General features: G+C 37.5%; 43 protein-coding genes and 1 tRNA gene (2 of these 44 cut by a window edge). 20 read left to right on the top strand and 24 right to left on the bottom strand.

Annotated features, from left to right (window positions below; genetic code table 11):
- The 4 genes from coaBC to gyrB form a co-directional block, all read right to left on the bottom strand.
- On the bottom strand, positions 1-360 hold the start of the coding sequence (coaBC, locus tag ACFIJ8_RS02085) for a bifunctional phosphopantothenoylcysteine decarboxylase/phosphopantothenate--cysteine ligase CoaBC (protein ID WP_375628007.1). 1062 nt of this gene lie to the left of the window's left edge; the window shows 360 of its 1422 coding nt (coding positions 1-360); the start codon lies at positions 358-360; its stop codon lies beyond the left edge, outside the window.
- Between the two features lie 68 nt (positions 361-428).
- The gene (gene ubiB, locus ACFIJ8_RS02080; protein WP_375638871.1) at positions 429-2015 is read right to left on the bottom strand and encodes a 2-polyprenylphenol 6-hydroxylase; all 1587 of its coding nucleotides are present in this window, start codon (positions 2013-2015) and stop codon (positions 429-431) included.
- Between the two features lie 2 nt (positions 2016-2017).
- Positions 2018-2800 carry a bifunctional demethylmenaquinone methyltransferase/2-methoxy-6-polyprenyl-1,4-benzoquinol methylase UbiE gene (gene ubiE, locus ACFIJ8_RS02075; protein WP_012754468.1) on the bottom strand — a complete coding sequence of 261 codons (783 nt, stop codon included), beginning with the start codon at positions 2798-2800 and terminating at the stop codon, positions 2018-2020.
- Positions 2801-2918: 118 nt separating this feature from the next.
- Positions 2919-5351, bottom strand: a complete 2433-nt coding sequence (gyrB, locus tag ACFIJ8_RS02070; protein ID WP_375638869.1) for a DNA topoisomerase (ATP-hydrolyzing) subunit B — start codon at positions 5349-5351, stop codon at positions 2919-2921.
- 1534 nt (positions 5352-6885) lie between these two features.
- Here gyrB and ACFIJ8_RS02065 point away from each other — a divergent pair.
- Positions 6886-7791: a transporter substrate-binding domain-containing protein gene (locus ACFIJ8_RS02065; protein ID WP_375627999.1), complete on the top strand. Its 906-nt coding sequence runs from the start codon at positions 6886-6888 to the stop codon at positions 7789-7791.
- Between the two features lie 11 nt (positions 7792-7802).
- On the opposite strand, the gene ACFIJ8_RS02060 is transcribed toward ACFIJ8_RS02065, so the two are convergent.
- Positions 7803-9335 carry a YifB family Mg chelatase-like AAA ATPase gene (locus ACFIJ8_RS02060; protein ID WP_273787517.1) on the bottom strand — a complete coding sequence of 511 codons (1533 nt, stop codon included), beginning with the start codon at positions 9333-9335 and terminating at the stop codon, positions 7803-7805.
- A 408-nt stretch (positions 9336-9743) separates the two neighbouring features.
- Here ACFIJ8_RS02060 and ACFIJ8_RS02055 point away from each other — a divergent pair, with 408 nt between their 5' ends.
- Entirely contained in the window at positions 9744-11708 is a 1965-nt protein-coding gene (locus tag ACFIJ8_RS02055; RefSeq protein WP_375638867.1) for an autotransporter assembly complex family protein, read from the top strand.
- Positions 11708-16366 (top strand): translocation/assembly module TamB domain-containing protein, encoded by a 4659-nt coding sequence (locus tag ACFIJ8_RS02050; protein WP_375638865.1) that lies wholly within the window; start codon positions 11708-11710, stop codon positions 16364-16366. Before ACFIJ8_RS02055 ends, ACFIJ8_RS02050 begins: the two co-directional genes overlap by 1 nt.
- Before the next feature lie 1564 nt (positions 16367-17930).
- On the opposite strand, the gene ACFIJ8_RS02045 is transcribed toward ACFIJ8_RS02050, so the two are convergent.
- The 3 genes from ACFIJ8_RS02045 to infC form a co-directional block, all read right to left on the bottom strand.
- Positions 17931-19703, bottom strand: coding sequence for an ABC transporter ATP-binding protein (locus ACFIJ8_RS02045; protein WP_012754474.1), 1773 nt, complete (start codon positions 19701-19703; stop codon positions 17931-17933).
- 64 nt (positions 19704-19767) lie between these two features.
- Positions 19768-19953 carry a hypothetical protein gene (locus ACFIJ8_RS02040; protein WP_273787514.1) on the bottom strand — a complete coding sequence of 62 codons (186 nt, stop codon included), beginning with the start codon at positions 19951-19953 and terminating at the stop codon, positions 19768-19770.
- Between the two features lie 362 nt (positions 19954-20315).
- Positions 20316-20834 carry a translation initiation factor IF-3 gene (gene infC / locus ACFIJ8_RS02035; RefSeq protein ID WP_026500140.1) on the bottom strand — a complete coding sequence of 173 codons (519 nt, stop codon included), beginning with the start codon at positions 20832-20834 and terminating at the stop codon, positions 20316-20318.
- Between the two features lie 195 nt (positions 20835-21029).
- Between infC and ACFIJ8_RS02030 the strand changes: the two genes are divergently transcribed.
- The 3 genes from ACFIJ8_RS02030 to dapE all read left to right on the top strand — a co-directional run bounded on the left by ACFIJ8_RS02030 (position 21030) and on the right by dapE (position 23985).
- Positions 21030-21839 (top strand): carboxylesterase, encoded by an 810-nt coding sequence (locus ACFIJ8_RS02030; RefSeq protein WP_273787513.1) that lies wholly within the window; start codon positions 21030-21032, stop codon positions 21837-21839.
- Between the two features lie 3 nt (positions 21840-21842).
- Complete coding sequence (locus ACFIJ8_RS02025) at positions 21843-22589, top strand: M48 family metallopeptidase (RefSeq protein WP_273787512.1); 747 nt, start codon at positions 21843-21845, stop codon at positions 22587-22589.
- A gap of 223 nt (positions 22590-22812) precedes the next feature.
- Positions 22813-23985 carry a succinyl-diaminopimelate desuccinylase gene (gene dapE / locus ACFIJ8_RS02020; RefSeq protein WP_375627991.1) on the top strand — a complete coding sequence of 391 codons (1173 nt, stop codon included), beginning with the start codon at positions 22813-22815 and terminating at the stop codon, positions 23983-23985.
- Between the two features lie 1618 nt (positions 23986-25603).
- Here the strand turns inward: dapE and hemW are convergent.
- Together hemW and rdgB are read right to left on the bottom strand one after the other, a co-directional pair.
- Positions 25604-26803, bottom strand: a complete 1200-nt coding sequence (gene hemW, locus ACFIJ8_RS02015; RefSeq protein WP_375627989.1) for a radical SAM family heme chaperone HemW — start codon at positions 26801-26803, stop codon at positions 25604-25606.
- Entirely contained in the window at positions 26800-27447 is a 648-nt protein-coding gene (gene rdgB / locus ACFIJ8_RS02010; protein ID WP_375627987.1) for an RdgB/HAM1 family non-canonical purine NTP pyrophosphatase, read from the bottom strand. Before rdgB ends, hemW begins: the two co-directional genes overlap by 4 nt.
- A gap of 514 nt (positions 27448-27961) precedes the next feature.
- Between rdgB and hrcA the strand changes: the two genes are divergently transcribed.
- Together hrcA and grpE are read left to right on the top strand one after the other, a co-directional pair.
- Positions 27962-29032, top strand: coding sequence for a heat-inducible transcriptional repressor HrcA (gene hrcA, locus ACFIJ8_RS02005; protein WP_273787508.1), 1071 nt, complete (start codon positions 27962-27964; stop codon positions 29030-29032).
- 124 nt (positions 29033-29156) lie between these two features.
- Positions 29157-29819: a nucleotide exchange factor GrpE gene (gene grpE, locus ACFIJ8_RS02000; RefSeq protein ID WP_375627985.1), complete on the top strand. Its 663-nt coding sequence runs from the start codon at positions 29157-29159 to the stop codon at positions 29817-29819.
- A 106-nt stretch (positions 29820-29925) separates the two neighbouring features.
- Here the strand turns inward: grpE and thpR are convergent, their stop codons facing one another.
- The 6 genes from thpR to ACFIJ8_RS01970 form a co-directional block, all read right to left on the bottom strand.
- On the bottom strand, positions 29926-30465 hold the full coding sequence (gene thpR, locus ACFIJ8_RS01995; RefSeq protein WP_375626189.1) for an RNA 2',3'-cyclic phosphodiesterase: 540 nt from the start codon (positions 30463-30465) through the stop codon (positions 29926-29928).
- Between the two features lie 649 nt (positions 30466-31114).
- Positions 31115-31408: an HPr family phosphocarrier protein gene (locus ACFIJ8_RS01990; RefSeq protein ID WP_012754483.1), complete on the bottom strand. Its 294-nt coding sequence runs from the start codon at positions 31406-31408 to the stop codon at positions 31115-31117.
- 17 nt (positions 31409-31425) lie between these two features.
- Entirely contained in the window at positions 31426-31824 is a 399-nt protein-coding gene (locus ACFIJ8_RS01985; RefSeq protein WP_375626191.1) for a PTS sugar transporter subunit IIA, read from the bottom strand.
- Between the two features lie 135 nt (positions 31825-31959).
- Positions 31960-32424 (bottom strand): HPr kinase/phosphatase C-terminal domain-containing protein, encoded by a 465-nt coding sequence (locus ACFIJ8_RS01980; protein ID WP_273787504.1) that lies wholly within the window; start codon positions 32422-32424, stop codon positions 31960-31962.
- A 23-nt stretch (positions 32425-32447) separates the two neighbouring features.
- Positions 32448-34232 carry a stimulus-sensing domain-containing protein gene (locus ACFIJ8_RS01975; protein WP_375627983.1) on the bottom strand — a complete coding sequence of 595 codons (1785 nt, stop codon included), beginning with the start codon at positions 34230-34232 and terminating at the stop codon, positions 32448-32450.
- A gap of 39 nt (positions 34233-34271) precedes the next feature.
- Positions 34272-34994, bottom strand: coding sequence for a response regulator transcription factor (locus tag ACFIJ8_RS01970; RefSeq protein ID WP_005774392.1), 723 nt, complete (start codon positions 34992-34994; stop codon positions 34272-34274).
- A gap of 386 nt (positions 34995-35380) precedes the next feature.
- Between ACFIJ8_RS01970 and lysM the strand changes: the two genes are divergently transcribed.
- Positions 35381-35836 (top strand): peptidoglycan-binding protein LysM, encoded by a 456-nt coding sequence (gene lysM, locus ACFIJ8_RS01965; RefSeq protein ID WP_012754487.1) that lies wholly within the window; start codon positions 35381-35383, stop codon positions 35834-35836.
- A gap of 108 nt (positions 35837-35944) precedes the next feature.
- On the opposite strand, the gene ACFIJ8_RS01960 is transcribed toward lysM, so the two are convergent.
- A complete protein-coding gene (locus ACFIJ8_RS01960) occupies positions 35945-36499 on the bottom strand; it encodes a copper chaperone PCu(A)C (RefSeq protein WP_273787502.1) in 555 nt (184 codons plus the stop codon).
- Positions 36500-37466: 967 nt separating this feature from the next.
- Between ACFIJ8_RS01960 and dnaK the strand changes: the two genes are divergently transcribed.
- From dnaK to lepA, 5 genes are all read left to right on the top strand, one after another.
- Positions 37467-39359 carry a molecular chaperone DnaK gene (dnaK, locus tag ACFIJ8_RS01955; protein WP_273722421.1) on the top strand — a complete coding sequence of 631 codons (1893 nt, stop codon included), beginning with the start codon at positions 37467-37469 and terminating at the stop codon, positions 39357-39359.
- A 157-nt stretch (positions 39360-39516) separates the two neighbouring features.
- Positions 39517-40659, top strand: coding sequence for a molecular chaperone DnaJ (gene dnaJ, locus ACFIJ8_RS01950; protein WP_012754490.1), 1143 nt, complete (start codon positions 39517-39519; stop codon positions 40657-40659).
- Between the two features lie 842 nt (positions 40660-41501).
- Entirely contained in the window at positions 41502-42407 is a 906-nt protein-coding gene (argB, locus tag ACFIJ8_RS01945) for an acetylglutamate kinase (protein ID WP_012754491.1), read from the top strand.
- A 32-nt stretch (positions 42408-42439) separates the two neighbouring features.
- A complete protein-coding gene (locus ACFIJ8_RS01940) occupies positions 42440-43354 on the top strand; it encodes a DMT family transporter (RefSeq protein WP_273787500.1) in 915 nt (304 codons plus the stop codon).
- 1454 nt (positions 43355-44808) lie between these two features.
- The gene (gene lepA, locus ACFIJ8_RS01935) at positions 44809-46614 is read left to right on the top strand and encodes a translation elongation factor 4 (RefSeq protein WP_012754493.1); all 1806 of its coding nucleotides are present in this window, start codon (positions 44809-44811) and stop codon (positions 46612-46614) included.
- Positions 46615-46689: 75 nt separating this feature from the next.
- On the opposite strand, the gene ACFIJ8_RS01930 is transcribed toward lepA, so the two are convergent.
- A complete protein-coding gene (locus tag ACFIJ8_RS01930; RefSeq protein ID WP_375627978.1) occupies positions 46690-46836 on the bottom strand; it encodes a hypothetical protein in 147 nt (48 codons plus the stop codon).
- Positions 46837-47098: 262 nt separating this feature from the next.
- Positions 47099-47947 (bottom strand): 2,3,4,5-tetrahydropyridine-2,6-dicarboxylate N-succinyltransferase, encoded by an 849-nt coding sequence (gene dapD / locus ACFIJ8_RS01925; protein ID WP_375638858.1) that lies wholly within the window; start codon positions 47945-47947, stop codon positions 47099-47101.
- 106 nt (positions 47948-48053) lie between these two features.
- On the opposite strand from dapD, the gene ACFIJ8_RS01920 reads away from it, so the two are divergent.
- Positions 48054-48917, top strand: coding sequence for an LOG family protein (locus tag ACFIJ8_RS01920; protein ID WP_375638856.1), 864 nt, complete (start codon positions 48054-48056; stop codon positions 48915-48917).
- A gap of 32 nt (positions 48918-48949) precedes the next feature.
- On the opposite strand, the gene truA is transcribed toward ACFIJ8_RS01920, so the two are convergent.
- From truA to def, 3 genes are read right to left on the bottom strand one after another with little or no spacing between them, the layout of a single operon-like run.
- Positions 48950-49693 carry a tRNA pseudouridine(38-40) synthase TruA gene (truA, locus tag ACFIJ8_RS01915; RefSeq protein ID WP_273787496.1) on the bottom strand — a complete coding sequence of 248 codons (744 nt, stop codon included), beginning with the start codon at positions 49691-49693 and terminating at the stop codon, positions 48950-48952.
- Between the two features lies 1 nt (position 49694).
- Positions 49695-50624 carry a methionyl-tRNA formyltransferase gene (gene fmt, locus ACFIJ8_RS01910; protein WP_273787495.1) on the bottom strand — a complete coding sequence of 310 codons (930 nt, stop codon included), beginning with the start codon at positions 50622-50624 and terminating at the stop codon, positions 49695-49697.
- Positions 50624-51160 (bottom strand): peptide deformylase, encoded by a 537-nt coding sequence (gene def / locus ACFIJ8_RS01905; protein WP_273787494.1) that lies wholly within the window; start codon positions 51158-51160, stop codon positions 50624-50626. Before def ends, fmt begins: the two co-directional genes overlap by 1 nt.
- Positions 51161-51250: 90 nt before the next feature.
- On the opposite strand from def, the gene ACFIJ8_RS01900 reads away from it, so the two are divergent.
- Positions 51251-52432, top strand: a complete 1182-nt coding sequence (locus ACFIJ8_RS01900; protein WP_026500134.1) for a DNA recombination protein RmuC — start codon at positions 51251-51253, stop codon at positions 52430-52432.
- Positions 52433-52543: 111 nt separating this feature from the next.
- The gene (locus tag ACFIJ8_RS01895) at positions 52544-53128 is read left to right on the top strand and encodes a hypothetical protein (RefSeq protein ID WP_375638853.1); all 585 of its coding nucleotides are present in this window, start codon (positions 52544-52546) and stop codon (positions 53126-53128) included.
- 1199 nt (positions 53129-54327) lie between these two features.
- Here ACFIJ8_RS01895 and ACFIJ8_RS01890 read toward each other — a convergent pair.
- Positions 54328-54403: transfer RNA gene (locus tag ACFIJ8_RS01890), tRNA-Ala, on the bottom strand.
- A gap of 117 nt (positions 54404-54520) precedes the next feature.
- Positions 54521-54901 carry a TIGR02300 family protein gene (locus ACFIJ8_RS01885; RefSeq protein WP_012754501.1) on the bottom strand — a complete coding sequence of 127 codons (381 nt, stop codon included), beginning with the start codon at positions 54899-54901 and terminating at the stop codon, positions 54521-54523.
- A gap of 187 nt (positions 54902-55088) precedes the next feature.
- Here ACFIJ8_RS01885 and aroA point away from each other — a divergent pair, with 187 nt between their 5' ends.
- The 3 genes from aroA to rpsA all read left to right on the top strand — a co-directional run.
- On the top strand, positions 55089-56417 hold the full coding sequence (gene aroA / locus ACFIJ8_RS01880; protein WP_273787493.1) for a 3-phosphoshikimate 1-carboxyvinyltransferase: 1329 nt from the start codon (positions 55089-55091) through the stop codon (positions 56415-56417).
- Positions 56414-57061: a (d)CMP kinase gene (cmk, locus tag ACFIJ8_RS01875; RefSeq protein WP_273787492.1), complete on the top strand. Its 648-nt coding sequence runs from the start codon at positions 56414-56416 to the stop codon at positions 57059-57061. Before aroA ends, cmk begins: the two co-directional genes overlap by 4 nt.
- A gap of 132 nt (positions 57062-57193) precedes the next feature.
- On the top strand, positions 57194-57671 hold the 5' end (the start) of the coding sequence (gene rpsA / locus ACFIJ8_RS01870) for a 30S ribosomal protein S1 (protein ID WP_026500132.1). It continues 1223 nt past the right edge of the window; 478 of the gene's 1701 nt are visible here — the first part of the coding sequence; the start codon lies at positions 57194-57196; its stop codon lies off the right edge, out of view.

Genomic DNA, 57671 nt, shown 5'->3' with positions numbered 1-57671 from the left:
TGAAAATAAATCAGTATATACAGTACCACCGCTTAAAGCTTCAGCGGCTAAAGGCGTAATAAATTTTTGCGCTGCTTTTGTCATCACAACTTTTAAGTGTGCTCCACGTTCTTGTAAACGGCGAATCAAATCAAGTGCTTTATAGGATGCAATACTTCCCCCAATAATAAGAAGGAGAGATTTCGATTTCAATGATTGCACTTCAACAGCACTAGTATGAGAGAGTTGTGTGGTGAAAGGAGTGGGATTGCTTAAAAGGCGTCGGACTTCTTCTTCCATAGAAATACCATTTTGCGCGGCGCGTATGCGCAAAGCTTCTTTGGTTTCAGGAGACAGGTTACGAATAGTAATACTGGCCATAAAATACCTCCAAGAAATAAAATGATTGCAATGATTTCATTGTTGATATTTTTAGCATATTAAGGAAATTAGAAAAGATGAAAAAAGTAAAAAGTGAGACAAACGCAACAAAGCGCAATGATGAAAAGGCTATAACGACCATAACGGTTTCTACGACTTTGTTCGACAGCAAGTTGTTTGAGGGTGGCAGGAGAAAGATTAAAACCTGTTTTTCTCATTTGATCGAAATCTTCTTCTATCCGTTGGAAATTTTGAACCAATTGTGGTGTTTTGCGTGCCAGCGAAAGGAGAGCTTGCGCTCCTTCACTAAAGTCTTTTACAACGCCTACGGGCCCTAAATTTTTACTAATCCATTCTTTGACAACAGGTTCAGAAGCTTTCCACATATTAAAAGTGGGGTCTAATGTGCGGGCAACACCTTCCACGACAACCATCGTTTTTTGCAGCAATAAAAGTTCAGGTCGCGTTTGCATGTCAAATAATTCAGTGACTTCAAACAATAAAGTAAGCAATTTAGCCATGGAAATGCTTTGTGCTGATTGTCCGTGTATTGGTTCGCCAATAGCGCGGTTGGCTTGCGCAAAGCTTTCAATATTATGGTATGAAGGAACATAACCTGCTTCAAAATGGGCGCGTGCAACCCGATGGTAATCGCGGGTAATAAAGCCGTAAAGAATTTCAGCAAGGAAATGCTTTTCTTTTTTGCCAAGTCTTCCTGTAATGCCCAGATCAACAGCAACAATACATCCTTTTGCATCTACAAATAAATTACCAGGATGCATATCGGCGTGAAAAAAACCATCACGCAATGTATGACGAAGAAAAGATTGAATAAGCGTAATGGCAAGCGCCTGCAAATCAAATCCTGCTTCTTTGAGTTTGGAAATTTCGGATATTCTGATACCATCAATCCATTCCATTGTGAGAACATTACGTCCTGTCCGTTCCCAGTCAATACGCGGAACCCGAAAGCCTGTATCATGTTGAATATTTTCAGCCATTTCAGATATAGCTGCTGCTTCTAACCGTAAATCCATTTCAAGGCGTGTTGTTTGTGCTAAAGTATCCACCACACGAACAGGACGAAGCCTTCGAGAGGCAGGGATATAGCGCTCTTGTAAGTGAGCAATGAGATAGAATCCTCTAAGATCTTTAGAAAAACGTGCTCTGATATTAGGACGAATAACTTTTACAGCACATTTTTTCTTATGACCAGTTTCATCACTGTATTCAGCTGGGTGAACTTGAGCAATAGAAGCGGCAGCAATGGGGGGATAAAAATTTATGAATAAATCATCGATAGAGCGACCAAGAGAACTTTCAATTTGAGCAACAGCGGCAGTGCAAGAAAATGTTTGGACACGATCTTGTAGTTGTGACAAATCTTCCGCAATATCACGCCCAACAATATCAGGTCTTGTGGCAAGAAATTGACCAAGTTTTATGTAAGAGGGGCCAAGCTTATTAATGGCATACGAAATATTTTCAGATCGCTGTTTTTTTTTCGTTTTGCGTCGTGCTAATGCACTCGCTATACGATGACATAGCGCTGGAAATCCTTGAAGATCATCATGAGGAAGAGCACTAAAAACACCTTCACGTGTTAAAACCCATCCTGCACGCATCAATTGAAAGTAAGGAGAAATTTGCACCATTTTTAAATTTTCCAACCTGAATGCAGCGCTGCAATCGCACCGGTGAGATTGCGGTACGATACCCGCGAAAATCCTGCATGCTTGATCATATGGGCAAAATCATCTTGCTTAGGAAATTTGCGGATAGATTCAACCAAATAACGATAAGCATCACCATCATTTGCAATAAATTGACCAAGCTTAGGGATAGCATGGAAAGACCAAAGATCATAAATTTTATCGAGCCAAGGCATCTCGACATTTGAAAATTCTAAACATAAAAAACGTCCACCGGGCTTTAAAACACGAAAAGCTTCTCTAAGAGCTTGATCAATATGAGGAACATTGCGAATTCCAAAAGCAATAGTGTAAGCGTCAAAGCTTTGATCTTCAAAAGGTAGATTTTCTGCATTGGCTTCAACAAAATCAATCAGAGGAGCAAGACCATTTTTTTGTGCGCGTTTTTTGCCAACGCTGAGCATTGAGCCATTAATATCAAGCACTGTAGCATGGGCTTTTTGGCGTGAAGCATTAAGAATACGAAAAGCAATATCACCTGTACCACCAGCGACATCAAGAACTTTCCAATGAGAAAGTGCTGGTGGGGAAAGCCAAGCAATCATGGAATTTTTCCACACACGGTGTAGCCCTAAGGATAAGATATCATTCATCTTGTCATAATTTTCAGCAACAGAATGAAACACACCATCCACCATGGATTGTTTTTGTGTTTCATCTACTCTTGTAAAACCAAAAGAGTGCTCCATGCCACCCTTGGCTCCTACACGTTCTGTTTCAACTGCCATGTGTATGACCTTCCTTATTTTTCTTTTATCGTAAATGAAATAGAGAGAGAATGTTCAAATACGAAAAAACAACGTATAAAACTGCGACATTTACACAGCTAAAAACAGAAGAGTACCTTTAGATATCAAGATTGGCAACGCTTAAGGCATTGTCTTGAATAAAAATACGTCTAGGTTCAACTTCATCACCCATGAGACGAGAAAAGAGTGAATCTGCATCGGTTGCATCATTAATTTTTACTTGTAAAAGAGAACGTGCATTAGGATCAAGCGTTGTTTCCCAAAGCTGTTCAGCATTCATTTCCCCAAGACCTTTATAACGTTGAAGAGTAACACCTTTTTTACCATTTGTAAAAATGCTTTCTAAAAGGCTCATAGGACCAAAAATACGCTCTGTTTTATCTTTGCGACGTAAAAGAACAGGAGGATGATATATGTCGATAAAATTTTGGGAAATGCGATCAATTTGGCGTGCGTCAGTTGAATTTATAAGTCCCACATCAAGCGTAACAACATCTTTAACACCACGCAAAATACGCTTAAAACATAAGTTTCCATCTGCTGTATATTGTCCACTCCAACCTTGTTCCATATCATCAGCAATCAGATTAAGGCGGTGTGCTATAGTATCTGCTATTTTTTGCGCTTTTTCTTGTGTTGCAAAGACTTCAAGATTAAAAGCGCCAACAATTGCTGCTTGTTCAACGATATTACGATCATAACGGGTATGAAGACCATCTAAAAGTTGACGTAATATACGAGCATCTTTAGCGAGTTGATACAAATCAGCCCCTGCACGAACTTCTCCCGTTGAAAGCTCAAGCGTTGTTTCTTCTAATCCAGTATCGATCAAGAATTCTTCAAATGCTGCTTCATTTTTAATATATTGGGAAGATTTTCCACGCGATACTTTATAAAGAGGAGGCTGAGCAATATAAAGATGTCCACGTTCAATCAACTCGGGCATTTGTCTAAAAAAGAAAGTGAGCAGCAGAGTACGAATATGGGCTCCATCAACGTCCGCATCTGTCATGATAATAATCTTATGATAACGTAATTTATCCGGCGAAAATTCATCTTTACCGATAGACGTTCCAAGAGCTGTAATAAGTGTTCCAATCATATCAGATGAAAGCATGCGGTCGAAACGTGCTCGTTCAACATTGAGAATTTTACCACGAAGGGGTAAAATTGCTTGATTTTGACGTGAGCGCCCACTTTTTGCTGAACCGCCAGCCGAATCCCCCTCGACAATAAAGATTTCTGATTTTGCAGGATCACGTTCTTGGCAATCGGCAAGTTTTCCTGGCAAAGAAGTGATATCAAGCGCCCCTTTTCGTCTTGTGAGTTCACGTGCTTTGCGTGCCGCTTCACGTGCCGTTGCAGCTTCTACCACTTTACTAATGAGAAGTTTTGCTTCATGAGGATGTTCTTCTAGCCACACTGAAAGACCTTCATTGACCAAATTTTCAACAATAGGGCGCACTTCAGAAGAGACTAACTTATCTTTTGTTTGTGAAGAAAATTTTGGATCAGGAACTTTGACAGAAAGAATAGCTGTTAATCCTTCACGGCAGTCATCACCGGTTAAGTTTACTTTTTCTTTTTTAGCAATACCTGAAGATTCAGCATAGCCATTAATTTGACGCGTAAGGGCACTTCTAAAACCTATCAAATGAGTTCCACCGTCACGCTGAGGAATATTATTGGTAAAACACAAGACCTTCTCATGATAGGAATCATTCCACCATAGGGCAACATCAACGCTCATACCATCCTTTTCACTTGCAATGTAAATAGGATTATCAAGCAGAGCTTTTTTTGATTGGTCAATATATTTGACAAACTCCGTTAACCCACCTTCATAATGCAATTCAACTGATTTAGTATCAGCATGACGCTCGTCAACAAGGAGAATATAAACCCCAGAATTTAGAAAGGCTAATTCCCGTAAACGGCGCTCCAAAGTTTCAAAATCAAACTCAACCATAGTAAAAGTTTCAGAACTTGGTAAAAATCTGATTTCTGTTCCACTTTCTTTATCGCAATCGCCAATAACTTTTAATGGAGCATCAGCCACTCCATGGGTAAATGATATTTCATGAATTTTACCATTCCGTCTGATTTGCAATTTAAGCCAAACGGATAATGCATTCACAACAGAGACGCCAACACCGTGTAATCCACCTGAAACTTTATAAGAGTTTTGATCAAACTTTCCGCCGGCATGAAGCTGTGTCATAATAACTTCAGCTGCAGAAACACCTTCTGTTGGGTGGATATCTGTCGGAATTCCACGTCCATTATCACGAACAGAACAAGAACCATCAGCATGGAGTGTGACGTTTACAAGAGTAGCATGACCGGCTAAAGCTTCATCAATAGCATTGTCTACAACTTCATAGACCATATGGTGTAAACCCGATCCATCATCAGTATCACCAATATACATACCAGGACGTTTGCGTACAGCATCAAGACCTTTGAGGACTTTGATAGAAGAAGCGCCATAATCATCACTTTGTGCCGCTGAGGTTATTTCATCACTCATAAGTTAGTCCATTCCTGTGTTCAATTTACAATATTTCATCTGCTTTTTTAAGCTCAATGTTCTGATCAGTTATTTATGGAATAACCACATTAAACATTTACCGTATATCAGAACTAGATTCAATATCTGTCGATATATAATGAAGAGAATGATGAAATGAGATTGTACTGTTATATCGTAAAACTCCGTCATTTAGGGCGGTGATATAAGGAAAGTAAGCACTGCCTTGATACATTAAGTATTTTTAAAGTGCGTGGTGAATATTCGGAGCAGGGTTGATTTGTATAATCTTTAGTTAAATTTTGTATAATCTTTAGTTAAATGAAGCGCATGAGTGGATAGCCCCGAGGAATTAGTCGAGAGAAGCAGGATTGTCTAGACGTCAACGCTAATAGGAATCCTTTTCCTTTGAGGGTGGGGATAAGGTCAATTAAGCTTTTACAATAATGATGCTATTTATTTTGTTTATTTTTGCATATGCGTAATGTTCCAAAATTAGTTATGCATTTTTGTGTTAGACTAACAAAGGTTTTACTTATTTTATCCATAAATCAATTTTCAATTCTAATGCTGCCGTATATTTAAAACAAAGGTTACGAGCTCTCTAAGCAGCTCAAACTTTTGTATGTTAGATTGAGGAGAAAATACTGTGTATATTAGACTGTGTATATTAGTTTGTGTCATCTTTAAAATGTGGAAAATATAAAGGCGTAAATGTAAAAGCACGTTTCCACTATCGTTCTTTATATTCAGTTTTACAACTTTTAAAAACGTCTACGGCGATGTTTTTAAATAATGAGGGTGATGACGCATTGTCTTACGCTTTTGTTTTTCTCATTCCTATAATGGAGGTTACGTCCCTCATTTAAAACAAAACACCATTGCGCTGTTATTCACGCGCTTCTTTAAGAAAGATCTCTCAATGTTCCTAAACTCATTTTACAACGATGTTTGAATAGTATAACGCAAAACACCCTGTGAATACTACAAGATTCATGTCCCTCATTTTGCCCATATTGACAATAAGGCGCAAACCAGCATCATCATTTTATTTTCCGGTTCTTAAATGTTGATGCAACCTTAATGTTGAGAAAACCCTCGGCATTTGAAGGGTATTTTTACTCTTTTCTTTAATAGTATCTATATGCTCCCTCTGGTTGTGATACGCAAGAAAATGGTTTTGATGTTTTCAATATAAATAGATTTGAAATAACGTTTTTTATTCAACATATAAATTATCATTATAAATCAATATATTAATATTTTAAGATACGCGGGATATTTTGATAAAATAGAGTGTGCCACTAAAGTATGTACAGCTTATTTCTTATATTTAAAAAATCAAATCGCCTTTCTCTAAAATTACATTTTTATATATTCATTTTGGAAAATTAACACCAAAAGCTTAGGCATTTTCAATGGTTTTTAAAAATAGCAAGAATTTTATTTATTAAACGCCAGATATTTTGGTGAAGAGCATTAGATAATAATCGAGAAGAGTTGCATCTTAGTTTTGAAAAATGGGGGAGAGATTTTGAAAATAAAAAAATCTATATATGTAAAACATCTTCAATTGTGTTTACGGTACTTTTTATTCAATAATCCATACAATATTTTTATTCGTACTTTATTTGTAACAGGGGGAATTCTATTTTCCTCTTACGCGGGAGCTGAAAGGTTACCTTCTTTTTTTGATTCGCATGAACATTTGGTACAACCAGATACAACGGATATCCTTCGTTTGCGTTTTGTAACAACTTTTGATTTTCCTCCTTTTAATTTCCTTGATCAAACGGGACATCTTGCAGGTTATAATATCGATTTATTGCGCGCTATTTGCTCAAAATTAAAATTAGAAAAGCTTTGTGAAGTAGAAGTAATTCCTTGGAAAGAGCTTGTAGAACATGTTAAAAATGGTGGAGCAGAAGTCATTATTGCGGGTTTAAAAGAAACAAGTAAAACCCGGCAAGATCTTGTTTTTACAAAGTCATATTTGCGCTTTCCAGCGCGATTTGTTGCTTCTCGACTTTTAAATCTCGATGAGCCAATAAGCGATCAATTGGTACATTTAACCAGTGGTGTTTTGTCTAAAAGTATTCACGAAAAGCTCTTTCATCATTATTTTCCTAAAGCAAAATGGCAAGGATTTAAAAAGAGAGAAGAACTCTATAAAGCATTACAAGAGCGTAAAATTGACCTTATTTTTGATGATGGATTTTCTTTATCGTTATGGTTTAAAAAACAAAAATCTGTTGATTGCTGTCATTTTGTTGGGGGGGCATATATGGCGCCACAGTTATTGGGACAAGGAATGCAGCTTGCTGTTGCAAAAAAGAATGAAAAATTGGTTGATATACTCAATTATGCGCTGAAATCTCTAGAAGAGGATGGTAAACTTACAGAACTTTATTTGCGGTATTTTCCAATAAGTTTTTATTGATGTATAGTTTTTTAATTAAGAGCTGTTAGTCTTTCTGTGCCTAGTCGATAGGAAATAGCTTCTGCGAGATGATAGCGTGAAAGATTATCTGATTCGTCAAGATCAGCAATTGTGCGTGCAACTTTGAGAATGCGATGATAAGCGCGTGCAGAGAGGTGCATTTTTTCACTTACATCTCGTAAGAGTATGGTCGCACTTTTATCAGGAATGGCAATCTGTTCTATAATTTTGGCAGGGCAATCGCCATTGGTGCGAATATGATCAAACCCCATTGTTGCAAAACGTTTAGCTTGAATGGTACGGCATCGTGCGACGCGTTTGGCAACATCGCAGCTTTTTTCTGATTGTTCTGGTTGCATAAGGTCCATAGCTGTCAAAGCAGGGACATCGATCCGTAAATCAATTCGGTCAAGCAGAGGACCAGAAATGCGGGACTGATAATCGATTTGACAGCGTATTCCTTTAGCGCAAACATGGTCTTTTTCGCCTGCCATACCACAACGGCAAGGATTCATTGCGGCAATGAGTTGAAAGCGAGCAGGATAGCTAATATGGTGATTAGCGCGGGCAATAACCGATTCCCCACTTTCTAAGGGTTGACGAAGAGAATCAAGAACCTGCGGAGAAAATTCAGGCAATTCATCAAGGAATAACACACCATTATGGGCAAGGGAGACCTCTCCCGGTCGTCCTTTAAGTCCCCCACCAATCATTGCAGCCATGGAAGCAGAATGATGTGGGGAACGAAAGGGGCAATGAAGTGAAATGGTATTATGAACCGTTTCTCCTGTAATAGAAGCAATCAGAGAGACATCTAAAAGCTCACGGCTATCAAGAGGTGGCAAAATGGAAGGTAAGCGTTGCGCTAACATAGATTTCCCAGCACCAGGAGGTCCTACAAACAAAAGGTTATGGCGTCCAGCAGCACAAACTTCTAAGGCACGTTTGGCTGTTTTCTGTCCTTTGATTTCGCAAAGATCTGGAAGTTCAGTTTCGATAGTATATTGGCGCGGTTGTGGACGTTTTTGAATTTGGGTTCCTTTGAAATGGTTGACTATAGTGAGCAGAGTCTCTGGGGCAAGAATATTTATTTCTGCATTTGCCCAAGCAGCTTCAGGTCCACATTGGAAGGGACAAATCAGTCCTTTATCGAGTGATAAAGCTGTCATGGCAGCTGGTAAAACACCATTAACAGCGGTAAGTGAACCATCCAGTGATAATTCTCCCAAAATGATATAGTCTTGTGCTACTTCAGGAGGGAGGATTCCCATAGCAAGCATTAAGCCTACGGCGATTGGCAAATCATAATGCGAGCCCTCTTTAGGCAAATCAGCTGGTGCAAGATTAATCGTAATCCGTTTAGTAGGCATAGAAAGTCCACAAGCGTGAAGGGCTGCTTGCACACGTTCACGGCTTTCTGCAACTGCCTTATCAGCTAATCCAACAATAGCCATTCCTATTTTACCAGACGAAATCATAACCTGTACATCGACAGGGACTGCTTCTAGACCGCGAAAAGCAACAGTTGTAACACGTGCGATCATTTATTTATTTTCCCCCCTTCAGACTTTGTAGAGACAATCATATCTATGCATAAAAATCAAGAAGCATCTCTATGGTTTTTTTTATAGAGAGATCTACATACATAGGCAGTTTTTTAGCGTTCTCATGGAAAGTCATTTGTACAAATTTAACCATGATAGTATGGGACGCAATAAAACATTTATAATAAGCTAAATAAATATGTTAAGAAAAAAGAATGAGGCTGTTCGTGTTATACAACAGTGCAAAATTTTATGAAAATATAAGGGGAGGGTGACGTTATGTATCGCAGAGTGTTATTTGATGTGATAAAACGTGTAAAATGTGCAAAGTAATCACATTTACCTTTCTTATTTTTATATTATTTAAAGTATAGTAGATGCAAAGTGTATTATAAGGTATCTGATTTTATGGTATACCAGGCAAGAATTTTGTTAAAATCAGGGACTGTGCGCTGTGTATTTATAGGCTTGTGTTTCGCTTTTGCTTTTCCACAGCCACTTGCTGCATTTGATTTTTTCGGCATACCTTTTTTTGGTCAAAAGAAAACAAATTCTCCTTCAAATTATGCCAAAAGTACAGAGAGATTTTATAAAGTTGATGTTGTTGCACCGCCAGGCGCGCCATTAGAAGGTATAAAAATAGTTAAATCTGTTTCTTCTCTTGTTGCTGATAAAGAGAAAGCATCCGCCAGTTCTTCTGGTTTGCTAGCCAAGGCGCGTTCAGATTATCGAGCAATTCTTTCTGCTCTTTATGCTGATGGACGCTACGGTGGTGTTATTAGTATTAAAATTAATGGCTTAGAAGTCGCTGATTTAAGTCCGGTAACTCAACTTCCAGCACAATCCAATATTGTTATTACAATTAATGCCGGTCCACAATATGTTTTTAGTATTGCAGATATTGATAAAGTAGCTCCGTTTGAAAAACGTAAAGCGCATAAAATGCCCACAATTGAAGAATTGGGCTATAAAGTTGGGGCTATTGCTAAATCTGAAACCATTTTGAAAGCAGAAAAATGGGCGATAGAAGGATGGCGTCAACAAGGTTATGCTAAAGCTAAAATTATGAAAAGTGAGGTCGTGGCTGATCATGCTGCGTTGCGTGTTGAAGGACGGATTGTTGTTGATCTTGGACAAAAGGCTCATTATGGTCCTTTAAGTGTGCGTAATATAAGTAATAAACCACGTGTAGATTCAGCTTATATCGCATGGATGACCGGATTGAAGCAAGGTCAGAAATACGATTCCGATGCGTTAGCGAAGGCAAATGAACGTCTTGCGCGCCTTGGTGTTTTTCGCGCTATCAATATACGTGAGGCTGATACCATTAATCCAGATGGCAGTTTACCGCTTTCACTTGTTGTACAAGAACGTAAACCGCGTCGTTTTGGTATAGGCGGTAGCTATTCAACATTAGATGGTGCTGGTTTTGAAGCTTATTGGATGCATAACAATCTTTTTGGTCATGCAGAGGTTCTTAAAATTGAAACAAAGATAGGTGGTGTTGGTAGCAATAAAAAGCAATCGTATAATTTTAAAAATTTTGATTATCTTTTCGGTGGCACGTTTATAAAGCCTGGTGTACTCACGCCAGATACAGATCTCAGGTCAGAATTAAAAATACAACAAGATGTTCTAGAAAATTATACGACAAAAGCCATCAAAGGAAGATTAGGGATTACGCATATTTTCAATGGTAATCTATCGGGACAGGCTGCTGTAGAAGTTTCAAATGGTTATTCACGTGATATTTATTTTGGGAGCCGTAATTTTACAACAATAGGTTTCCCTAGCGGTTTGATTTACGATAGTCGTAATAATAAGCTTAATGCAACAAAAGGTTTATATGGTGAAGTTTTCATTGAGCCTTTTTATGAGATGCGTTTTAGCAACTTTGTTGCAAAAGTAACAGCAGAAGGTCGTTCTTATTGGGCGTTGGATGAAGGGGATCGTTTTGTTTTTGCTACGCGGGCAAAGCTTGGTACAATTCTTGGGAATGATACAGCACAAATCCCCGCGAATACGCTTTTTTTTGCTGGTGGTGGGGGCTCTGTTCGTGGTTATGCTTACCGTAATATTGGTATCAAAACAGAAAATGATGCGGTTGTTGGTGGACGGGCAGTTGTTGAGGGATCGGCAGAATTGCGTGTTTCTTTAAATGATAAAATAGGGTTTGTCGGTTTTCTTGATGGAGGTTTAGTAGGGGAAAAGGCGAATTTTGATTTTTCTCAAAAAATTAAATGGGGAGCCGGTATAGGAGGTCGTTATATGACGGGTCTTGGTCCTTTACGCGTTGATTTAGCCTTTCCTTTAAAGAGAGAGAAGGGTGATCCTCGCATTGGTTTTTATGTGGGTATAGGGCAAGCATTTTAATGAAAAAAGGTGTACATTTATCAGCTTTCTTCTTTGTATTTTTGTTTTTTGGGGTGGGTGGTTTTGTTTTTGCGCAAAGAGGAGATACTCTTCCCTCTAGCGAAATGAAAACAGATGATCGCTCATGGTTTGTTTCTTTAATTGAACGAAAGCTTTCAGCACCCAATCGTCAAGTTCGTTTACACAATATGCAGGGGACACTGTCTTCTCAAATATCAATTGATGCTATTACTGTCAGTGATAAAAAAGGGGTTTGGCTTAAAATTACCAATGCTAAAATGGATTGGAATCGTCTAGCGTTGCTGAGAGGGCGGATGGATATTAACCAGCTTTCGGCAGAACAGATTACATTTTTACGCAAGCCGCAAGGCAATTCTTCTTTTGTTTCTTCCCTAGAGACGGGTAAGTTCTCTTTACCAAAATTGCCGCTTGCTCTTTCTATCAATACGCTCACAGCTCAACATGTGACATTTGAACAGAATCTTTTTGGTTTTTCTGCTGATATGTCCTTAAAAGGTAATTTCACTTTAGCTAGTGGTAATTTTGATGTCGATATAGCGGCGCATCGTTTAGATGCACCGGGTTCTTTTTCTGTTCTCACCAAGATATCTGATAGTAATCGTACAGCTCAAATTAATATTTCTGCTAACGAACCACAAAATGGTATTTTGGCGAATATTTTTAACATTGAACAACGTCCAGCACTAAATCTCGTCGTGAAAGGTGATGGTACTTTTGATGATTTGGTTATCAAACTTTCTTTAGAGTCCGATCATCATTCTATTTTAGAAGGTAATGTTATTCTTGCAAGTGTTCCAGAAGGACACAGTTTTTCTACGAAACTAGAGGGAACACTGAGCCCTTTAATACCTTCTCAATATCGTAGTCTCTTCGAATCTGATATAACATTAAAAGCAAAGGCAAGAAGAACAAAAGAAGGTGTGACACACCTTGATCAGATGGTTATTCAGAGCAAAGCAATGAATGTTATAGCCAATGCTGAAATAACTGCCGATGGATTTTTGCGGCGGCTTTTTGTTGATGGCAAAATGGCTCTTGATAACGAACAGGAGTCTGTTCATTTACCTGTATCAGAAGTGCCAAAACCTGCCAATACTCTTGCTTTGAACATTGACTATGGTCGCGAAGGGCAACAATCTTGGAATGGGCGGTTGGTTGTAGGCCATTTAAGCAATAAAAATATTTATATTCGCGGTGCAATTTTTGATATGGGAGGAGTAAGCGAAAATCTTGATAATGCAGCTTCTCGTCATGTTGGTGTTCAGGTTAAAGGGACGCTTCAAGGGGTTAAAAAAATTAAGGGAGCGTTAGTAGAAAATTTAAGCCAAGCGGTTCATGTGCATTTAGATACGGATATTATTTCGAATAAACCAATTTTGATTCATGATCTGAGTGTTACGGCTCAGGGTTTTTCTTCTTGGTTAAAAGGGACAATGGAGGGTTTTGTTTTTAAAGGCGATCTCGGTTTAAAAGCTCAAACATTAACTCCTTTGGAAGTGTTCAGTAAACAATCACTTTCTGGTAGTGCAGATATTAAAGCCAAAGGAACGATCAATTTATTGAGTGGCATTTTTGATCTCCAATTATCAGGAATGGCTGACGATATGAAAATAGGCGTGCAGTCTTTTGATCGTTTATTCAAAGGAAACATCACTCTTTCAGGTGGTGCTACTCGAAATACGAAGGGTTTCATTTTTCGTCATTTTAATTTGAAAAATCAATATACAAACATAAAGGCTAATGGTTATTTTTCAGATGAAAGCGCTAAAATGGATCTATCTGCTGAAATATCTGATTTGTCCAAATTAGATCCAAAGATAAGCGGTGCGCTTACGATTGAAAGTACAGCGAGAGGGCGCAATAGCCATATAAAACTAAATACACGTGCCCATATTGCTGAAGCATTAATCGTAGGGAAGAAACTTCAAAACACAACATTTAACATAGATGTACTTGTAGATAATACAGCACCAGTTACTGCTTTAACGGGGAGGGTAAAAGGTGAAGGAATTTTTGCTAAGAAACCTTTGCATTTATCGGCCTCTTTTAAAGATTCTCATAAAATTCGAAAACTTGAAAATATCGATATTAGAGGGGGAAGTGCAAAAATAACGGGTGCTCTTTCTCAACAATTTGGGGGTTTTTTGAAAGGAGCGTTGCATATTGATGCCGATGATATTTCCGTACTTTCAGCGTTATTTTTGCAGGATGGTAGTGGAAAAGTAAAAGGAGATTTTATTTTTGATGAACAAAATGGCAGACAAAAAACCAATGTGAAGGCGCATGTTAGCCATTTGAATTTTTCCAAGAATAAAATCAAAAAATTGGCAATAGATGCTGACATATTCGATCCTTTTGGCATGACACAGTTTGAAGGAGTTATCAATGCAGAACATATTCAAACACCTTTGATAATGGTCAATCGTTTAAATGCTCACGCCGATAGAAATAATGGACAAACGGTTTTTACTGTCCAAGCGATGTTGCATGATACTCTCAATGCACAGCTTTCTGGTCGTTTAATGGTTGAGGAACTTCCAGAAAGTATAAAACGAGAAGTGCAAATTGAAACTGTGGATCTAAAACAACACATTTTTCATGCAACATTGCTGAAACCATCCATAATTGCTTTTGATAAAGATGGAATGACAATCAATGAATTAGGAATTGCAATAAATGGAGGCAACATCATCTTAGCAGGGAATATTCAAGATACCCTGAATTTGCAACTTACAATGAATGCGCTTCCTGCTACTTTAGTCAATCTGTGGAAAGCCGATCTTGGAGCAGCAGGGAGTGTAACAGGGCATGTTATGATTCGTGGTCATTTAAAAAAACCTGATATAACTTACGATATAAAAGGTAAGGGACTGACAACCGTTGCTTTTCAAGATAAAAAAATTATGCCTTTTTCTCTTTCTGCTACGGGAAACACTGTAGATCAAAATCTTACTTTAAATGCAAATTTAACAGGAGAAGGAGTACAAGCACAAGCTCAGGGGCATGTATCTCTAGAGAAAAATAAGCTTGATCTTCATATTAATTTGCAAAATTTATCTGCACGTTTGGCAAATGGTTTTATTGCAGGACAAGCGCTTGACGGGGCAATGATAGGCAAAGTTGATATTGGTGGAACAATGAAGGATCCATCTGCTCATTTTGAGCTTTCTAGTCAAAATTTAACCGCTATGACGCATAAAGGACCAATGTCAATCAATATAAATGCTCGTGGTTCTTATAAAAAATCGACTTTTCATATTGAAAATATGATAGCTACTGGAGATAAAGGATTAGATCTTTCCATCCATGGGCCTGTATCTCTTAATGGTTCAGAGGCAAAATTAAACGTTAAAGGGATAATGCCTCTTGATTTTGTTAATCTCTTATTAGCCAAGCGTGGTGCACATATAACGGGTACAGCAAGAATTGATACAGCTCTTAATGGGGCGTTATCAAAGCCACAATTGGTAGGAAATATTTCTATAGGCGACAGTAGCTTTTTTGATTCACAAACAAATGTAGGGTTGAATAATATAACGCTTGAAGGCAAATTGAACGGTGATCATATCCTTATAGAGAAAGCTTCAGCTTCTTCGTTTGAGGGGGGGAGAATTTCTGCTTCAGGTCGTATCTCTAATGATCTAGAGACAGATTTGATATTTCATCTTGATAATGCCAATTATAATGATGGTTCTATGATTCTGGCAACATTATCAGGTGAGATGACAATGACAGGTCATTTTTTAAATGATCTTGTTCTTGGTGGTGATATCATCGTTGAAAAAGCTGAAGTTTTTGTTCCTGATAATTTTAAAAGTGCCAAGTTTCTTGATGTTAGAAATAAGAATTTAACTAAATCGATTCAAACAACACTTGAACGTGCTGATGTTAAGAACACGGACAAAAGCAAAAGCCGTATAGTTACACAAAAGTCTTCATCTGTCGTGCTATCAAATATGCGTATTACAGCACGCAATCAATTTTTTGTACGCGGAAAAGGGTTAGATGCTGAACTGGGAGGACGCATTAATCTAGCAGGTCCATTGAATGATGTGCATCCAGTTGGTGAATTTAGAATGATTCGTGGACGTTTTGATATTCTTTCACAACGTCTTAATTTTGATCAAGGACAAGCGAGTTTTAGCGGTAATCTTAATCCTACGGTTTATTTTGTAACCAACAATAACAGTGGTGATATTCAAGTCACTGTAACTGTAAGTGGGACGATTGATAATCTTGATATTAATTTTTCTTCACAACCGAATTTGCCTCAGGATGAGATTTTGGCGCGTTTGATTTTTAATCGCTCTCTTAATGAATTATCACCATTTCAGATTGCTCAACTTGCAGCAGCAGCGGCTGATCTTGCAGGTGCTTCTAATACATCTTTGTTGAATACTTTACGAACTAAAATTGGGCTTGATGATCTTGATGTTATCGTTAATGAGAAAGGTAATACAGGCTTACGTATTGGACGCTACATACACAATAATATTTATTTGGGCTTTGAAGCAGGGTCCGATGGAACGACGAAAGGGACAATTAATTTAGATATTTCGCGTCATCTCAAAGCTAAAGGTGCCATAGGAAATGAACAAAATTCTAGTATTGGTCTCTTTTATGAAAGAGATTATTAAAGATTTAATTTAAAAAACAAATTCTTCATTTTTTGTCTCTCATTTCTAAATCTGAGGAAGGAGACATAGACTAGAAATCCTATAAAAGAAGAAGATTTTTTGAGGCGTGAAGAAATATATCTGAAATATTCGATTTTTGTTTATTGTGTTTTTGAATGAGATCACTTTTCTTATAATGAATAGCCCCCCAAACAAAACACTCCAAAATATAACACTATTGTGTTGCAAATTCATGTGCTTGTTTTAAAGAAACATTTCTCAGTGTGCGCTTGAGCCTATTTCATAAGATTGCTTGTGAAATGATATAAAGTACCTCTTATGAATGGTATAAAATCCATACTACCATTGTTAATAAAGGTATAAGTATTTATTAAAGATATAAGCCGGCATTATCATTCTATTTTCCAGCTTCTCATGTTGCCGACAATCTTTTCACTTGAAAATGTAGAGGTATTTTTATTGCTTATCTTAAGAGTTTTTATGCATACACCAATATCTCTTATGACGTACAACAAGTGCTTTTGATTAATTCATCATAAATATAAAGAAAATTCACAATAAGCAAATTACATCTTATCTTTTATTTAAGATGTAAAGTAATAAATTATAATTATAAATCAAAGTATTAAAATGCAGGTCAAAAGATATTTTTTGTAAAAATGTTTATCAGAGTTATATGTCATATTTTTCTATTTAGGCGGTTAAAAGAAAGAGGAATGTCATTTTACTTTTCATCTGTTTTTTGCATATTGAAATCATAGCCTTATATAAGCACTAACGTTGTGCATTTATAAACTCTTCAAGAAGTTAAGGTATTGGAGGAATATCACTTTAGTTTCGGATGTAGAAAAAACAGCAAAGCTTGCTTTAAAGCAAGCTACAACAGTAAAAAAGTTTTATAATAAATCTTCTCTTATTTTTTCAATGTTTTTCTTTTATGCTGAGTGTATCTATAATTTGCAGCATAATTTATAATTGTCAGCCTATCCTGTTGTACCATAAAAGACCGACATTTGAGGTGCGGTGATATAAGGCATGTAAGTCTTTTTGACAAAGTATTTTGAAAGCACGTGGTGAATATTTAGGGTAAGCCTTGTATAAGTGAATCACATAAGTTGTTATCAAGTGGAACGAACTCAATAAAAATCTGGATTGTTTACAGATCAGATTGGGTAGAATCTTTGTCCTTTAAGATGTGTGGAGAAAAAATTGTCAGTGCAGGGATAAACACGGATAAAGGTTGTATTAATCCAGATTCATCATCATAATCTGGGGCAATTTTTTCAAACTTTGATGCTCTCTCTTTTAGGATTCGCAACATTTATGAATGTTTCAATACTTATTTGAGGAAGGGAAGGGGTTTTTGAAGTTTCATTGTTAAAGTCAATTGTATTCAACAAAATAGCGAGTAAAGTTTTCATCTAAATCCAAGAAGCTTATTTCCAATAAACCATAAATTCTTTGCCAATTCTTGATTGCAGTAATACTTTTTCTGGTAACAAACCTTTTTTATAAATGGAGCATTACCTTCTATCCATTTTTATTTCAAATCTTATTTAAGGATCTAGAAATTAGGAGGTATGTTTTTAAACTGGATATTATGAAGTTTTTTATAAAACCCATGTTCTTTTGCTAGCAATTCTTTCTGAGTACCTTGTTCAATCAGTTGTCCATTTTGTATGACCACAATTTTATGAGCACGAGCAATCGTTGAAAGGCGATGAGCAATAATGATCGTTGTGCGTCCTTTGGTAAGGTGTTGAATGGCTTCATTAATTTGTGCTTCGGTGTGTGAATCAAGCGCACTCGTTGCTTCATCAAGAATCAGAATTTCGCTATCGTGAATCATTGCTCTAGCGATAGCGAGCCGTTGTTTTTGCCCCCCTGAAAGGTTACAGCCATTATCACCTATCTGTGTATCATAACCATTTGGCAAACTCATAATAAAGTCATGAGCATTTGCTGCTTTTGCTGCTTCGATAATTTCGTCATCACTAGCCCCTTCTTTTCCAAGTCCGATATTATATTTAACAGTTCCTTGAAAGAGAAAAGTATCCTGTCCTACATAGGCCATCAGGTTTCTCAGAGAGCGAAATGTTGTGTAGCGAATATCTTGATCATTAATCAATATGCGTCCTTTTGTGGGGTCATAGAGGCGCATAATAAGGTTGATAAGGGTTGACTTTCCCGAACCGGATGGTCCCACCAATGCTGTCATTTTTCCGGCTTCTATTTCTAGGTTGATATCTTTCAATATCATTTTGTTATTAGTGTATGCAAAAGAAACATGTTCGAAACGAATAGTTCCCTGCGTTTTACTCAGATCTTTAGCTTCTTTATGTTCTATAACTGTAAGGGGACAATCGAGTATTTCAAACATCGTACGGATATTGACCAAGCCAGATTCAATTTTGACACGTACATTTGCTAGCCTTTTTGCGGGTTCATACGCTAAAAGTAAAGCAACAATAAAGGACATAAATTCACCTTGAACACCTGCGCGTTGGGTTGCAAGATAACCGGAGAAACAAATAATACCTGCAATGGCAACACCCGTGAGTGTTTCCATAATCGGATTGGTAATAGCTTCGAGTGTTGCAATATTGTTTGTTTGTTTTTCAACATCACAAATGGCTTTGTCCATTCGTTTTTTCATGACTTCTTCTAGTGAAAAGGCCTTTATGATTCGAATACCAACAGCCGTTTCCTGTACGATTTTGATAATTTCACCAAGTGAAAGGAGCTCTTTTTCCATCAGGCGGCGAACGCGTTTTAAAGCCATTCGAACGCCTAAAAAAGCTAGTGGTCCTACGATTAAAGTAATGGAGATTAACACAAAGTTTTGAATGAACATGACAAGCAACAGACCACTAACGGAAAGCAAATCACGTACAAAAGTTGTGATAATAGTATCAATTATATTACGTACAGCTGTCGCATTATGAGTTACACGAACAAGAAGATCAGATGAAGTGTTATTATGATAAAAAGAAACTCCTTGTTCCATAAGTCGTGCAAAAATTTTACGCTGTTGTTCAGCAATGATACTATTGCCTGCTTTATTTAGAAAATAAGTTTGGGAAAAAGTTGCGACTCCTTTGAGAATAAAGATAAAAGCAATGAAGCTAGAAATCAAAACAATCATAGGAAAATTTTGTGCATCAATAATCTGATTAACAACATCACGCATAATCCATGCACTGGTTGCCGTGGTACAAGAAATGATGATCATTGAGAAAATAGCTGCACTGTACCAACGCATATGTTTACGAAAATTTTCTCGCAAAAGGCGGATAATAAGATGTTTATCAAAAGAGGAAATTTGTTTTTTAGCCATGAAGTGCTTCCATATTCTCTCATTATTTTATGCAAGATTGAAACATTCTTAATTAAAAAGCCTCTTAATCTTTTTTACAAAAATAGCCTTTTCTTTCAAGGTTCATCATATCAATTTCACGACGGCGAGAGTGAAAAATGTAGTGCAAAGTTTCTGTGAAAGGTATAACGAAAATTCGTTGTTCATCATTATTTTTAATTTTCAATAAAAGGCAACGGCGAATTTCACCATCGTATTTACCAATTTCCATATTGTGATAGCCTTTGGCACTTGAAATAGCTCACAAAAAACATTTCTGCTTTTTTAATAATTTTTTATGTATCATCTCCGTTTGTGATGTGTAAGCAAACAATTTTGCCGCATTGCATGATAAGAGAGCTTGAAATAAGAAGACCTTACGATGTTTGAGCTTTCTCATTTAATATGCAAAATAATGAATTCTTCTTATAAATCGATAAAGCATTATTAAACTCTTAAAAGGATTTATACACATTTATAAAACCTTAAAAGCACCACAAAAACTCCATGTGGTGCTTCTAAATAATACTATACGCATCATTTTGGTGAGTTGCACGCTGATGAGTTGCATGCAAATATTATTCCAATGCAAAACTATTTAGGTGCTATCACCATCATCATTTGCCGGCCTTCAAGTTTTGGCTCCAATTCGATTTTGGCAATTTCACTTGTATCTTCTTTCACACGCTGAAGAAGCTTTAATCCAAGATCTTGGTGAGCCATCTCACGACCACGAAAACGCAAAGTAATTTTTACTTTATCACCGTGATCAATAAAGCGATGAACAGCCTTGAGTTTGACTCCATAATCATGGACATCAACATTTGGGCGCATCTTAATCTCTTTGATTTCGATGACTTTTTGCTTCTTACGTGTTTCAGCAGCTTTTTTTTGGGTTTGATACTTTAATTTGCCCAAATCGATGATTTTACATACGGGTGGCTCCGCATTTGGTACAATTTCAACCAAATCAAGCCCTGCATCTGCAGCCATAGCAAGAGCTTCTTGTATCGCAACAACCCCCTGATGTTGTCCCTCATCATTGATAAGCTGAACATGAGGTACTCGGATATCCTGATTTGAACGTGGTCCGTCTTTTTGGGTAGGTGTCATTTTAAACGGTTTACGAATGGTTTATGCTCCTTAATTTTGATTCAACTACAGTTAATTTAATATACAATTATGCGCCTAAAAACAACTATAATTCGCGCCTTTTTCATTATTTGATTTATTACTTTTTGGAATGATTTAGATTATAAAAGTTTTTTTCTTAATTTAAAGAAATTGTTTTATGGAGGATAAAGAATTATGGATCAAAATATTCCTTGTCAGTTTTTTTCGTTTGAGAACACTGCACTTGCAGTACGCTATCGCAAAGGGCGCCAATCTCCAGGTTTGGTTTGGCTTCATGGCTATCTATCCGATATGTCAGGGGATAAGGCGATGTTGGTTGATAGTTTTGCTCAGAAGAATGATTTGTCTTGTTTACGTTTTGATTACTCTGGACATGGAGAATCAGGTGGTGATTTTTTTCAAGGAACGATTTCACGCTGGGTTAAAGAAAGTTTAGCGGTTTTTGAAACTTATTGTGAGGGTCCACAAATTTTGATTGGCACCTCTATGGGTGGGTGGATTGCGCTCAAGCTTGCTATGATGCTAGCACAGAAAAATAAGAAGCTTGCTGGCATGGTCTTGATTGCGCCAGCTCCTGATTTTACACAAACATTGATAGAATCAGGGTTGGGTCGAAAGGGGTGGAAAATTTTAGAAGAAACAGATCATATTGAACGATCTGCGATTAGTTATACGGAGCCGGTTCCCTTTACAAAAGTATTTATTGAAGATGGCAGAGACAACTGCGTTATGAAGGGATGTATAGATGTTGGATGTCCAATCCATATTCTACAAGGGATGGAAGATGTGGAGATACCCTATCAGCATACTATGACTTTACTTGATCATTTGCCTCTCCATGATGTAACATTGACACTCGTTCGTGATGCTGATCATCGCTTTTCTCGTCCGCAAGATTTGGATTGCCTCGAAACGGTATTGAGGTCATTGATTGACCGGATTAATGCGGGAGAAGGGTCAAATTCATTGATGATGAAGATATAATGTATGAGCATTTCTAAACAGCATTTTATTTTTTCTGATCGCTCTGTACCTGTACAGGTGCGGGAAAATAAGTGCGCACGCCGTCTTACCTTACGTATTGATGCGAGCGGACAGAGGATTTGTGTAACAACACCACCAGCGATAAGTCTCTGTATGATTCAAAGTTTTATTGAAAAGCATCGGTCTTGGATTGAGGCACGTCTTGCTCGTGTACAAATATCTCATGAAAATGCTTATCTCAAAGAGGGGGCAACGATTCCTTTATTGGGTGTTTGCCATTCCATAAAGCATAGAGAAGGACGTGGGGTGACGGAAATTATTGCAGGAGATGCAGAACAAGAACCTCAAATTATCGTTTATGGTCAATTAGAATACCTCCCAAGACGCATTGCTGACGTTTTGAAAAAACAAGCAGCACGTGTTATAACACCTTTGGTGGCACATTATGCCCATAAAGTAGAGCGTAAAGTCAAATCAATTTGTTATAAAGATACGAGAAGTCGTTGGGGGTCTTGTTCAATAGATAAGCGTCTTTCTTTTTCTTGGCGCCTTGTTATGGCACCAAAAGAAGTTGTGGAATATGTTGTTGCTCATGAGGTTGCTCATCTTGTTGAAATGAATCACGGTCCAAGATTTTGGGCTCTTTGTGAAGAACTGTGTCCTGATAGTAAAACGTATCGTGCTTGGTTGAAGGAAAATGCTCATAGATTGCAAGCAATTAATTTTGATTCATATAATTTAAAGGCGTAAAAAACTTTCCAATGAAGGCAATATTTAACGGAACTTTTTGTTGAGTGTTTTGTTGTGTGTGTACTTGCTCATGCATAATGAGGAAGCCATTGAAGCTCTCAGCACGATTGTTCTCCCCTGCTTGGTTTGCTGAGTGTCTTCAATGTTTTTTCTTTATCTTTTTTGTAATTCAGCGTAAAAACTTTAAGTTCCGATGACTTATAAAAAATGGGAAGGGGAGCTTATGCCTGTTCTTACAGATCCGCTTCAGCTATTACAGAGACTTATCCGTTGTCCTTCTGTTACACCTCATGAAGCAGGGGCTTTATCAACTTTGGAACAATTTTTGAAAAAAATGGGATTTCATGTTGAGCGCCCTATTTTTACGGATAAAAATACAGATAATGTTGAAAATCTTTATGCAAAAATGGGAAATGAAGGACCCCATCTTATGTTTGCAGGTCATACAGATGTCGTACCACCAGGCGCATTGGATGAATGGACCTATTCACCTTTTGAAGCTGTCATAGATCAGGGGAAATTATATGGGCGGGGTGCTGTTGATATGAAGGGCGGAATCGCTTGTTTTATTGCGGCGCTAGCGCGAGTTCTTGAGAAACGGTCTATTAAAGGAATGGTAAGTTTTTTGATTACCGGTGATGAAGAGGGACCTGCTGTTAATGGTACCGTCAAACTTCTCAAATGGGCAGAAAAAAAAGGCGAAAAATGGACTGCAGCTCTTGTAGGGGAACCAACAAGTGTAAAAACTGTTGGGGATGTCATCAAAATTGGTCGCCGCGGATCGATTTCTGGTATCATTACCGTGAGAGGTCGCCAAGGTCATGTTGCTTTTCCAGAGCGGGCTGCTAATCCCTTGCCTTTAGCAAGTAAGCTTATTCAAGCATTGACACAAACTGCTTTAGATAAAGGGACAGAGGATTTTCAACCCAGTAACTTAGAGCTAACAAGCATCGATACCGGTAATTTAGCGGTCAATGTTATCCCAGCGCAGACAACAGTTCATTTTAATATACGCTACAATGATCTTTGGACAAAAGAAACACTGATGGAGGAAATTAAAAAGCGTCTTTCTTTGGTGCAATCAAAAAACAATGATGATAAATCTCCCTCTTATCAGCTTGAATGGATTCCAAGTTTAGGGGATGTTTTTTTGACCAAAAATGATAAACTCATTCAAACTTTATCCAATGCTATTAAAAGTGTAACAGGGAATATACCAGAATGTTCCACTTCTGGTGGTACTTCAGATGCGCGATTTATTAAGGATTATTGCCCAGTGGTTGAATTTGGCTTACCAGGGCAAACGATGCATATGGTAGATGAGTGTGTAGCCCTTGATGCAATGGAAACGCTCACTACTATTTATGAGCGTTTTATTGTTGATTTTTTTGCATGAAGAAATGATTGCTGGTTCAAAAATACCTTTATCTTGTTGTGCCATAAGATATTGCCATTTGAGGTGTGGTAATATGAAATGCGTAAGACTTAATATATTAAGTGGGTTTAGAATAAGTGATGAATATTCTTAAGTTGTGATTTTTGTCTGTAGAGTCTTTAGTTAAGTGAATTACATAACTGGAAAGCCAAGAGGGACCTGCTTTAAGAAGCAGAACTGTTTACAGACCATATTGGATTAAAAATATTCGTTCTTTAAGTGTAGAAAGGAAGTCAACGCGCAATCATATAGGGAAAACAATGAATATTATATCACAATTGTGTGATGACAGGTTGAAGCCATAAAGACATACAAAAACATGCTGCTATTGTAAAAAGTTCGTACAACATAAATGCGCTCATTCACAGCTCATGTCTTCATATAGTTTCTGCACTCTCATAAAAGGTACTTCTTGTTTCAATTAGCCTCTCTTAGAGTAAAGCCCATATAAATGCGCTTTAAGTTTGTTTTATTTCATATATTTTCCCCTTCTTTTTTGTCCCTAAAAACTTCCATTACAAAGTCATTACGAGATAGAAGGTGAGCTTATTTAATCAGCTTTAATATTGGTTATGATAAAGATACACAGAAATTCTTTTGTAGCAGCACGTTGACTTCTTTAGCCAAGGATTGTCCTAGTATTATTCTCAATTTTTTAATAAAATAACCTTAAAGGACGCGTACAGATACTCATAAGCATGTACGCATACAAGTAAGATCATATGGGATTAATATCGTTTCGCTCGCTAACAAAGCAATTTCGATTCATATCTGGTATATTTGCCATTTGAGTGCATTATTTGTTTAATAAAGCTCATGATTTTGCTGTGATCTATAAATCAATACCGATCATACAGCCGCGTATCTCAAATAAATATTGGTTCAGTATTTTTTGCGACAACAGCTTTTATATGCCAGAATAGGATAAAAGTATTGTGTATATCTATTTTTTGTAATCTCTGAAACAGACATACAACCACAACCTGATTGAGGGAAAATATAAAGGTGAAAATCAGTGTGCTTTTTTACTCTCCTTTTTTATTCGGTTTTACGGTTTTCAAACTTATCTAGAGTAATATCTTTTTAAATAATTAGAGATTGATACATGGTTTCATGCTCATTTCTCTGGTTCTTTAAATGGTGCCACGATTTCATAAAGAACAATATATTATCGTATTATGCATTCACATACTTGTTTTAAAGAAATTTTCTCAATGTTTGTCACATTCGTGCCACTACGATGCTTATGAATAGTGTAATATAAAATTTTCCGTGAAGTGTATAAAGTCTACAGTGCTTCACTATCTTTACGTTTATGAAAAAAAGTTAGACCACCACACACTTTCTAGCTCAAAATATTGCGATAGCTTTTAGCACTTAAGAGTGTTCATAAGAGTTCTTTTTACTTCTTTTTATAGCTTTTATCCATACACTTCTCTACTTTTAAGGTGTAAGCAAATGGTGGTAACTAATTTACTGTAAATAGTTTTGAAATGAGAGTATCTCACGATACTCTAATCTCGCCTTTTCTATGAAAAATGATGATTATGATTAAAATAAGTATGTTGTTATAAAAACTTTAGTTTGCGAGTTGGCTGATGATGTGATCAAGAACAATACGTCCTTTGGTTGTCGCTTTTAAGCGTTGGTTATCCACCATTTCTATCAATTCTTGGTGTTGTAAATCGATCAGTTTTTCCATTGGGATGCGTTTAGGGCTTAAGGTTTCATAGCGTATAAGTTCTAAGCCTTCGCTAAGGCGTAATCCCATAAGGAGCATTTCATTTGCCTGTTGTTCAGTGGTTAAATGTTCCGTTTCAATACAGCCATGTCCTGTTGTTTCTACCAAATTAAGCCACTGTTCGGGATGCTTTTCATTTATTGTGACATAACGTTCGCGGTTTTCAAGGTGTGATGACAATGTTTTTGAACAGGCAGAGGAATGATTCGGTGCGTGCTCAATGAAACGTCCATGTGCTCCTGGACCAAAGCCTGCATATTGGTGATAACGCCAGTAAAGAAGATTGTGTGCTGATTCAGCACCGGGTATTGCATGGTTTGAGATTTCATAGGCAGGAAGTCCATGCAGTGCTGTTATTTCTTGGGTAAGATTATACAGATCTGCTGCTAGCTCTGATGGGGGAAGGATAAGTCTTCCTGCATCATGAAGTCGTTTAAAGGCAGTTCCTTCTTCGATTGTCAATTGATAAAGAGAAAGATGGTCCGCTGCCAAATCAATTGCTTGTACGAGTTCAGATTTCCATTGTTCAAGGGTTTGTTTGGGGCGGGCATAAATGAGATCAAAGGATAAACGTGGAAAAATTTGCCGTGCTAAATCAATGGCACAAAGAGCTTGTTCCACATTATGGAGTCGGCCAAGTTTGCGCAATGCTTTATCATTGAGCGCTTGTATTCCTAGAGATAAGCGATTAACACCTGCCGCACGGTATCCACGAAAGCGTTCTGCCTCCACACTGGATGGATTAGCTTCTAATGTAATTTCAACTTTATCATCAACTACCCATTTTTTTGCAAGTGTTTGCAATAGGGCATCGACAGTTTGCGGCTCCATAAGAGAAGGAGTTCCTCCACCAATAAAAATACTTGTAATATGGCGTGGGCCTATTTTGTGGTATTGCGTTTCTATTTCGCGCTTAAAGGCGGTGACAAAACGTGGTTGATCAACACCATGGATGCGAACATGCGAATTAAAGTCACAATAAGGACATTTAGCTGCACAAAAGGGCCAATGAATGTAAATGCCAAAAGGTTCATTCATGAGAATGCTAAAAGGTTTTCTGCCAAAAGTTTGAAAGCACGTGCGCGATGTGAAAGAGGGGGAATATCATTACATTTCCAGTTGTGTTTTTGCTCTGTTGACATTTCTCCAAAGGTATTTTCATATCCATCTGGTAAAAAAATAGGATCAAAACCAAAGCCTTTGTCTCCCCGTGGAGGCCAAATGAATGTTCCTTCAACGCATCCGCGGAAGTAATCTGCATGAGCATCAGGCCATGCAATGCAAATGACGGATATAAAACGGCATTTTCGTTGGCTTTTTTCTTGCGCTCCGACTTTTTGGAGTTCATTTTCTATTTTTTTCATAGCTTTTGGAAAATTACGTGTGCCATCGGCTTGAATTGCCCAATCAGCGGTATAAACGCCTGGCGCACCCTCCAATGCATCTACCTCTAAGCCTGAATCATCAGAAAGGGCAGGAAGTCCTGTCTTTTTCGCTGCTGAAAAAGCCTTAATATAAGCATTTTCTTCAAATGTTTTTCCCGTTTCTTTTGGTTCTGGCAAGCCCAGTTCTTTTGCCGATTGTATTATTAAACCGAAAGGCGTAATTAAAGTAGTGATTTCATGCAATTTGCCGGTGTTATGTGTAGCAATGACAAGTTTTTTATCTGCTATGCTTCTCATATAGATTTCTCCAAAAATGAAAGGGGAACTATTTTTGTGCTAAAAACCAGCTTAAATACTCATATACACACATTCTGCTTAATTTTACATGATATGATTATTTTACACGTTTTATGATATTTTATTCCAATAAAATTTTTTATCTTGTATAAAGATAACCTTGCAAAGATATGAAGGACATGTCTTTTTTATAATAGCATTTTTATGGTAAATTTCCAATTTCCGGCTTGCTCTAAAGGGTGAAATTTTTTATTTACAACGGCTTTTAAACAATCCAGATTCTCTTGGCAAGTCTCTACAGTAGACTACTTTGTAGATCAACTCTTAATCTTAAATATTTTTCACACACTCTAACAAAAAATACCTCTTGCGTAATGTATCAATCATCACTCTGAAAGCTAGAATTTTACGGTTCAATAGGATAATATGTTCTATACTACTTTAGACTATTTGACCAAACCTTGGCAAAACTTATATAAGAGATGAGGATTTTAAAAGTAGTGAAACAATTGTGATGAAGCACAAAACTATTGATAATGAACTAAAATATCTTGATGAACGTTCGCGTGATATTTTTCGCCATATTGTTGAAGCTTATCTTAATGATGGTGAACCTGTAGGGTCACGCAATCTTTCGCGGCTTTTACGACAGACATTATCACCTGCGACGATTCGCAATGTGATGAGTGATCTTGAACATCTCGGTTTGATTTATGCACCACATGTTTCTGCGGGTCGAATGCCGACACAATCAGGTTTACGCTTTTTTGTAGATGCATTTATGGAAGCGGGTGATTTGCCAAACGAAGAGCGAGAAAATATTGAAATGCAAGTCAAAGAGGCAGGTCATGCACAATCGGTTGAACATTTTCTTGTTCAAGCAAGCCGAGTTCTTTCAGATCTTTCACGTGGGGCAGGGCTTGTTTTAGCAACAAAACAAGAAGGAACATTGAAACATATTGAATTTGTGCGCCTTGATAGGGAGCACGCTCTTGCCGTTTTGGTGACTCAACAAGGTGAAGTTGAAAATCGTATTGTTCATTTGCCAGAAGGGGTTACCCATGCACAATTGACGGAAGCAACGAATTTTCTCAATGCCCATATCCAAGGACGTACATTGAGTGAAGCTAAAGGGGAAATTGCCCGCTTATGCGCAGAAACACGGGCTGCGCTTGATGATTTATCGCATCATCTTGTTGAAACGGGATTAGCTCTTTGGGGAGGAGAAGGTGCTGATCATAAAATACACCTCATTGTTCGCGGGCGTAGCAATTTACTTGAAGATGTGAAAGCAGAAGAAGATTTAGAACGGTTACGCCATTTGTTTGATGATCTTGAAACGCGTGAGAGTATGGCACAGCTTCTCGATTTAACGGATGAAGGTTCTGGGGTTCGAATTTTTATTGGTTCAGAAAATAAGTTATTTTCACTTTCTGGTTCTTCTTTAGTTGTAGCACCTTATCGTGATTCACAACAAAGAGTCATTGGTGCTTTGGGCGTTATTGGTCCTACACGGCTTAATTATGCAAGGATTGTGCCCATGGTTGATTATACAGCTCAACTTGTGTCACAGTTATTGCGTTAAAACGATGCAGGTAAGTATTTGTACTATAGAAGCTCATTGTATTATATACATCGATACCCCTTGATTTTTGTCTGTAGAATTTCGATATCGAGAATAACGAATCTTATGAAGGAATAAAATTTTTATGTCTGATGAAAAAAACAAATTTACTGACTCTTCATTTGAAAATTGTGATTTAAAAAATCCAGCTGATCGTAATACACTTAAACAGGCAGCCGATGAATTTTTAAAAACACAAAAAACAGAGGAACACGAAGACGTTGAAAAAGAAAGCAATGAGGTTAGTGATCTTTTAGCGTCTTTGCAGGATGAAAATAAAGAACTGAAAGATCAGCTTTTACGTCTTGTTGCAGATATGGAAAATCTTCGACGCCGTACTATGCGAGATGTGGCGGATGCAAAGGCTTATTCCATTGCTAATTTTGCACGGGATATGTTATCGGTTTCTGACAATCTCAATCGTGCTTTGGAAGCCATTCCAGAAGGGGCAAAGGAGAGTGATGCTGGTTTGAAATCATTGGCAGAAGGCGTTGAAATGACTGAACGTGCCATGATGGCAGCATTAGAACGTCATGGGGTGCAGAAAATTCATCCAGAGGGACAAAAATTTGATCCTCATTTTCATCAAGCGATGTTTGAAATTCCTAATGCCGATGTTCCAGATAACACTGTTCAACAAGTTGTTCAGGCAGGTTATATTATCGGGGAAAGGGTGTTACGTCCAGCTATAGTGGGTGTAGCTAAAGGAGGAGCAAAAGAAGCTTCTGGTGAAGCTGATTCTGCTTAAAATACATCAATAATAAATCTCCAACATAAAATGCAGTATTCCCTGCAATTACACATATATGAGGTCTTTTCTCAAAGAGTTTTTAAAGGGTGTTATAAACACCCTTTTATCTTTGAAGCGCCCAACTTCCTTTTACAAGATACACGGACTCGCTTGAGGGAGATGACGATGAAAATAAAACAAAGTGATCGACCTCAAAAGGAGGGATAAAAAAATCATCTTGAAAAGATAGATAAGAAGAAAGATCTTCAAGATTGATATCAAATATTCGTGCAAGAGTAATATGCGGAATAAATTGTCTTTCATCAGGCTTTAACTCTAATTTATTCCGGATATATTGCATCTTTTCATGTAAAAGATTAAGCTTTTCACAAGGTTCAATGCGAACTACAAGAGAATGGGGAGCATTTTCTGAACCAAAAACTTCAAAACCATCTATTTGTAGCATAAAAGGAGAGAGCTTTATTGTATCAAAGGCGTGCATAAGTGCATCTGCGGTAGCACTTTCAACTTCACCGAAAAAAGATAAGGTGACGTGAAAATTTTGCGGGTTGATCCATTGCGCTTTTGGTAAGCCATTTTGCAACGATACAAGTTGTTGTGTTGTTTGTTGAGGAATCTGAAGGGCACTAAATAGACGACCCATAATATTATCTCCTTATAATGAAAGATGCTATTCCAAGCACAATATAGATAATAAGGGCGAGGCATGTACCATAGAAAATAAGGCAATAGTATTGAAAAAGAATGTCTAAAAAATGCTTACTATAATTATGAGCGTACAAAGCTTATTCGTTTTAAAAAATGGTTATGATATCGATAAGAATTGCGTTTTCATGAGCTGTATCACAATGATGTGCAATGGAAGATTACTTATGTATTATATGGAAGATTACTTATGTATTATAAAGACTACAAAGTGAGCAGAAAATAAGAAAAGTTGATAGATTTTTGATGTGCGAAATTATTTTGACATCTATCTTTAGCCTAAAATAAAGCATATTCTAATACAAGGTGAAGAGTTCTCTTTTTCTGTAAAGATTTAATTATACGGTTAAGTCGGGTAATAGCCGTAATACGCAAAACTATTCAAATTGATCAAATAATGTTAGGAAAGGAAGGAAAAACTCCAGTATAATAAAATTACTATAAGCTTTTACATTTATGATAATTATGCCAATCCATAATGGATATGAATATTGGTATAAAAGTGGGAAGAGAAATTAAAATTCAAAATAATGATGGAAAGTTCCTATTTTCTAAGAATCATCATCCTTATTTATGGTGAGAAAGCGCTAGTTTTCCTCTCCAAAGTTGTTGTTGATAAGCTTTTCAAGAGCATTAAGAGCATCTGTTGCTTCTGGTCCTGAAACACGAATGGTGAGGTTGCAACCGGATGAAGCCGCTAGCATCATAAGTCCCATAATTGATGATCCACCAACGATTTTTCCATCCTTTTCAACTTCAACAGTAACATTAAAATTGTCAACAGTTTGTACAAATTTTGCAGAAGCACGTGCATGCAAGCCACGTTTATTACAGATATTGAAATGACGACTTATACATGGGAGGGTATCTTTGGAAAACATTGGTATTTTATTATCCGCTATAAAATCATACTTGGTACATTAATATATTTACGCCCTGCTTCTTGTGCTATTCTTAACGCGTCTGATAATGAAATATCAGGACATTTGCGAATAGAAATCAGTTTAATAAGCATGGGCAAATTAACACCCGCAATCATTTCAACGCGTCCTTTTTCAATAGCAGGAATAGCTATATTCGATGGTGTTCCACCGAACACATCTGTTAATATGATTACGCCATGATCCGTATCTGTATCGGTTACTGCGGCTATAACATCACCTCGGCGCTGATCTATATCGTCATCGGGATAAACGCATATTGTTGCGAACTTTTCTTGTACACCAACAACATGTTCCACGGCATGTAAAAATTCGACAGCCAGCTCACCGTGCGTTACAAGCACGAGTCCAATCATTTACGCAAACTCCTGTTAACTAATAAGATCCGACCATATTGGTGGGAAACACATTTTACAAGGCTTTGTCTTGCTGCCAAGAAAAATTTGCAAAAAAAAGGCAAAAATTGTGATTTTTTTATCTTTAGAAAAAAATTAGACAGATTTTTGCCATATTTTTCTAAACAAAAATGCTTCAATAGCTTGACAAATGGCTGTACAATCGGCTTCACGAAGAGAGGGAAGTTTTAAAAGAGGAATGTGCAAATCTTCAAATTGGAAAGTTTTATTTGTGGAAAAACGTTCATATTCTGGACCGAGAAAAATAACACAATCGATAGTTGTGTGCTTTTCAAATTCTATCATATAAAGACCAACGCCACGAATCTCGATACCGCCCTCTAAATTATCAGGAGTGTATCCGTGAAGCTTTCCATTTTCCGCACGCAACATTGTATAATCATCACTAATAAGCTTCGCTTCACGTTTTGACCACTCAGCACGGTCGAGCAAAGAAAGGGTAAGGGTTGATTTTCCTGATCCCGATGGACCTATAATTAACAGCCCCTTGCCGCCTAATTGAAGGCAATTTGCGTGGAGTATTTCACATTTTGTTTTCATGTCTTTTACTTTGGATAAAAGATTTATTTAGCGAGGGGAAGCATAATAATAAAACGTGCACCAGTTTTACACTTTCCAAGTGTAGGATCAATAATATTTTCGGCTGTAATTGTCCCATTATGAGCCTCGATGATTTGCCGACTAATAGAAAGGCCAAGACCAGAGTTTTGTCCAAAAGCATCTTCGTTTGGTCGATCTGTATAAAAACGCTCAAAAATGCGTTCAATATTTTCTGAACGAATACCTGGGCCATTATCTTCAATGGTTAAAATAAGGGTTGAAGCATGACTTTTCATAGTAATGCAAATTTTGCCACGATTCCGAGGAATAAAAGAACGTGCATTTTCAAGAAGGTTTGAAATCACTTGCCCTAAACGGAGTTCATGTCCCAATACAAGATAGGCTTTTCCATGAGGACGTGGGACAATATTAAGGCTTATATCAATGGTTTGCGTATTACGATACACTTCCTGAACAGCATGAACAAGACTTTCCAAAAGCGGTGTCATATCAACAATCTCTGCGGTTTCTCGTGCAAGCTCTGCATCGAGCCGCGATGCATCAGAAATATCTGTAATCAACCGATCAAGACGGCGCACATCATGTTGAATAATTTCAAGCAACTTCTCTTGTGCTTCTTCATTTTTAGCTAGGGGGAGCGTTTCAACAGCACTGCGTAGGGAGGTGAGAGGATTTTTTAATTCGTGGCTTACATCAGCAGCAAAGCGTTCAATGGCTTCAATACGCATATAAAGGGCATTAGTCATATCACGAATAGAGGTCGAAAGGTGACCAATTTCATCTTCACGCATTGAAAAATCAGGAATTTCTACACGCTGATTATTGCCATTACGCACTCGATTAGCCGAGGCAGATAATTTACTTAATGGATGGGCAATCGTATGGGCCAAAAAGAGAGAAAGAACCAAAAGTACGCTGCCTACAACGGCAAAAACTTTAAAGATAACCAGCCTTTCACCTTTTACAATGTTATCAATATCAGAACCAGTAGTTGAAAGAAGAAGAGCTCCAACCACTGCGCGATAGCGTTGAACAGGAACGGCAACAGAAACAATTAATTGACCTTGTCTATTGCGTCTTTTAGCCGTAGCAAGAGATCCGTTTAATGCGCGGTACACTTCTGGATAAGCAATACCACTGGTTTTTGTTTGTTCTCTGTCAAGAGCAATACCTTTGCCATAAAATGTACTTGAATACCATGAAGTAAGGCGATCCCACATGCTTTGTTCTGTTTTAAGTGGGGGTAAATCATAACTGAAAACTTCTCCACTAGAATAAAGAACGCGCGAATCAAGAAGGAGAGTAGCATCACGATCATAGATACGTGCTCTTGTCGTTTTAGGTGTGATGAGACGTCGTAAAAGAGGGGCAACTTGCTCAGGGTTAATAGGGAAATCCCAAGAATCGGTTGATTGAGGGGCGGGTGTAACGCTTTCACCAGTTTGTAACTCTAAGAGTTTTTGGGGATCAATGAGGATAGAATTTGTATCTACTGTTGCAGAAGCAGCAATAGCCCCAGCAATAATTTTTCCTTGGGTACATAAACTTTTAATTTTTGCTTCAATTAAACCATCGCGAAATTGGTTAAGGTATAAAATGCCTGTAACTAAAATGGCAAGGGCAGCAATGTTTAATATAACAATGCGACGTGTGAGGCTGGAAAAAAGCAATTGTCTAAAGAGACGTTGTGTTCGGAGATGCAAACGGGCAAACATAAGAAATGGCGTTGAGGATGTACCATTAACAGTTGTTTTTTGTAAAGTTTCCAGTTGAGAATTGTCTGTCATCGATTTGATTGCCGTTCAAATTTTTGCGACAAAGTAGTTTTATACCTCGTGGAAACGATAACCTACACCATAAAGTGTTTCAATCATTGCAAAATCATCATCCACTTGTTTAAACTTTTTACGCAGACGTTTAATGTGACTATCAATGGTGCGATCATCTACGTATACTTGATCACTATAGGCAGCATCCATTAAAGCATCACGACTTTTTACAACTCCTGGTCTTTGTGCTAAGGTTTGCAGAATCAAAAACTCCGTAACGGTTAAAATAACAGGTTTATCTTTCCATGTACAGGTGTGGCGTTCTTGATCCATCACAAGATCTCCACGTTTGAGAGAAGAGGTGGAAGAAGTTCCTGTAGAAAGTGGTTGGTTACGTGCATTAGAACGGCGCAAAATAGCTTTCACGCGTTCAATGAGAAGACGTTGGGAGAAAGGTTTAGTAATAAAATCATCAGCTCCCATTTTGAGACCAAATAATTCATCAATTTCATCATCTTTAGAGGTAAGAAAAATAACTGGAAGATCAGATTTTTGACGTAAACGACGCAAGAGTTCCATCCCATCCATTCGGGGCATTTTAATATCAAAAATAGCTAAGTGTGGAGGGTGAAGTGTGAGGCCTTTGAGTGCAGATGCCCCATCTGTATAGCTTTCAACCCGATATCCTTCTGTCTCAAGCGCAAAAGATAAAGATGTCAAAATATTGCGATCATCATCAACAAGTACAATTGTTTGTGTGATTGTTGGTGTATCTTTCATGGTTTCTTAGACCTTTCTATTGCTGTGGTAGCAAATTACCCACACTTATTTATATGGGAGTTCATATTTTTTTTGCAAAACAAATATGATACAAATTGTAGCAAAGTAAAAAACCTTTTGTCATTACTGTAAAATCTTGTTTTGCTTTCATAATTTATAATGTTTCTACGTCTATTAAGATCCCTTCGTTTGAGAGAAAATTTTCATAAAGGCTTTTTTTATCAAGGTTTATTACAAAGTTTATTATTGTATTTGTCCCATAATTGAACAGGTATAGTTTTGATTGTTGAAGTTTAGAAAATCTGCCTATGTGTTTTAAGAGCAAAGAAAAGAATGTGGCAATATATGCACAAAAATTTGTTTCTGCTACACGAAAGGAGGTTGTAATGGGATTTTTTAATTTTATTAAAACTGTAGGGGAAAAGTTAGGTATTGGGGACCATGAACCAAAAGAAAAAGATTTTAAGACAGCATTTGATCATTTTCAACTTGGTACAGAAAAAGTAAATATTCAAGTTGAAGACGGTAAAGCTATTTTAAGCGGTGAAGTTCCAGACAGGGAAACACTTGAAAAAGCACTGCTGGTTGTTGGCAATTCACAAGGTATCTCTTCTGTAGATGTTGATCAATTAAAGGTTATAGATACAACGCCTAGAAAACCTTCTCGCTTTTATGAGGTTAAATCTGGTGATAATCTTTGGAAAATTGCTGAAGAGGTTTATGGAAAAGGGCAAGGTAATAAAAACACGTTTATTTTTGAAGCCAATAAGCCAATGCTAAAATCTCCCGATAAAATTTATCCTGGACAAGTTTTACGTATTCCTGAAATTGATCATAGTTAATTCATCAAAGGGGAGAAATTTTTGCTGATAGCATTAAACAAAAAATGAAGAAGCGTGCAAAAATTTCACGCTTCTTCATTTTAAGAGTGTGCATTATAAAAAAGGAGCTTAGTGGCTAGGAGAGGATTTAGAAGGTGATGGTGCTTTCATAGCGTTTACAGAGAAATCAACATCAATCGTTCCTGCTTTCTCAAATGTCAATTTTGCGCTAATTTTATCACCTAACTTGAATGGTTGTGAAAGCCCCATAAACATAATATGATCACCGCCAGGCTTAAGCGTGATTTCGCCATTTCCCGGAATTTCAATGCCATTGTGCATTTTTTCCATTTTCATAATATCATTAACGACAGCCATAGAGTGTATCTCTGTTGTTTTTACTCCGTTTGTGGAAATAGAAACCAAACGGTCTGGGGTATTGCTGTGATTAATAATGTAGAGATAACCGCTACCAACTCTTATACCTCTAGGTGTTTCGCGTGTCCAAGGATTGAGAATTTCTATGTCGCCAAGTTTATATTGCTGAGCACCTGCTGGCAGGGTTACACTAGCAAAAAGAAGAGCACACACGATATTTATGATAACCTTTTTGTATGAATATTGTGTATGTATTATATTCTTAAAGATAAGATTTGTTATTTTCTTAATAATAGATGTCATCATTGATTTACCCTCCTTCATAAGATTCACACTTTGAATAACTTTTTATTTTAGCAGAGCTTTTATTTAAAATAAAAGAAAGAAATGCTAAAATGAAATTGATTTGAATATGAGAATAAAAATCATAGAATTCTTGGATTTCAAAGGAAGATAATAAGGTTTACAATGACAACACACCTCTTAACGCTTCCGTGTTCATCTCATAATAGTGTTTGTAAATGGTATAAAATCTATGATGCACTACTGTTTTATTTAATAAAGATATAACACAGAGCAATCATCAACCACTTTACCAATTTTAATATTACGACAGCTCTTGGTATTTTAAAGCATTTATACAGAGGCTTTTTAATATATTTTCAAGTTCAAAATTATACAGTTAAGAAAAAATGCTTTAGGTGAGTTTAAAACACATCTTTCAAATAGCAGTAAACAATGAGACCGTTAAAAGGAGAATTTTTAAAAGGAGATCGATAGATAATACCTCTACTGATATGAGCATTAGATATGATGACTATTTTAGTCCAAGGAAAATTTATAATATTCGTGATATAAATTATTCGCCTTTTAAAAAGCTTTTACGTGAGTATCATTTTATTAATGATGAGAAGATCAAGAGCGAGAGTGCAATCACTCTTTTGTTTTTTTAATTTTTATAGAAAGATATATTTATTGAGAATTGCAAGAAAAATATATTATGATCTCAAGTTTCTCATAAATATGGTATTTATGGGTCATTAGAGCGCCTATTTTAAAATAAATTTTTTATTTTGGAGATGTTTCTCTCATTATTCTCTTGTAGCAATAAAAGCCTGTTCTTATATACGAGGCAGCAAGGCTTATTGCGACTTGCAATTTTTTATTATTTTATGTTGCTTGAAGCAATGTATGGGCTTTGAGTGTTATGAGGAGCTGTCTTAAAAAGATGCTTTATGAAGGTTGAGGTAGCTTGCTGAATGGAGATTATAATATGGCAAAAGTAATTGGTATTGATTTGGGGACAACGAACTCTTGTGTGGCTGTTATGGATGGCAAAAACGCAAAGGTTATCGAGAACTCAGAAGGAGCACGAACAACACCTTCCGTTGTTGCCTTTACTGATGGGGGAGAGCGGCTTGTTGGACAGCCTGCTAAACGGCAGGCGGTAACAAATCCCGAAGGGACAGTTTTTGCAGTTAAACGTTTGATAGGGCGTCGTTTTGATGATCCTATGGTTGAAAAAGATAAAGCACTTGTGCCTTATAAAATTGTTAAAGGTGACAATGGTGATGCATGGGTTGAAGAAGCGGGTAAGAAATATTCTCCATCGCAAATTTCAGCTATGATTTTGCAAAAGATGAAGGAAACAGCTGAATCTTATCTGGGTGAAAAAGTTGAACAAGCGGTTATTACTGTTCCTGCTTATTTTAATGATGCGCAACGTCAAGCGACTAAAGATGCGGGTAAAATTGCTGGACTTGAAGTTTTACGGATTATTAATGAGCCGACTGCTGCTGCTTTAGCTTACGGTTTGGATAAAAAAGACGGAAAAACAATTGCTGTTTACGACCTTGGTGGTGGTACATTTGATATTTCAGTACTTGAAATTGGAGATGGCGTTTTTGAAGTTAAATCAACCAATGGAGATACGTTTTTAGGGGGTGAAGACTTTGACATGCGCTTGGTTGGTTATTTTGCAGATGAATTCAAAAAAGAGCAAGGAATTGATCTGAAAAATGATAAATTAGCTTTACAGCGCTTAAAAGAAGCGGCAGAAAAAGCAAAAATTGAGCTTTCTTCGTCACAGCAAACAGAAATCAATTTACCATTTATCACGGCAGATCAATCAGGTCCCAAGCACTTAACAATGAAATTGACTCGGGCAAAATTTGAATCTCTGGTTGACGATTTAGTGCAGCGCACCATCGAGCCTTGTAAAGCTGCGTTAAAAGATGCTGGATTAAAGGCCGGTGAGATTGACGAAGTTGTTTTAGTGGGTGGTATGACACGTATGCCCAAGATTCAGCAAGTCGTGCAAAGCTTCTTTGGTAAGGATCCACACAAAGGCGTTAATCCTGATGAAGTTGTTGCAATGGGTGCTGCCATTCAAGGGGGTGTATTGCAAGGCGATGTCAAAGACGTGTTGCTTCTAGATGTAACACCTTTATCCTTGGGGATCGAAACCTTGGGTGGTGTTTTTACACGTCTCATTGAGCGCAATACCACTATCCCAACGAAAAAATCTCAAGTTTTTTCAACAGCTGATGATAACCAGAGTGCTGTGACTATTCGTGTTTTCCAAGGTGAACGGGAAATGGCGAGCGATAATAAGTTATTGGCTCAATTTGATCTTGTTGGTATTCCTCCAGCACCACGTGGTATACCTCAAATTGAAGTTACTTTTGATATTGATGCGAATGGTATTGTTAATGTTTCTGCCAAAGATAAGGGAACTGGTAAAGAGCATCAAATTCGTATTCAGGCATCAGGTGGTTTAAGTGATGCTGATATTGAAAAAATGGTACAGGATGCGGAAGAGCATGCAGCTGAGGATAAAAAACGCCGTGAAGGTGTTGAAGCTAGAAATCAAGCGGAAGCTCTTATTCATTCAACTGAAAAGTCACTCAATGAATATGGCGATAAAGTATCAGCTGAAGAAAAAGGACAGATTGAAACAGCAATATCTGATTTGAAATCTGCGCTTGAAGGCAGTGATACTGAAGAAGTAACAACAAAGATGCAAAAATTAGCTGAAGTCAGTATGAAGCTTGGACAGGCTATGTATGAAGCTTCACAAGCAGCGAGCGCTGACACTGAGACAGAAGCAAAGAATGATGATGTTGTTGATGCTGATTTTGAAGAAGTTAATGATAAGAAGAAATAGTGTCAGCATATGTGTTGATTAATTTATAAACCCGGCCTTTGAAATATAAGGCTGGGCTTTATTATTTGAGTGAGTTGCAACTTTGTTGCTAAAAATATAAATTAAAAGCAATCTTATCCATAAAAATGGATGACAGAGAAATTATCAGGAATACATGATGAAGGTTGACTATTATGAAATTCTTGGCGTGACTCGTGAATGTGATGATAAAAAGTTGAAATCTGCTTTTCGTAAGTTGGCAATGCAATATCATCCTGATCGCAACGCCGGGGATAAAGAGGCAGAGCGAAAATTCAAAGAAATTGGCGAAGCCTACGAAGTCCTTAAAGATCCCCAAAAGCGTGCTGCTTATGATCGATTTGGTCATGCGGCCTTTGAAAATAGCGGTAGTCAAGGAGGAGCAAATCCCTTTGGAGGTTTTGCTGCTGGTGGTGGCTTTGCTGATATTTTTGAAGATTTTTTTGGCGAAATTATGGGAGGTGCGCACCGTAAGCGTGGTGATGGTCGCGAACGTGGTGCAGATCTGAGTTATAATATGGAAATAACCTTAGAAGAGGTATTTTCAGGAAAAACTGCAGAAATTACTATTCCCAGTTCCGTTACGTGCGATGTTTGTGAAGGATCAGGAGCGAGAAAGGGTTCTAAGCCGCAAGTTTGTGGAACATGTCATGGATCTGGTCGTGTGCGTGCTGCACAAGGTTTCTTTTCTATTGAGCGAACATGTCCTTCATGTCATGGACGTGGTGAAACTATTACAGATCCATGCCCAAAATGTCAGGGGACACGACGCATAGAGAAAAAACGTTCATTGAGCGTGAATGTTCCAGCTGGTATTGAAGATGGAACGCGTATTCGCCTTTCTGGTGAGGGTGATGCTGGTATTCGTGGTGGCCCCAATGGTGATCTTTATATTTTTCTTTCCGTTAAACCGCATGAATTTTTTCAGCGAGAAGGAGCAGATCTTCACTGTCGCGTTCCCATTTCAATGGTAACAGCTGCTTTAGGAGGAGAGTTTGAAGTTTCCGATCTTGATGGTGTTAAAGCGCGTGTTAAGATCCCAGAAGGGACACAAAATGGACGTCAGTTCCGCCTTAAGGGCAAGGGTATGCCCATGTTGCGTCGGCAGCAAGCAAGGGGTGACCTTTACATCCATATCACGATTGAGACACCACAGAAATTAACGCAAGAGCAACGTGAACTATTGCAAAAATTTGAAAAACTTTCAAATCATGAGAACTCACCGCAATCACATGGCTTTTTTTCACGTATGAAAGAATTTTTTGAAAATATTTCTGGTTAAATATGTGAATGTTCTCAGAATAGATTAGAAAAAACTTTTGGAAGGTTATTTTAATTAAGCTTTCTATAGTCTTAATCATCTGTGAAAAGCATTTTTTTCTTGAAAAGAAAAGAGAGAAACGATTAATTTAGGGTAAGTGCCTGCCGCTGATAGTTTTTTACATTTCACGAGTTTTATGGATAAGTCTTATTTTTGAGTATCTATGATATTTTAAAAAGGGCTTATCCATACAAGAAGAACGCAATTGAGTGACTAATTTCCAGTGTCATGATAACTGCCTTTATGCATTCAGCATTTTTTGTATTTATTGTTTTACTCAAAATGCCTTTTTAAAAGCCCTGTACTAAAACTGTCAAATAGGGTAGTAGCCTACCAAGAAGTAGCTAAATAAGCTGTTAGACAATCCATCTTTTTGAAATAAAATATCAATTCCTCATAACCAATTTTATTTTTGGCATTTTTGATAGTCTTAAAAATTTCTTGGATAAGGTTACAGTGCTAAGTCAATCTACTTCTTATCTTGGTGATCTGTTAATTTTATTATTATAAGAAAATTTTGTTTTTACCTTACAAAATCAATGGTTGTATATATTCTTATTCATTGTTAAGTATCCATAAACGTAAACTAACGAGTCGAATGTACGGCATAACTTTAAAATTTTTTCAGAACTTTGCTTTTCAATTTTATACATAAAATCATAAAATAATAACGTTTTGTACGCCTGTTTTGTTTAATTTTTCGCTGTCAATTTTTTGAGGAAGTTGTTTTCTTGTTTCATTTCGTTATTACTTTTCCTAAATTCCACTAAGAGATGGTAAAAAGTGATGAGGAGGCTCTATTAATGGATGATGCTAAAAACGGTGCTGTAGATGTTTTAGAAAAACAAGCAGCATTTCTATCGTCTGCTTTACCATATATGCAAAAATACGAAAATGAAACGGTTGTGGTAAAATATGGCGGTCATGCTATGGGTGATCCTGCCTTGGGGCGAGCATTCGCGCGTGATATTGCTCTATTAAAGCAATCGGGGATTAACCCTGTTGTTGTTCATGGTGGAGGACCTCAAATTGCTGAAATTTTGATGAAAATGGGGATTGAATCACGATTTGAAAACGGTTTACGGGTAACCGACGAGCGGATCGTTGAAGTCGTTGAAATGGTTTTGGCCGGTTCCATAAACAAAGAAATTGTCGCTCTCATCAATGCAGAGGGTGAATGGGCAATAGGATTATGTGGCAAGGACGGCAATATGGTTTTTGCCGAAAAGGCTTATAAAACTGTCATTGATCCTGATTCGAATATTGAACGTGTTTTAGATTTGGGATTTGTTGGTGAGCCTATTGAAGTTGATCGCACATTGCTGGATCTTTTAGCATGTTCTGAAATGATACCAGTTCTTGCTCCTGTGGCTCCAGGACGCGATGGAAAAACCTATAATATTAATGCTGATATTTTTGCTGGAGCTATTGCTGGTGCATTAGAGGCTAAACGCCTTTTATTTCTCACTGATGTTCCTGGTGTTTTGGATAAACAGGGCCAACTTTTAAAAGAATTGACAGTTTCTGAAGCAGAGAAACTTATCAAAAATGGAACAATTTCAGGAGGCATGATTCCAAAAGTAGAGACTTGTATAAAAGCCCTTCAAAATGGTGTGGAAGGTGTTGTCATTTTAAATGGTAAAACTCCTCATTCTGTTTTACTAGAACTGTTTACCGAACAGGGAGTTGGAACGCTTATTGTTTCATAAATTGTGCGGAAAATTGGAGGAGAAAGCCTTTCATGACAAATATAAAACAGCTTAAATATCCTTTATTAAGTAAGCCAGAATTAGCAATATTTGTTGCAACAATATTGTGGGGTATTACATTTTTAGTCATTCATATTGCGGTACGCTATAGTGGTCCCCTGTTTTTTGTTGGATTTCGTTTTATTGTTGCATCTCTTATATGTGGAGCAATTTTTTGGCGCTCTATAAAAGGTATAACGGTTTATGAAGTTTTCGCTGGGATGGCGATTGGTTTAGCCATGTTTTTAGGTTATGCTTTTCAAGCAGCTGGACTTCAAACGATTATTAGTAGTCAGTCGGCTTTTATTACAGCGCTTTATGTACCGATGGTTCCAATCTTGCAATGGATTGTTTTTAAAAAACCTCCCCGTTTTGCTTGTTGGGTTGGTATTGTTTTCGCTTTTATTGGGCTTGTTCTTGTTTCAGGACAAAAGCCGGGGAATTTTGATTTTTCAAAAGGCGAAATTTTGACTTTGTTAGGCGCTTTAGCGATTGCTGGAGAAGTCATACTCATCGGAATTTTTGCCAATAAGGTTGATAGTCGGCGTGTGACCATTATTCAGTTATTTTTTAGTGGTTTTTTTTCATTTTCTTGTATGCCTTTAATGGGTGAAAGCATTCCTGAATTTTCGTGGGTATGGTTTAGTATTGGCATCGGATTGGCATTAATGAGTGCCATCATTCAATTGGCTATGAATTGGGCACAAAAGTCTATTTCCCCTACACGTGCAACACTCATTTACGCAGGTGAACCGGTATGGGCTGGTATTGTTGGGCGTTTGGCTGGAGAGCATTTATCCCCGTTAGCATTATTAGGTGGCTTGCTTATTCTGATTGGGATCATTGTGGCTGAATTACAACCTTCACAATGGCGTAAAAAAAACAAAGCAATTGAAAAAATTGATTAGCTATGCACCTTTACTATTATGATTTTATTACATGAGATTTTTGCTTGCAAAGTTTTCATTTTTGAGGCTTTTTTTTAATATGGAGATAAAGGAGGTTTTATAAGCTATTCCAGCTTTTGTATAGTAAATTGGAGCAATAATATTTATCTGTCTTCTTAACCTCTGAAACGGGAAGTCAACCTTCATTGAGTCAAAGCATGAAGTGGTAAAGACAAAAAACAACTCTCATCTTTACTGTTATTGTTAAATTTAGCTTTACAATTTTCAAAAACATCCATGGTAATTTTTTTGAATAATAAAAATTACGCACCGTTGCACGTTATTCCTTTTGTTATTTCATGGGATCACGCTTTTCACGTAAAATAGAACGCCTAAAGCAGCCTCCCATAATGTTGTATATTAACGCGTTTTTTAAAAAGACAATTTTCTTAATATACATCATATTCATTGACGGTCCGCGTGAAGTATAGAAAAACCACAGAGCATCATCGTTTTACTTAAATAAAAGGCACTAGCATTTTCTTTGTCAGTTCTCAATATTACGACAGCCTTTGGCATTTGAAAGAGAGAGAGGCATGTTTACTCATTTCTTAAACGTTTTTATCCATATACTAGCCCTGTTTTATAATGGGGAAGCAAAAAATTTGATTGATTCACTATGAAAAGATTTAAAATGAGAAAGGCTCGCGATATTCAGAGTTTTAATTTAAATTGAAAAACAATAAACGATCATTATAAATCAATGCATTATCCAATGAATCGAAGAGGATTGGTGTTTTTTATCTTTAATGGATGGAGGAAGGAGTTGTATAAAAGGTACATAAAAACATCACTCAATAGAGCATATTTCTAAAGTTTTAAAAATTGAGAAGAAACTCCCTCGATATTCATGTTATTTTATATAAGATTGCTAAAAAAAGCAGGTTATTGCGTATAAATAAAAAAGCATTTCTTGCGAATTTTATTGCAAGCTTAAGTGATATACACGCCCATCATATAAATATTATAACACATTGATTTATAATTATAATATAGAATTATTCACATTGAATTAGAACCCTGAATACCGTAAAACTTTCTCACTTCAAATCGTTTTCATATTAAATCAATCCAAGTCTACTTGCTGACACGTTACAAGCAGGTAGTCCATGTGGGTAAAAACTGTACAAGAAAGGCATATCTCTTATAAACTTTTTCAAGTGTAAAGGATTGTTGCAACATTGGAGACTGGCAAAATGTATGATGGTATCGGTTTATCCAGCATATGAGTCATAAAATAAGATGCGAAAGTATCATTTTAGCACCGTTGGATTTAATTTAGCAAATAAAAGCCTCATTTTTTAGGTTATGAAAAGTTGTGTTTTGAGAAGCTTTTTAGATTTATATTCTTTTGATAGAAGCCGGAGCATAATTGGTCTTTGCGTTTTGTATTATTCTTTGCTAAATCGCCTTATATGACAATAGATCGTAATTATATTCGTAATTTTTCCATCGTGGCGCATATTGATCACGGCAAATCCACTTTAGCTGATCGTTTGATTCAAATAACAGGTGGGCTTGATACACGTGAGATGAAAGAACAAGTACTCGATTCCATGGATATTGAGCGTGAACGTGGAATTACTATTAAAGCACAAACGGTACGTTTACACTATAAGGCAAAGAATGGTGAAACCTATATTTTAAATCTTATGGATACACCTGGTCATGTGGATTTTGCTTATGAGGTTTCGCGTTCATTGGCAGCTTGTGAAGGTTCTCTGTTGGTGGTGGATGCAAGCCAAGGTGTAGAAGCGCAGACGTTAGCAAATGTTTATCAAGCCATTGATAATTCCCATGAGTTGGTTGTTGTACTCAATAAAGTTGATCTTCCAGCAGCAGAACCTGAGCGTGTTAAAGAACAAATTGAAGATGTGATAGGCATTGATACATCTCAAGCAGTAGAAATATCAGCAAAAACAGGTTTGGGTGTTCCTGATGTTTTGGAGGCAATCGTAACACAATTACCACCTCCACATACAGGCGATGTTGCAAATCCCTTGAAAGCAATGTTGGTTGATAGCTGGTATGATGCATATCTTGGTGTCATTGTTTTGGTACGAGTGATAGATGGTATTTTAAAAAAAGGCCAAACCATTCGTATGATGGGTACGGGAGCAAAATATCCAGTTGAGCGCGTTGGGGTGTTTACACCTAAAATGGTACAGGTTGATGAGTTAGGACCAGGCGAGATTGGTTTTATCACTGCCTCTATCAAAGAAGTAGCAGATACACGGGTTGGGGATACGATTACTGAAGAGCGCCGTCCTTGTGAAAATGCTTTGCCTGGTTTTAAGCCGGCGCAACCAGTTGTATTTTGTGGTCTTTTTCCAATAGATGCTGCCGATTTTGATGATTTGCGTGCAGCCATGGGCAAATTACGCTTAAATGATGCGAGTTTTTCTTTTGAAATGGAAACATCCGCGGCTTTAGGATTTGGTTTTCGCTGTGGCTTTTTGGGACTTCTTCATCTTGAAATTATTCAAGAGCGATTAGAGCGTGAGTTTAATTTGGATTTAATCGCGACAGCACCTTCGGTTGTTTATCGCATGAATATGAATGATGGTTCTGTTAAAGAGTTGCACAATCCAGCGGATATGCCTGATGTGGTTAAAATTTCTTCAATCGAAGAACCATGGATTCGGGCGACAATCATGACTCCTGATAATTATCTTGGGTCAATTTTAGAACTATGCCAAGAGCGGCGGGGGATACAGGCTGGTTTGTCCTATGTTGGAACCCGTGCTATGGTAACGTATGATTTACCACTGAATGAAGTTGTTTTTGATTTTTATGATCGGCTAAAATCAATCTCAAAGGGTTATGCTTCTTTTGATTATCAGATGGCAGATTATGCAGAAGGGGATTTAGTTAAAATGTCTATTTTGGTAAATGGAGAGTCTATAGATGCATTGTCTATGCTTGTGCACCGCACGATTGCAGAAAAGCGCGGGCGTTCCATGTGTGAAAAACTGAAAGATCTTATTCCCCAGCATATGTTTCAGATTCCAGTTCAAGCGGCTATTGGTGGTAAAGTTATAGCGCGCGAAACAATTCGTGCTTTGCGTAAAGATGTAACAGCAAAATGTTACGGGGGTGATGTCACGCGTAAGCGCAAACTTTTGGAAAAGCAAAAAGAAGGCAAAAAGCGGATGCGTCAATTTGGAAAAGTAGAAATTCCACAATCGGCATTTATTCAAGCGCTCAAAATGAACAAATAATGAAAAAAGGAGTATTGTCTCTCATTGATTGCGCTTTTGCTTTTGTTGATTGGTTCAGGTGCTTAAAGAACACTTTTAAATAGAATTGCGCTGTGCTTGTTTTAGTGAATCATCACTCAATGCATCAAATTCCATTTCACAATAGGGGCTGTGAAAAATATAAAGTAACATACACTGTGAATGATATAAAATCCATTTGGCATTACCGTCTTTACGCGTCATAAAGATGCAAAGTGCACCTATCATTCTCTTTTTCAGCTCAAAATATTATGACAGTCCTTATCACTTGAGAGAATTTTCATTAAAAATATTTTTACTCTTTTCTTAAAGTGTCTCTTACCCACACACCAACTGCGTTTGAAACGTGCAAGGAAATGATAGTGATTGATTCACTATGAAAGGATTTGAAATGAGAGAATTCTTGTATTCGAGGTTATTATTCAAGTAAAAAAACGATGAAATATTATTATGAATTATCTTGTGTCTAAGAACGTAAAAGATCATTAATGGATGTTTTTTCTCGTGTTTTTTGATCAACGCGTTTTACAATAACGGCACAATAAAGGCTTGGTCCTGCTTCACCATTTGGTAAAGGTTTTCCAGGGAAAGAACCTGGCACAACCACTGAATAGGCTGGTACCTCACCGATAAAAATTTCACCTGTTGTACGATCAATAATCTTTGTAGATTTTCCAATAAAGACTCCCATTCCCAAAACAGCACCTTCACGGATAATACAGCCTTCAACAATTTCAGAGCGAGCACCGATAAAGCAATGATCTTCAATGATTGTTGGGTTTGCTTGCAGTGGTTCCAAAACACCTCCAATACCAACACCGCCAGAAAGATGGACATGTTTACCAATTTGTGCACAAGAACCAACAGTGGTCCATGTATCAACCATTGTACCCTCATCGACAAAAGCACCAAGATTAACAAAGGATGGCATCAATATAACGTTGGGTGCAATGTAAGCAGAATGACGTACAATGGCTCCAGGAACGGAACGGAAATTAGCACTTTTAAAATCTGCCTCTTGCCAACCAGAGAATTTTGAAGGAACTTTATCCCACCAATGTGTTCCATTGATTCCACCAGTGATAATTTGCATAGGATTAAGCCGAAAAGAGAGCAAAACCGCTTTTTTCAACCATTGATGAACATGCCATTGTCCATTTTTTTGTCGTTCTGCAACACGGATTTCACCTTTATCAAGAAGGTTCAATATATGTTCGATACTCTCACGGATTTCGCCTTTTGTGGTAGTATCGATAGAATCGCGATCGTCAAAAGCTTGTTGAATAATCATTTCAAGTTGTGTGAGATGGGTCATGACGAGAGTTCCGTTAAACAAGTTGAAAGCTTCAAGATTTATTCTCTATGAACTACGCGAAGAAATGTGTTCAGTCAATAAAACGATGAGGAAGTAGGACAGGTGTATGAAAAAAGGCTGTAAAGAAAAAATAAAAGGAGAGCAAGAAAATTGGACACCACTTCTCCATACGAAGGATGCTCTACAACAAATACATAAAATCTCTAATTCAGCACAAATGCGTTCGTCTACTTATCGCTTAGCCTATATCGATCAAGATTTTATGATGCGTCCAGAGTTGCGCTCACAACGTATTGGTCTTGAATTTTTAAAGCCGGAAATAACCCTTAAAGAATATGATATTCAATCAACAGTTGTTTTGTTTGGTGGTGCGCGTATCCCTGAATCTGGGCAAGCAGCGTGGGCTGCAAAAAATGAAATACAAAAGAAAAATTTGCGTGCTATGTCACATTATTACGATGAAGCGAGAGAATTTGCGCGTTTGTGCTCACTTTATTCTGCTACGAAAGAATATCGTGAATTTGTGGTTGTTACGGGAGGCGGACCAGGAATTATGGAGGCGGGAAATCGTGGTGCTTGTGATGTTGGTGCCCCAACGATTGGTTTGAATATTATTTTACCACATGAGCAGGAACCTAATTCGTATGTGTCGCCGCATTTGTGTTTCAATTTTCATTATTTGGGGATGCGCAAAATGCATTTTTTAGTACGAGCGAAAGCATTAGCTATCTTCCCTGGAGGATTTGGGACTCTGGATGAATTGTTTGAGACGTTAACTTTAGTACAGACGGGGCGTATGAAACAGGTACCAATTTTATTGTTTGGCAAAGAATTTTGGAGCAATACTATCAATTTTGAGTATCTGTCTGAACAAGGTACAATTTCTCCTACTGATGTTAATTTTGTGAAATTTGTCAATACAGCAGCAGAAGCTTTTGAAGAAATTCGTTCTTTTTATGAACTGCCTTGACGACTTTTAAGACGTTCACTCTTGAAGGATAATTAATACTCTACTTTAGTTAAATAAAGTCCTGAAGGAGGAGCAACAACACCACAATGTTTACGATCTTTAGCATGAAGAGCTGCTTCGAGATCTTGAGCTGTCCAACGTCCAATACCCACTTCCATGAGGCTTCCTGCGAATGAACGGATTTGATGATGAAGAAAAGAACGCGCTTGCGCATAAAGGAAAATCTCATCTCCTTCTCTTTGAACATCCAAACGGTCAAGGGTGCGAATAGGGCTTTTGGCTTGGCAATGTGCTGAACGGAAAGTGGTAAAATCATGTTTTCCTACAAGCTTTTGAGCAGCTTCATGCATGGCTTCAGCATTAAGAGGCTTTGGCAACCACCACACGCGTTTGGCATTTAAGGCTGGTGGAGAGCGACGATTAAGAATTTTAAAAAGATAATGACGTTTTACAGCGGAAAATCGTGCATCAAAGTCATCAGGGACATTTTGTACGTTTAAGATTGAAATCGCTTCTCCCTGTTTACGTAAAAGAGCATTGAGCGCATCACGTACAGTATGGGGATGCCAGTTTTTTATGAAATCAACATGCGCAACCTGTCCCGTAGCGTGTACGCCCGCATCGGTTCTTCCTGCTGTTGTTATGGTCAATTGTTGTCCACTAAAGGAAAAGAGTACCTGTTCAAGAGCTCCTTGTACAGTGTGAAGCTTTGCTTGACGCTGCCAACCAGCATAATTTGAACCATCATATTCAAGAGTGAGTTTAAAACGTGGCATCTTAAAAAACAGCAGAAATATGAGCACCTCGCAAAAAGGTTGCGCTATCAAGGACTTTACCACCCGATCTTTGGAGAGAGGTTATTTCTATCCGCCCTTGTCCACAATGGACAATCAAAGAATCTGGTTCTATTCGTCCAATTTCAAGAGAAGGACCTGTTGTTAAGCGACTATCAAGAATTTTTACACGTTCTTCTCGTCCCCCAATATTCATATTGCACCAGCAGCCAGGAGAAGAAGAGAGCGCACGGATATGCCTATGAATAAACTCTGCAGGTTTTGTCCAATCAATGCGGGTCTCTTCCTTTTTGATTTTGGCAGCATAGGTGATGCCTTCCTCTGATTGTGGGGTCAGTTTAAGTTGTCCTTTTTCAAGAGTTGATAGGGTTTCTACCATAAGTTCTGCGCCAATATGTGAAAGTTTGTTTAAAAGCTCAGCAGTGGTGGTGTTATCAGTAATGGGGATGGAGCGAGAAAGAGCGATAGGTCCCGTATCAAGTCCTTCATCCATTTTCATGATCATAATACCTGTTTCTTTATCACCAGCCATAATTGCTCGTTGAATAGGCGCAGCACCACGCCAACGTGGTAAGAGTGAAGCGTGGGCATTAAAACAACCAAAACGCGGCGTTTCGAGAATAGCTTTGGGTAAAAGGAGTCCGTAAGCTACCACAATAGCAACATCAACAGAAAGTGCTGCAAATTGCTCCTGTTGTTCGATTGTTTTGAGTGTTTGTGGCGTGAAGATGGGAATAGATTTCTCTTTTGCTACATTGTGAACAGGTGAGGGGATTAATTTAAGTCCTCGACGTCCTGCTGGGCGAGGGGGTTGACTATAAACAGCAACAACATCATGACCTGCATCCAATAAAGCACGTAAAATAGGAACAGAAAAATCTGGTGTCCCCATAAAACTTAATCGTAAAGCCATTACAAAACTGCTTCCTGCATGTTTTTTTCTTTTGCGCGTTTTTTAAATTTTCGTATCACCATATCGCGTTTGATCTTTGAAATGTAATCAATAAAAAGGCGCCCATCTAAATGATCAATTTCATGCTGCAAGCAAGTTGCCAAGAGATCGTCTGCTTCAATTTCTGTTTGTTTTCCTTCACGGTTCTGATAGCGAACACAAAGGCGTTTAGGACGTTCAACCTCTGCAAAATAGTCAGGAATAGAAAGACAACCCTCTTTATAAATATTACGCTCATCTGAAAGCCATAAAATTTCAGGGTTGATAATAACAAATGGTTTTTTCTGCTCATCTTCAGAATTTCCAGAGACATCTATAACCAACATACGTAGCGGTATACCAATTTGAATAGCAGCAAGACCAACGCCCTTAGCATTATACATGGTTTCCAACATATCATCCGCAAGTTTTTGTAGAGCTGAATCGACCTGATCAACGGGTTTGGACACTTCCCGTAAAATCGGATCAGGTAAAGTAACTAAAGATCTCATTGGCATAAGTAGAGATTAATCAATGGTTTGTTATTGGTCAATATTGAATAACGGATTCTTGCGTTTTTTTACAATAAGAGCGTTATATTATAATTTATGTTTGATTCGTTTTTTTCCATACTCGCTGGTGAGTTTTTTTCTAAACTAATGCTTTTGCTTTTATTTATATTTGTCTGTTTGGCATTTTTTATGTTGATACATTCTCATCGAAAAAAAGCATTTTTGGAAAATGAAATTGCTGAACGCGCACGTGAGGCACAAATGCAGATGGCTACCTTGCTGAAAACACAAGCTGAAATGCAAGGGAGAATGCAAACGATGGCGGAAATCTTTGGTCAACGGCAGGCTGAATTAAATAAATCACTCAGTGAGCAACTCAATGGGATGACAACAAGCTTAGGCCAAACACTTCAGGTACAGACCAAATCCACTTATGAAAATTTGAATCGTTTGCAAGAGCGTTTAGCAGTGATTGATGCGGCACAAAATAATATTCAATCGCTTACGGGACAAGTTGTTCAGTTGCAGTCCATTTTAAGCAATAAGCAGACACGTGGTACTTTTGGTCAGGGGCGGATGGAAGCAATTATTGCCGATGCCTTACCAACAAATGCTTATGCTTTTCAGGCTGTTCTTTCCAATGGAAAGCGCCCAGATTGTCTCATTCATATGCCCAATAAAGCCCCTTCTCTTGTTGTTGATGCTAAATTCCCTCTGGAGGCTTGGAATGCTATGCGTAAGGCAGAATCAGCGCAAGAGCGTCAAGAGGCAGAACGCCAATTTCGTACCGATATGGAAGTCCATATTCGTGATATTGCACAAAAATATTTGATTCCCGGAGAAACCCATGACACTGCTTTCCTTTTTGTGCCATCTGAATCGATTTTTGCAACAATTTATGAGGACTTTGAGGCATTGGTACAAAAATCCAATAGAGCCCATGTGATTATTGTTTCACCATCTTTGTTGATGCTCTCTGTCCAAGTGGTACAAACCATTATGAAAGATGCACGGATGCGTGAACAAGCGCATTTAATTCAATCAGAAGTAGCAAAATTGATGGAAGATTTTGGACGAATGGATATACGTGTTCGTGCGTTACAGAAGCATTTTCACAAAGCAGGTGAAGATATAGAGGGAATTTTGATATCATCCTCCAAAATTATGAAACGGGCAAATCGCATTGAAACTGTCGAATTAAAAGAGAATCATTCTGAACCAACAAAAATGACAACATTGGCTCAGTCGCAAACATTGCGTTTTGCTGACGAGGAATAAAGCAAAGCAAGCTTCTTAAATATCACAAGTCAGATCACGTTCTTTATTGATTGGTAATACTTTTTTAGTATCTCTATCTTGTTTTATTTCTTAAACGAGAGGAATAGGAAGATGCGACACCTTTTGTTTTTAGGGGCACTGGTGTTTCTGCTAGATGGGTGTGCAACGACCACTCCCACACACACAAACAATGCTTGTGCTATTTTGGCACAAAAAAATGGTTTTTTTGACAATTGGGGTAAGGCTTCTAAACGTGCAGAAATGCGCTATGGGATTCCTATGCCTATTATTCTTGCAACCATTAATATGGAATCGAGCTTTCGTCACAATGCACGTCCTCCACGTAAAAAACTACTTGGTTTTATTCCATGGAAGCGTCGATCGACAGCCTATGGTTATTCTCAAGCGCTTGACAGTACATGGGCAATGTATCTTCGCTCTACGGGCAGATCTTTTGCATGGCGTACGAATTTTGCAGATTCTGCTGATTTTATTGCTTGGTATCATCGTCAAAGTGTTCAACGCAATGGGGTGAGATTTGATGATGCATATAGCCTTTATTTAAATTATCATATGGGACATGGTGCTTATGCGCGTGGCGGGCGTGTCACTGCTGCACTTTCACAGGCAGCACAGCGCATGGCAAGGATATCGAGGCTCTATGAACAGCAATTAAAGAGATGTGGATGGCGTTAGGGAAGATTTTTGAAAATCTCAATTAGGGAATTGTTGCGGTAAAATTATTTGAGAGCCAAATTTCTTATGGTGTAATAAGGTTGTATCGTTTTTCTGATTGTTAAATGAAATAAATTGTTATTTTTTAGAATAAACCCAAGAGACAGAAAGCTTTTGCAATGCTCAATATATTTGACTGTACTCTCGATATTTTTACCTTCTTTGTTTAAAAAATTTACAATGGAAACTATATCCTATTTGGCTCAGGCATTTCGCACAGGTCTAAATATCAGAGATTATTAAAGAAAAATTTTAAAGTTTAATATCATTTTTTATTTTCATTATGCGTATTACTGGCTGATTATTACATGAATATTTTCTTTGTTAACGTATAAAATAGCAATCAAAAAAATGCAATTCGAGCATCATATTAAAGTAAGAATCTCGAATGGCGTAGGGTTTTATCATTTCAGATCTCTTGAGGTTAAATCAATAAAAACAATTGGCTTGCACATAACAAGCGTAATTGGCATGTGGATAAAAATTGTGAAAGAAAAGACTAAAAATGTTTCTTATGAACATTCTCAAAAGTAAGAATTATTGGCAACATTGGGAATTAGCACATATAATGATGGCGCCACTTTGCTTTTACAACTCAACCTTTCTTGTGACGGGAAAGGAAACAAAATTAATTGATTCAATATGTTATTTAAGCGTGAATATACCTTAGTATTGAGCAGGTAGATGCTACCCAAGGTGGGCAATTTTTTAATTGGCAGGACATCTGATCAGGCTAAAAATACTCGAAAAAAGTTCTGATTCACAATAATTGAGAAGTATATTTTAATATTTTATTCTCTCATCTTCGTTTAGATACTTCGTACCTTTTAAAAAGATGTCGATAACCAACATATTATGATTTTGTGGAAATATTGTGATAAAGAGAATTCAAATTTTGTTCTTTAAAACAAGGCGTAAGTTAAACAGCTCATTTTCCGTTTCTGTGCAAAGCATAAAAATTATCTACTTTCACGGTTACGACAGTAAAATTTTATAATCCAATCAATGATTAAAAATGTGTTATAATATCATAAAAATGCAAGGAACAGGCGCTATTGGAATGATGATTAAATAACACATAAAACTTTTAAATTGATGCACACGTTCCCTATTATAATTGATATTATAATTAATCCCCTTGATAGAATAGCTGGTCCTTTTGGTGGAGCTAAGCGGGATCGAACCGCTGACCTCTTGCATGCCATGCAAGCGCTCTCCCAGCTGAGCTATAGCCCCTATAAAAACAATTTTTCCCAAAAGGAAAGTATACAATTTCAGCTTTTCTAGAACGATCAAAATTGAAGATCAAGAAGAATTTACATTCAACGGAAAAGATATCCTCTTTTACTTCTCTTAAGCATCGTCATCATTAGAAACACCGCCTCCGAGAATATCAGTAACGTCATCATCTTCATCGTCATCATCATGAGATAAAAATGTATCATCGTCATCACCGAGATCTACATCACTATCTTCTAAATCAGGAAGATCGTCATCTTTAGAATCCTCATCATCCTCTTCAAGAAGCATAAAAGCAGATTTTTCAAGTGCTGTATCAAGCTCTTCAGCATCAACGTCTTCCTCATTGTTTGCTTCAGCTGCTGCAACTTCAAAGTAAGAACGCGGATAAGAAATTCCTGTATAGGGCGACACAATAGGATCGCGATTTAGATCGTAAAATTTTTTTCCTGTTTCTGGATCAACACGTTTAGTTCCAAGTTCTTGTTTTGCCATAAACCGTGCCTCTTTGATTAACTATTATTCCATTAAAAGATAAATTTTATGGTGCTTAATCGAAAAATAATACCTTTGTCAAAGATAAATACACTGTTCCACAGTGATTTTTTCATGACGTCTTTTAAAGCATGTGCTAAAGGATGCACAATTTCATAAAAGTTAGATAGAATTAAATAGAATTTCCATGCAAAAAGCAATCCCTATAACCACCTATAAATCAAGTAGTCTCTCTGGAAAAATTAAAATACCAGGAGATAAATCAATCTCTCATCGCTCTCTTATATTGGGAGGATTAGCAAGTGGTGAGACACATATTCATGGATTACTTGAAAGCGCTGATGTACTCAATACAGCTTCTGCTATGCAAGCTATGGGTGCCTGTATTATTAAAAAAGATGACTTCTGGACCATACGAGGAACAGGGAATGGTTGCCTTTTAGCTGCACAAAAACCTTTGGACTTTGGAAACGCTGGAACGGGTGCTCGTTTGGTTATGGGAATGGTTGGGCCATATCATATGAAAACAACCTTTATTGGTGATGCTTCTCTCTCTAAACGTCCAATGGGACGTATTCTTGATCCGCTGCGTCTCATGGGGGTTGAAATTGAAGCAACGCATGATGATCACCTTCCTTTAACACTTTATGGTCCGAAAATGGCTAATCCGATTCGTTACCGTGTTCCAATAGCTTCCTCCCAAATTAAATCAGCAGTCTTGCTTGCTGGACTCAATACCGCCGGCATTACAACTGTTATTGAACCAGTTCTGACACGAGATCATACGGAAAAAATGTTAAAAGCATTCGGTGCACAACTTGAAATAGAAAAAGATAATGAAGGTGCGCGTTTGATTCATCTTAACGGTCAACCCCATCTTATTGGGCAAACGATTCATATTCCGGGTGATCCTTCTTCTGCTGCTTTTCTAATTATCGCAGCCCTTCTTGTAGAAGACTCTGATATCACCATTGAAAATGTTTTGATAAATAATTCTCGAATAGGGCTTATCGAAACATTGTGGGAAATGGGTGCTCAAATTGAATTTTTGAACCGACGTCAAACAGGTGGAGAGGATGTTGCTGATCTACGGATAAAATCATCGGTTCTTAGAGGCGTTACGGTGCCCAAAGAACGTGCTCCATCGATGATTGATGAATATCCTGCTTTGGCAGTAGCAGCAGCCTTTGCAGAAGGTAAAACAGTGATGTTAGGAATTGAAGAGTTGCGTGTAAAAGAATCAGATCGACTGTCTGCTGTTGCTCAAGGACTCGAAATTAATTGCGTAGACTGTGAAGAAGGTCAAGATTTTCTTATTGTTTATGGGAAAGGTTCTGCCAAAGGTTTGGGTGGTGGACATGTCTCCACACATCTTGATCATCGAATTGCTATGTGTTTTCTCGTTTTTGGGCTTGTATCAGAAAAACCTGTTACCATTGATGATAAACGAATGATCGCTACGAGTTTTCCAGAATTTATTCCTTTTATAAAACAACTTGGGGGGAAAATCGCTTGAAGCCTTTTGTTATTGCCATTGATGGGCCTGCAGCCTCAGGCAAAGGAACCTTAGCACGCAAAATTGCTGCACATTATCGTCTTCGCCATCTTGATACTGGTCTTACTTATCGTAGTGTTGCTCATACGCTTTTACAACAAAATTTAGCTCTTAATGATGAAAAAAATGCTATTATTTATGCTAAAGAACTTGATTTTAATACCTTAAATCCTGCCCTTCTTTCTTCTCATGAACTTGGTGAAGCGGCTTCAAAAATAGCGATTAATCCTGCTGTACGCAAAATTCTTGTCGAAAAACAACGCAACTTTGCTAAAGTTTTGCCTGGCTGTGTGCTTGATGGACGTGATATCGGAACTATTGTTTGTCCTGATGCCGATATCAAGTTTTATGTTTTAGCCAATGTTCAAACGCGCGCCAAACGTCGCTATCAGGAGATTTTAAAAAAGGGTGTTCAAGCAAATTATCATGAAATCCTAACTCAACTTGAACAGCGCGACAGTCGCGATATAACGCGCAAACAAAGTCCACTAAAACCAGCAAAAAACACCCACTTGCTTGATACGTCAGAATTGAGTATAGAAGCAACATTTGAAATTGCATGTAGTTTTATTGATCCAATCATAAAAATGCATATAATTGGATAAATTCGTTAAGGTGACTTCCAGCCTAGCGCTAACTTTTTTTCCTTTATTCAAGGAAAAAGGCAGGGGGTTGCTTATGTTAACACTAACCTAGCGCTCATACCTTATAACACAAGGTATATATTAGGAGTTCTTATGTCACAATACAATCCCACAACAGCGGATTTTGAAGCCCTTTTAACAGAATCTTTTCAAACCAATGATCTTAATGAAGGATCTGTTGTTAAAGGTCGTGTTATTGCAATCGAAAAAGACATGGCCATTATTGATGCTGGTCTTAAAGTCGAAGGACGTATTCCTCTCAAAGAATTTGGAGCTAAAGCAAAAGACGGTTCTTTGCAAGTTGGCGATGAAGTTGAGGTTTACATTGAACGCATTGAAAATGCGATGGGTGAAGCTGTTTTATCACGTGAAAAGGCACGGCGCGAAGAAAGTTGGGTCCGTTTGGAGGAAAAATTCAATGCTGGTGCACGCGTTGATGGAGTGATCTTTAGCCAAGTAAAAGGTGGTTTTACAGTCGATCTTGATGGTGCTGTTGCTTTCTTGCCGCGCAGCCAAGTTGATATTCGTCCCATTCGTGATGTTTCACCTCTCATGCACAATTCTCAATCCT

The sequence above is a fragment of the Bartonella sp. MF74HXZ genome, from assembly GCF_042194445.1.
Lineage (GTDB): Bacteria > Pseudomonadota > Alphaproteobacteria > Rhizobiales > Rhizobiaceae > Bartonella > Bartonella grahamii.
The sequence above is the reverse complement of the archived record's forward strand: the minus strand, read 5'-3'. Positions and strand labels throughout refer to the sequence as shown.

What these genes read in the sequence shown, in the direction of transcription:
- ubiB (WP_375638871.1), bottom strand. Translation starts at nt 2,015, where the DNA reads ATGGTGCAAATTTCTCCTTACTTTCAATTGATGCGTGCAGGATGGGTT.
- ubiE (WP_012754468.1), bottom strand. Translation starts at nt 2,800, where the DNA reads ATGGCAGTTGAAACAGAACGTGTAGGAGCCAAGGGTGGCATGGAGCAC.
- gyrB (WP_375638869.1), bottom strand. Translation starts at nt 5,351, where the DNA reads ATGAGTGATGAAATAACCTCAGCGGCACAAAGTGATGATTATGGCGCT.
- ACFIJ8_RS02060 (WP_273787517.1), bottom strand. Translation starts at nt 9,335, where the DNA reads ATGATCGCACGTGTTACAACTGTTGCTTTTCGCGGTCTAGAAGCAGTC.
- ACFIJ8_RS02055 (WP_375638867.1), top strand. Translation starts at nt 9,744, where the DNA reads ATGGTATACCAGGCAAGAATTTTGTTAAAATCAGGGACTGTGCGCTGT.
- ACFIJ8_RS02050 (WP_375638865.1), top strand. Translation starts at nt 11,708, where the DNA reads ATGAAAAAAGGTGTACATTTATCAGCTTTCTTCTTTGTATTTTTGTTT.
- ACFIJ8_RS02045 (WP_012754474.1), bottom strand. Translation starts at nt 19,703, where the DNA reads ATGGCTAAAAAACAAATTTCCTCTTTTGATAAACATCTTATTATCCGC.
- ACFIJ8_RS02040 (WP_273787514.1), bottom strand. Translation starts at nt 19,953, where the DNA reads ATGGAAATTGGTAAATACGATGGTGAAATTCGCCGTTGCCTTTTATTG.
- infC (WP_026500140.1), bottom strand. Translation starts at nt 20,834, where the DNA reads ATGACACCTACCCAAAAAGACGGACCACGTTCAAATCAGGATATCCGA.
- ACFIJ8_RS02030 (WP_273787513.1), top strand. Translation starts at nt 21,030, where the DNA reads ATGGATCAAAATATTCCTTGTCAGTTTTTTTCGTTTGAGAACACTGCA.
- ACFIJ8_RS02025 (WP_273787512.1), top strand. Translation starts at nt 21,843, where the DNA reads ATGAGCATTTCTAAACAGCATTTTATTTTTTCTGATCGCTCTGTACCT.
- dapE (WP_375627991.1), top strand. Translation starts at nt 22,813, where the DNA reads ATGCCTGTTCTTACAGATCCGCTTCAGCTATTACAGAGACTTATCCGT.
- hemW (WP_375627989.1), bottom strand. Translation starts at nt 26,803, where the DNA reads ATGAATGAACCTTTTGGCATTTACATTCATTGGCCCTTTTGTGCAGCT.
- rdgB (WP_375627987.1), bottom strand. Translation starts at nt 27,447, where the DNA reads ATGAGAAGCATAGCAGATAAAAAACTTGTCATTGCTACACATAACACC.
- hrcA (WP_273787508.1), top strand. Translation starts at nt 27,962, where the DNA reads ATGAAGCACAAAACTATTGATAATGAACTAAAATATCTTGATGAACGT.
- grpE (WP_375627985.1), top strand. Translation starts at nt 29,157, where the DNA reads ATGTCTGATGAAAAAAACAAATTTACTGACTCTTCATTTGAAAATTGT.
- thpR (WP_375626189.1), bottom strand. Translation starts at nt 30,465, where the DNA reads ATGGGTCGTCTATTTAGTGCCCTTCAGATTCCTCAACAAACAACACAA.
- ACFIJ8_RS01990 (WP_012754483.1), bottom strand. Translation starts at nt 31,408, where the DNA reads ATGTTTTCCAAAGATACCCTCCCATGTATAAGTCGTCATTTCAATATC.
- ACFIJ8_RS01985 (WP_375626191.1), bottom strand. Translation starts at nt 31,824, where the DNA reads ATGATTGGACTCGTGCTTGTAACGCACGGTGAGCTGGCTGTCGAATTT.
- ACFIJ8_RS01980 (WP_273787504.1), bottom strand. Translation starts at nt 32,424, where the DNA reads ATGAAAACAAAATGTGAAATACTCCACGCAAATTGCCTTCAATTAGGC.
- ACFIJ8_RS01975 (WP_375627983.1), bottom strand. Translation starts at nt 34,232, where the DNA reads ATGACAGACAATTCTCAACTGGAAACTTTACAAAAAACAACTGTTAAT.
- ACFIJ8_RS01970 (WP_005774392.1), bottom strand. Translation starts at nt 34,994, where the DNA reads ATGAAAGATACACCAACAATCACACAAACAATTGTACTTGTTGATGAT.
- lysM (WP_012754487.1), top strand. Translation starts at nt 35,381, where the DNA reads ATGGGATTTTTTAATTTTATTAAAACTGTAGGGGAAAAGTTAGGTATT.
- ACFIJ8_RS01960 (WP_273787502.1), bottom strand. Translation starts at nt 36,499, where the DNA reads ATGATGACATCTATTATTAAGAAAATAACAAATCTTATCTTTAAGAAT.
- dnaK (WP_273722421.1), top strand. Translation starts at nt 37,467, where the DNA reads ATGGCAAAAGTAATTGGTATTGATTTGGGGACAACGAACTCTTGTGTG.
- dnaJ (WP_012754490.1), top strand. Translation starts at nt 39,517, where the DNA reads ATGAAGGTTGACTATTATGAAATTCTTGGCGTGACTCGTGAATGTGAT.
- argB (WP_012754491.1), top strand. Translation starts at nt 41,502, where the DNA reads ATGGATGATGCTAAAAACGGTGCTGTAGATGTTTTAGAAAAACAAGCA.
- ACFIJ8_RS01940 (WP_273787500.1), top strand. Translation starts at nt 42,440, where the DNA reads ATGACAAATATAAAACAGCTTAAATATCCTTTATTAAGTAAGCCAGAA.
- lepA (WP_012754493.1), top strand. Translation starts at nt 44,809, where the DNA reads ATGACAATAGATCGTAATTATATTCGTAATTTTTCCATCGTGGCGCAT.
- ACFIJ8_RS01930 (WP_375627978.1), bottom strand. Translation starts at nt 46,836, where the DNA reads ATGACGCGTAAAGACGGTAATGCCAAATGGATTTTATATCATTCACAG.
- dapD (WP_375638858.1), bottom strand. Translation starts at nt 47,947, where the DNA reads ATGACCCATCTCACACAACTTGAAATGATTATTCAACAAGCTTTTGAC.
- ACFIJ8_RS01920 (WP_375638856.1), top strand. Translation starts at nt 48,054, where the DNA reads ATGAAAAAAGGCTGTAAAGAAAAAATAAAAGGAGAGCAAGAAAATTGG.
- truA (WP_273787496.1), bottom strand. Translation starts at nt 49,693, where the DNA reads ATGCCACGTTTTAAACTCACTCTTGAATATGATGGTTCAAATTATGCT.
- fmt (WP_273787495.1), bottom strand. Translation starts at nt 50,624, where the DNA reads ATGGCTTTACGATTAAGTTTTATGGGGACACCAGATTTTTCTGTTCCT.
- def (WP_273787494.1), bottom strand. Translation starts at nt 51,160, where the DNA reads ATGCCAATGAGATCTTTAGTTACTTTACCTGATCCGATTTTACGGGAA.
- ACFIJ8_RS01900 (WP_026500134.1), top strand. Translation starts at nt 51,251, where the DNA reads ATGTTTGATTCGTTTTTTTCCATACTCGCTGGTGAGTTTTTTTCTAAA.
- ACFIJ8_RS01895 (WP_375638853.1), top strand. Translation starts at nt 52,544, where the DNA reads ATGCGACACCTTTTGTTTTTAGGGGCACTGGTGTTTCTGCTAGATGGG.
- ACFIJ8_RS01885 (WP_012754501.1), bottom strand. Translation starts at nt 54,901, where the DNA reads ATGGCAAAACAAGAACTTGGAACTAAACGTGTTGATCCAGAAACAGGA.
- aroA (WP_273787493.1), top strand. Translation starts at nt 55,089, where the DNA reads ATGCAAAAAGCAATCCCTATAACCACCTATAAATCAAGTAGTCTCTCT.